Genomic DNA, 57,671 nt, shown 5'->3' with positions numbered 1-57,671 from the left:
CGATGGCATCGACGACGCGGTAGGACTCCGGGTGCACGGCGGAGGCATCCAGCGGGTTGTTAGCGCCGTGGATGCGCAGGAAACCGGCGCACTGCTCGAAGGCCTTCGGGCCAAGACGCGGAACCTTCAGCAGCTCCTTGCGGGAGGTGAAAGCGCCGTTTTCGTCTCGGTAAGCGACGATGTTGTCCGCAACAGTCGAGGACACGCCAGCAACTCGACCGAGCAGCGGCGCGGAGGCGGTGTTGACCTCCACGCCGACAGCGTTGACGGCATCCTCGACCACGGCATCGAGAGAGTGCTCGAGCTTGGTCTGGGAAACGTCGTGCTGGTACTGGCCGACACCGATGGACTTCGGATCGATTTTGACGAGCTCAGCAAGCGGGTCCTGCAGGCGGCGGGCAATCGATACGGCACCGCGGAGAGATACATCCATGTCCGGGAACTCAGCTGCTGCCAGGGACGATGCGGAGTAGACGGAAGCACCGGCCTCAGAAACCACCACAGGGGTCGGCTTCTTGCCACCGGCCTGAGCAATCAGGTCAGCGATTTCGCGGGCCAGGGTTTCGGTCTCGCGGGAAGCGGTGCCGTTGCCGATGGCCATGAGCTCCACGCGGTGCGTGGCGCAGAGAGTGGCCAGTTGCTCCTTGGCGCCGGACCAGTCATTGCGCGGCTGGTGCGGGTAGACGATGGCAGTGTCGAGCACCTTGCCAGTGGAGTCGACAACGGCGCACTTCACACCATTGCGGTATCCCGGGTCCAGGCCGAGAGTGGCGCGCTGGCCAGCCGGTGCAGCCAGCAGCAGGTCACGCAGGTTACGGGCGAAGACATCCACGGCTTCGGCCTCGGCGCGCTCCTTCAGTCGAGTGCGGGCATCGAGGGCAGCGGACACCTCCAACTTGGTGCGCCAACCGAAACGAACGGCCTGGTCAATCCACTTGGAGGCACCGCCGTCGGGAAGCTCAAAGGCCTCACGAATCATGTGTTCGTAGGTCTCATCCTCACCCGCATCGATGTTGAGAGTCAGGATGCCCTCGGCCTCACCGCGAAGCACGGCCAGTACACGGTGGCTAGGCATGGTGTCCAGAGGTTCGTTGTGCTCGAAGTAGTCACGGTACTTCGCACCCGCAGTCTCCTTGCCCTCCACCACGGCAGCGGCGGCGGAACCGGAGGACCACACCTGCTCACGGACAGAGCCAACCAAATCAGCATCGGTAGCGAAGCGATCGACCAAGATGGCACGGGCACCGGTCAGAGCGTCCTTCGCATCCTTACCAGCTGCCTCGCCGTACTTAGTGGCCAGAGTCTCGGGGTCCGCGGCTGGGTCGGCCAGCAGCTCCTCCACCAGCGGTTCGTACCCGGCCTCACGTGCAATATCGGCCTTGGTCTTGCGCTTCTTCTTGTACGGCAGGTAGAGATCCTCCAACCGCGCCTTAGTGTCGCAGGCGAGGATGGCGGCCTTGAGATCGTCGTTAAGCTTTCCCTGCTCTTCAATGGCGGCGAGAATCGTTTGCTTGCGCTCTTCTAGTTCGCGCAGGTAAACGACGCGTTCCTCGATGAAACGCAGCTGTGTGTCATCGAGCCCGCCGGTTACTTCCTTGCGATAGCGGGCGATGAAAGGCACGGTGTTGCCTTCGTCGAGAAGCTTGATAGCGGCGGCGACGGCACTTTCGGCAACGTCCGCACCAGTGGCGGCGAGTTCTCGGGCAATTACTGATGAAATCACCCGGGCAACTTTACTATCGTGGAAGTACCAATTGGCGAACGCCCCACAGAAGGCTCGCAGTAAACACCGGAAAAGGAGCCCCATGAAGCAGAAACTCTGTGCCGAATACCTGCGCATTTCCGATGAGGAGGCAGCGCGGTTAGTTGAGGTCGCAGCACCTGCGGCGACCAGCGACGGCGGCACGGCGGGGCTTGTTACCGACGGCGCGGAGAAGATTATCCTGCAGCACTTCGTCGACGTTCCGGACGAAGATGCCCTGGACATCGACACGGACTGGGAGTCCCTGCTGCGCACGTTGACCGGCAATCCCATCGACGGCCAGGCACTCGGCGACCCGCTGGCGGAGGCCATCCTCGGCGCCGACCGCGTCTGCCGCAAGCCGCTGTCTGCAGTCATCCGCGCCGATCGCGTCGGCGACGTGCACCAGACGCTGGCAAGCATCGATCTTGCCGCCCGCATCACGGACAATGGTTCGCTTATCGACGAAGCCACTGCGACACAGCGGTACCGCGAACTCGTGGCCTTCTACGAGGAGACTAAGGCAGCGCGTAGCGCCGTGCTCGTGGCCATCTCCTAAGAACTAGCAGCGCAACTGCTAAGCCGATAACTCCGGCGATGAGGCCGCCGATAACATCGGTGAGCCAGTGTGCCCCGACCCACACGCGCGACAGTGCCACAGCGCCGATAAGCGCGATGATGGCCAAGTCGAGCAACTTGCGGGCTGTACGGCGCAATACGGGGATGGCAAGCTGCATCGCGGCCATACCGCTGGAAGTAACCGCTGCCACATGTGCAGAAGGAAACGCCGCATCGTGCAGGTTGACCAGTGAGAACTCCTCACCCGGTCGGTCGCGGCCCAAAAACCACTTCATGGCATAAGTCACCGCAATCGACGAACCGAATGACGCCGGCAGTAGCAACGCCCACGCACGGAAGCGGAACCACAGGAGTGCCGCAGCAACAAGCGTGACCGGCGCGATGTAAATCGGCCGGATAATCTCGCTCAAAGCCAGCATCACACTATCGACGCGGCCATCCCGCGCCCCATGCAGGTCACTGACCCAGCCCGCAAACGACTGATCCACGCTCCCCGCCAGCTGCGTCTGAGTGAACCACGCCAGTGCCCCTAGGACAGCTAACCAACCAATGACGTGCCGAGGTCGCGCAATTCGAACACGTGCCACTAGCAGTTCTCCTCGGTTACTTCCCCAATGACTCCTTGGATTATTTCCCGGTCACGGGCGCTGAGGTCGACGTCGGCAAGCAAATCCGGACGACGTTCGGCCGTGCGAATGAGTGACTGATCGCGCCGCCAACTGTCCACCAGCGCGTGATTGCCGCTGAGGAGAACGTCCGGCACTGCCAGTCCACGCCACTCGCGCGGCTTGGTGTAGGACGGCCCTTCGAGCAGACCGTCAGAGAACGAGTCCTCCTCGTGGCTCTTGCGATTGCCCAACACACCCGGAATCAACCGCACGACGGACTCCGCAATCACGAGCACCGCCACTTCCCCGCCGATCAGCACATAGTCCCCAATAGAGACCTCACGCACGCGGTAACGATTAGCAGCGTCATCAATAACGCGCTGGTCAATGCCCTCGTAGCGCCCGCACGCGAACACAATGTGCTCCTCGTGTGAGAACTCCTGCGCCATCTGCTGCGTAAACGGCTCGCCCGCCGGGGTCGGGACGATCAGCAGGGGCTTCGCTGAATCTTCTTCGCTTAACGACGGCACTTCCGCTGCAGCATAGGAAGATTCCTCGGCCAAACCCAATTTCTGATCATGGCGGACATTGTCCAAATGTGGCACCGCGGACGTGAGCGACTGCTCCGCTTTCAGCGCCGCTACCTCGTCGAGGGCGGGACCCCAGACATCCGGCTTCATAACCATGCCGGGGCCACCGCCGTAGGGCGAGTCATCCACAGCCTGGTGTACACCTGGCGCCCAGTCGCGCAGGTTGTGTACGCCGACACTCAAAATGCCCTGCTCAATTGCCTTGCCCAGCAGCGCATGACGCAGTGGCTCGAGGTACTCCGGGAAGATTGTGACTACATCGAGACGTAAGCTCACAGCTCCAACAGTCCTTCCGGCGGGGTGATGGTGACAGTAGAATTCTCAAGGTCAACTTCCGGAACGATGTCCTCTACCAGAGGGATGAGTACCTCCCGGGCCCCGTCGTCAAGCGTGACTTCAAGGAGACGATGAGCGGGCGCGCGGACGATAGAAGTGACCTCGCCTATATCGGTGCCGTTATGGACTACGCGCAGGCCTTCAAGTTCAAAGTCATAAAAGTCCCCGTCTTCGAAGACGGGCTCGGCATAAAACTGCATGCCCCGATGGCGCTCGGCCTCATTGCGGCCCGGAATCTCCTCGAAGCGAACCAGCAAACGCCCCTGGTGCGGGCGTGCCGTTTTCACAGTCAGCTGTTCCTCACGGCCGGCCTGTACACCCAACAGCGTGGTCCCGACTGCGAAACGCCCTTCCGGGTCATCCGTTGTCGCATCGACGACGACTTCCCCGCGCACACCGTGGGGCTTGATCACTCGGCCAATAAGCACCATGTCAGCTACCGACACGCGCACACTCCCTCTCTTATAAAGGCTCTGTAAAACACCCCGCGTAAAGCAAAAAGGCGCCACCCAACACTTCGTCTTGAAGTATAAGGTAGCGCCCGGATTAGCTAAGCGGCGTACTCAGCGTCCTTATTACTCGGCGTCCTCGGAAGCCTCGGACTCAGCAGCCTCAGCCTCGGCAGCCTTTGCGGCCTCCTCAGCTTCCTTAGCAGCCTTAGCTGCTTCCTTGGCCTCGCGGCGCTTAGCGGTGATGGCCTCAGCGGACGGGCCATTGTTGGCCTCTTCCAGAGCCTTGTTGAACAGCTCGAGCTTGGTCGGCTTCGGCTCAGCAACCTTCAGAGTGCCCTCTGCACCCTCGAGGCCCTTGAACTTCTGCCAGTCGCCGGTGACCTTCAGCAGAGCCAGAACCGGCTCGGTCGGCTGTGCACCGACGCCCAGCCAGTACTGAACGCGCTCGGAGTCAATCTTGATGATCGACGGCTCTTCCTTCGGCTGGTAGATGCCCAGGTTCTCAATGACCGCACCGTTGCGACGGGTACGAGCATCAGCAACGACAACGCGGTACTGAGCGGTACGAATCTTACCCAGGCGCTGCAGCTTAATCTTGACTGCCATGAGGAGTTCCTCTTTCTTCTATGTCACTGGACAATACTTATGCATCCGAGCTCACGAGTAATTACTAACGAAGTGCCTCGGACCGGTTTTGCCCTTGGGATATTTACACTGCGCGTGACCACCGGGCGGCCGTGGCCGGATCCGATGAATTCGCAGTCGTGCCTCAGTTGAGGATTCTCATTGAGACAACTCGAGGTATGTTACCAGCAGTTTTTGGAAATTAACAAAACTGCGCACTCGAAACGCTGCATACCCACTAAAGCTGAACGTCGTTGACAGTGCGGTAACGTAACATTCTATGAAAACCACCGGCACCCAATATAGGTATGACTTGGACGGACTACGGGGCATTTCGATTGCCCTCGTAGTCCTTTTCCATGTTTACGTCGGCCGCGTTTCCGGTGGTGTGGACGTATTCCTCTTGCTCTCCGGGTTTTTCTTCTTCGGCGCGCAGTACCGCAATGCCATCAATCCCCGGCAGTCCATCAATCCATGGTGGAGCATCTGGCGCACGCTGCGTCGCCTAATCCCGACACTAGTGCTGGTCCTCTTTGCGACAACCCTGTTTGTCATTTACTTCATTCCATCGCTTCGCACGATCGACATTGCCCAGCAACTCCGCGCCAGCCTGCTCTACTACCAAAATTATGAACTGGCACTCCAGGGCTCGGACTACGCAGCCGCAGAGAGCGAAACCTCCCCACTGCAGCACCTGTGGTCAATGTCGGTACAGGGCCAGTTTTATCTCGGCTCCATTTTGCTCATCTCCCTACTCGCCTGGATGACGCGCTCACCCCAGATTGTCGGCGCGGTTACCTCACCGGTGGAGGCGAAGCGCACCGACGCTACCGGCGGTAAACTCCGCCGAATCCTCACTCCGTTGCTGGCAGTTATCACTCTCGGCTCGATTGCCTATGCCTTCTATATGCACTCCGAGAACCAGGGGTGGAACTACTACTCCACTGTCAGCCGCCTCTGGGAACTCTGCCTCGGCGCACTACTCGGACTGATTCTTGTCCGGGGATCCATCCCCATGCCCAAGCCACTTCGAGTGCTGTTAGCCAGCATCGGCCTCGCACTGGTAGTCTCCACCGGTTTCATCTTCGACGGCGCCGCACAGTTCCCAGGCCCTTGGACCCTATGGCCCCTCGGTGGTGCTGCGCTGATTATTATCGCCGGCCCTGAGGCGGGCTGGATCTCCAAGTTCCTGGCCAGCCGCCCAATGCGCGAAGTAGGCCAGAGCGCCTACGCGCTCTACCTGTGGCACTGGCCTCTTCTCATCCTGGCCATAAACTACCTCAACCGCGATACTCCGGGGCTGAAGCTTGGCACCGCAGTGATCGTCGTTTCCTTTATTTTGGCCAAACTCACCAACAAGTATGTCGAGCTGCCGCTGGCTCAATCGACTCGCCGACCGACCCGGACTCAGCCCGTCGTCGGCGATGCAATCCACGCAATGAAGCATCGTCGCCCGGCTCGTCGTCTAGCGGCAGTCGGCACTGTTGTCGTCATTGCGTTGGTCGGCATGTCCAGCCTTGTCAACGTGCAACAGGTGCGCGTCGATCGCGCCTCCGCCACCAGCCTAGATCCAGAGGTCTATCCAGGTGCACTCGCGCTTACCGACGGGTACGAGGTCCCCAAGGCAGCCACAAAGCCGAATACCGATTTCATCACGGACCTTTGGCCGGAACCTGCCCTCGATGGCTGCCTTGCGACAGGCGGTGAGGACGTCGGATACTTCCCGCCGAATCGCCGTTGGCGCGATGAGACCCAGCCGTGTGTCTACGGTGATCCAGATGCTAGTGACTCGATTGTCATCGTCGGCGGCTCGCACATGGAACATTGGTTTGCCCCGATTGATGCCTACGGCAAAAACAACGGGTACCGAGTGGTGGTTCTTCTCCGACAAGGCTGTCCAGCGACCTTAGAACCGATCCACGGAGTCGGCGATATCTGCGTGGCCTGGACTTTCGAGGCTCTGCAGAAAATTGACGAGATTCAGCCAGAGATGGTTTTCACCACTTCAACCAGACCCCTGTTCCAGGCGGACCCACCGCAGCCCGGCGACTACACACCGGATGGTTACGTTTCGTTTTTCGCTGCTCTACAAGAACGCGGAATTGATTTCTTCGCCATCCGCGATAACCCATGGGCGCTACGGGAGGACTTGGACCAATTCTCCCCCAGCGTATGCGAAGAAGCGGAAGAAGACTGCACTATCCACCGCAAAACTGCCCTAAATGCAGAAAATCCCGCTGAGGAGATTCTTGCGAACTTCCCCAACGGGCACAGTCTAGATTTCTCCGACATCTTCTGCGGTCCGACCACCTGCCGTAAAGTTATTGGCAATATCTACGTCTACCGCGACAGCAATCACATCACCGATGAACTAGCGGCCACTTTCAGTCCTGAAATGGACCGCCAGATTCAGAAGGCTCTGCGGGACTAGCTACTTCTAGTCCCCGCTACTTCTTGCCCTGTCCGAAGTCGAGATTGTTGAGGTCAAAGTCCTCCATACCTTCTGGCAGCTGATTACCCATCTGCTTCTGCAGCTTCTGCAGTTCAGCCATGCTAGGCATACCCGGTATGCCCTGCATACCTGGCATTCCAGGCATACCGGGCATTCCGCCACCGCGCATTGCCTTCGGCGGCGTTGGACCACGGTTAGCGCCCTTGCGCTTATTCTTGCCCTTGCCCTTTCGACCACGCTTGGCCTTGCGGTTCGATGGGCGACCACCGCCCATACCAAATCGGCCGGCCATCTGCGCCATCATCTTCCGCGCCTCATTGAAACGCTCGATGAGCTGGTTAACCTCTGAAACGGACACACCGGAACCGTTGGCGATACGACGACGTCGTGAAGCATTCAGAATCTTCGGATTCTCGCGCTCTTCCGGAGTCATACCGCGGATAATCGCCTCGATGCGGTCAAGCTGCTTTTCGTCGACCATCTCGGCGGCCTTGGACATTTCCGCGCCGCCGGGGAGCATCTTGAGGATGTTGCCGATTGGGCCCATCTTGCGGACCATCATCATCTGCTCGAGGAAGTCCTCAAGAGTCAGTTCGCCGGAACCAATCTTCTGGGCGGACTTGGCAGCCTGCTCATGATCGATTTCCTTGGAAGCGACCTCAACCAACGTCTTTAGGTCACCCATCCCCAGGATGCGGCTGGCCATACGGTCTGGGTGGAAGACGTCAAAGTCCTCCAACTTCTCGCCCGTGGAGGCGAACAGAATCGGCTTACCGGTGACCTCACGGATAGACAGTGCAGCGCCACCGCGCGCGTCGCCATCGAGCTTGGTCAGTACAACGCCGGTGAAGTCAACGCCGTCTCGGAAGGCCTTGGCGGTCTCTACCGCGTCCTGACCAATCATGGAGTCGATGACAAACAGAACTTCATGCGGGTTGATGGCATCGCGAATGTCGCGGGCCTGCTTCATCAGAACCTCATCGATACCCAGGCGACCTGCGGTATCGATAATCACCACATCGTGGCGATGCTGGCGAGCATAAGCGAGGCCACGGAACGCGGCGTCAACTGGATTGTCCTCGCTGGTGCCCATTTCATGGGTGGAATCGAGGCTGGTGCCCGGGAACGGTGCGAAGCACGGCACGCCTGCACGCTCAGCGACAATTTCCAGCTGCTGCACCGCGCCCGGACGCTGCAGGTCACAGGCGACGAGGACCGGGGTGTGCCCCTGATCCGTGAGGTACCTGGCCAATTTACCGGCCAAGGTGGTCTTACCAGCGCCCTGCAGACCGGCCAGCATGATAACCGTTGGTGGCTGCTTCGACATATTCAGCCGTCGAGTCTCGCCACCGAGGATGTTAATCAGTTCCTCATTGACGACCTCAATAATCTGGTTTGCCGGGTTGACAGTCTGGCTGCCAATAATTTCGTTAGCGCGTTCCTTGATGCGCTTGATGAAGGTACGGACAACCTCGAGGGAGACATCGGCTTCCAGAAGAGCCAGCCGAATCTCGCGGGCGGTGGCGTTAATATCCGCCTCAGTCAGGCGGCCCTTCCCGCCCAGCCCCCGCAGGGCACCCGTCAAACGATCGGAAAGAGACTCAAACAAGTTTCCAGCTCCCCTTTTGCCTTGTTTTTTCTTAACTGTTCTACCGTACCCGCTGGATACTCCATTTGGCACATATCTACAGCTTCGCCTATCGACAACGATTGCAGCCCACCCACCCTAAATGCCCCGATTCGGGTGTAACCAATAGGAAGTAAGAAATAGCAATAGGATGAAGCTCTTTTGTACTCAAGGACGTTAGATTACTGTTCGTTATTTTAACGTGACAATTAAACGAGCCTCCAGATATGAATGCCCTACTGCATAAAGAACGTTTATCCAACCCAGTTACCACCAGCTAGGTAACAGAAAGATAACACCAGTGGCTAGCTTTTGCTAAGGCCACCCTTAGTAAGAACCTCCCCCGGAATGGTGTAAGCCAAATAGCAAACCGGCGGCATTGCAGCAGGTCAAAGCACGCCACTGCGCACCTGATGTTATTCCTATAACTACCTCCAATACTATTCATATATCAACCAGTTTATGGTTAATCATGAACCTAGTTAACCGCAGTTGGCCTGGTTTTATTTTCCGCCGTGCACGATGAGGGATGAACGGCGAAATCATATTCATTGGTCTCTGACCGTTTGACTCCTTGAGAGGTTTTCATGAAGAAGTTCACCACGGCTATCGCCGCCGCTGTCTTCTCCGCCAGCATGATTGCAAGCGCAGGCACCGCTACTGCACAGATTCCGGACTCAATGCCGACCGAGTGCCCCGCCGGCCAGCACTTTGAGAACGTCGGAGGCACTTTCCAGTGCGTCGCAGACCAGCCTGAGCAGGATTCCACTGACGGAATTCCGGCCCCAATGCCGGACAAGTGCCCAGACGGCCAGCACTTTGAGAACGTCGGCGGAACCTTCCAGTGCGTCGCGGACCAGGAAGCTCCTAAGCCCGAAACACCGGGCGACAATGAGTCCCAGCCGGGCGACCCCGGAAACCCAGGCATTTCTGATAAGCAGTGCCCGGAGGGCGAGCACTTCGACATGAGCAAGCCAGTTCCAGGCAACCCGAATGTCTTCGGTGTCTGCGTCAAGGACGAGGCGAAGCCGGACACTGACAAGCCAGGCACGGACAAGCCGGACACCGAGAAGCCAGGCAAGGACGGCAAGGACGGTAAGCCGGGCAAGGACGGCAAGGACGGTAAGGACGGTAAGCCAGGCAAGGACGGTAAGCCGGGCAAGGATAGCAAGGACGGTAAGCCAGGCAAGGACGGCAAGGATGTCAAGGTAAACGTTGACATCAAGATCTCTGCTGAGTGCAAGAACGAAAACAAGTGCACGAAGGAAGAGAAGAAGGCCAAGGAAAAGGCCGAGAAGAAGGCTTCCGAGTCCAAGAAGACGACCTCTTCCGAGAATGTAAAGAAGGTTTCGGACTCCAAGAAGTCTGAGCAGAATACCTCGGAGTCCAAGAAGGCTTCTTCGACTCAGAGCACTGGCCTGGCAGCCACCGGCGTTGACGCCACCACCCTGGGCGGAGCCGCTCTGGTTCTCCTTGTCGGCGGTGTCGCCGCTACCCGCATCGCCCGCAAGAACCGCTAAGAAGCTTGGGGTTCTACCCCGGTAACGAAACATAAAATGCTCCTGATGCCTATTTAGCATCGGGAGCATTTTTGTGCGCCATACCTCCGAAAAGTCATAGCTCCTATAGCCCGAAGCATAAAACCTCACAGGCACCGATTTTTTACCGAACCTCTACGCCCCATCCACCTTTCACCACCCGACACAATCAGGTACCACGCTTCGCTAGCGAAGACAGAAAAGCCCCCTACCGAGTCGACAGTGACTGGTTCTATAAACGCCCTACCCACAACGGGTGTACACACTCAGCGTTGTAAATATAAGTTCCCACTTCCCCTTACTGGGGTTTGGACAAGTCAACAATTTCTCTTTACCCCCCCCTTCCCAAACCCATACCACCAAAGACTGTAATTAGTTATTAGAATCAAAAGTGTGAACAGTGTTCCCCCTTAAGTCCTTTGATTGCAGGGCTTTCCTATAGACATTGTGAGGTTTCCAAATGAAGAAGCTCTCTTCGACCATGGTGGCCGCTGCCGCTTCAGCCGGCATGCTCATCGGCGTTGGCGCCGCCACCGCACAGATTCCTGACCCCGCCCCGTCGGAATGCCCCGCCGGTCAACATTTTGAAAATGTTGGCGGTACTTTCCAGTGTGTAGATGACGCTGCAAATCCGGATCCAGGAGGTTCATCGAACGATGGCATTCCACCGGGCGTTGAGGACACCCAGACCTGTCCCGACGGTTCCCCGCGTGACATGAGTAAGATTGACCCGGCAACCGGGGCTTACGGTGCTTGTGGCACTTCAGATGATTCCGGCCCAACTCCGGAGCCTGATGAAGATGCCCCAGAAAATGACGGAATTCCGCCGGGAGTTGATGACACCGCAACGTGCCCCGACGGTTCCCCGCGTGATATGAGCAAGATCGACCCGGCAACCGGAGTCTACGGCTACTGTCCGACCTCCGATGACGAAACTCCGGGCGACGATGAGAACCCAGGCGATGACGCTCCGGGCGACGACGAGAACCCAGGCGACGAACAGCCTGGGGACGACGAGAAGACCGGGGAGGAAAAACCAGGCGACAAGCCCGACAACCCTAAGAATGACGGTAAGAAAACCGGGACCAAGAACACTGGGCTAGCAGTCACTGGTGTTCAGGCGACTGCCCTCGGCGGTGCCGCTCTTGCACTCTTGGTCGGTGGCGTGGCAGCTACCCGCCTCGCACGCAAGAATTCTAAGGATTCCTAGCACAACTCTCCGCTAGATTCCTAGCACCTCAACATTAAAGGCCCCGGAGCCCCGCGTATCCTCTACAGAAATCTACGCGGTGGCTCCGAGGCCTTTATTTTTGCCGGGGGCAACGGGCGACGCTGTACTCACCAATCGATGGAAAATTCACTCATCGATGTTAGTTACTATTTGCGGCCGCCGAGCAGTGCGTCTACGAAGCTCTCCGGCTCAAACGGCGCCAGGTGGTCAGCACCTTCACCAAGGCCAACCAACTTCACCGGCACACCGAGCTCGTTTTGCACCTGGAATACAATGCCGCCCTTCGCGGTACCGTCCAGCTTGGTCAGGGCAACGCCGGTGATGTCTACTACATCCCGGAACGTACGAGCTTGCAGTAGACCATTTTGGCCAACCGTCGCGTCCAAAACCAGGATGACTTCGTCAACCTGAGCCTTCTTCTCCACCACGCGCTTAATCTTGTCCAGTTGGTCCATCAGACCGACCTTGGTGTGCAGGCGGCCGGCGGTGTCGATGAGCACCACATCAGCGCCGGACTCGATACCGTGAGCAACTGCCTCAAATGCAATAGAAGCAGGATCGGCGCCTTCAGCGCCGCGAACGGTCTCCGCGCCAACGCGTCGCCCCCAGGTCTCCAGCTGGTCGGCTGCAGCAGCACGGAAGGTATCCGCTGCGCCGAGAACAACACGGTGGCCACCGGCGACCAGTACACGAGCCAGCTTGCCCGTCGTCGTGGTCTTACCTGTGCCGTTGACACCGACTACCAGAATCACTGCGGGCTTGCCCTCGTGCGGAAGTGCGCGGATGGAGCGGTCCATCTCAGGCTTGCACTCCTCAATCATCACCTCACGCAGCAGGGCGCGCACTTGCTCTTCCGTGCTCACCTTCTGGCTGGCAATACGCTCGCGCAGCTTATCGACGACACGCTGCGTCGCAGCCGCACCGAGGTCAGCCATAACCAGGATGTCTTCAACCTCTTCCCACGCGTCCTCATCAAGGTCACCCGCGCCCAAGATGCCGAGCACAGACTGGCCAATTGCATTCTGCGACCGTGACAGACGACCGCGCAGGCGGCCCAGACGTCCCTCAGCCGGGTCGATGGAGTCAATCTGCTGTTCTGCTTCTGGCTCTGGCGTCGGCTCCGGCGCAGCTTCCGGCTCCGGCTCTGGCGTCGGTTCTGGTTCGGGAGTCGGCTCCGGCTCCAGCTCCGGTTCAGGAGCAGGAACTACCTCTACCTCAGGCTCTGCTTCGGGCTCTGGTTGTGGTTCCGGCTCGGGCTCTGATTCCTCTTCCCCGGCCGTTGGCAAATCGATTGGGATTTCCCGCATTACGCGGTCATAATCCCCCTCCATTTCGGTGGGGTTATCCGGAATAACCAGTCGACCTTCTGGTTTCAGCAGTGAACCGTCCGGCTGATCGGCAGGTATATCAGCCTGCTTTTCAATCGGCTTTTCCGCCGGTTTCGGCATCGGTTTTTCAACCGGCTGCTTCTCGCGGGTATCAGTCCCACCACCGGCCGGAGCGAAGTTAAAACCACTAGTGGCCTGGTAATTTCCAGACTTCTCCTGCTGGGTGAGTTCCTTAGTATCTTCCTTCGCAAAGGAAATGCGCTGGTTCTTCCTGCGGACATAGCCCACAACAAAGAGCAGCGCGATAATAACGACAATCGCGACGACAAGGAGTATCCACTGAGTTGGAGTCATAACTCTCATTATGCAGTATCAACGACTCTTCCTCACTTACTCCGCGCTTACTCCGCTCCTGTCGACGGAGTTGCGGATGCCGGTGACATTCGCTGCGAGATTACTCGAGTCACACCATCGCCCCGCATGGTCACGCCGTAGAGCACATTCGCAACGTCCATTGTTGGCTTCTGGTGCGTAATGACAATTAGCTGACTGGTCGCGCGGAGTTCCTCGAGCAGCGCAATAAGGCGACGCAGGTTAACGTCGTCAAGCGCGGCTTCCACCTCGTCGAGTACGTAAAAGGGACTCGGGCGCGCGCGGAAAATAGCGACGAGCATTGCCAGCGCCGTCAGCGACTTCTCGCCGCCGGAGAGCAGCGAGAGTCGCTTGACCTTTTTGCCCGGTGGGCGGGCTTCAACCTCGATACCTGTCGTGAGCAGGTTGTCAGGCTCAGTGAGAACCAGTCGTCCGTCACCGCCCGGGAAAAGTGTTTGAAAGACCGCGGGGAATTCTGCCTCGACATCGTTCCACGCGTCTGTGAAGAGCTGCAGAATCGTGGCATCGACTTCCTCGACAACATCGGTGAGATCCTGGCGGGCCCTGAGGACATCATCGAGCTGCGTGGATAGGAAAGAGTAGCGCTCCTCCATCGCCTTATACTCCTCCAGCGCCAACGGGTTGACGCGGCCGAGCACACGCAGATCCTTCTCCGCCTGTTTGAGCTGCTTCGTCACGGCTGCGCGGTCAAAGTTCTCATCAGGAGCAAAGTCCGCGAGCAGGTCGTCGACAGACAGCCCCAACTGGTCGACGATGCGCTCTGCAGCCTCGGTCACACGGACCTGCGCCTGTGCACGGGCGATGTCTCCCTGGTGCGCGGAATCCGTTAGCTGTGCCAGCTCCCGTTGCGCCCCATTTGCCTCCGTCCGTGCCGCCGATAGTGCCTGCGACACCGTCTTCTTCTGCGCCTCGGCATCGTCGCGATCGGCCTCTGCCCTCGCCAACGACACGTTGACCTTCGCGTGCAAGTCCTCAGCCAGCTCCGCGACAACTTCTGCCAATTCGCGCTGGGCAACCTTCGCCATCTGCGCCTGCTCATGGCGGGCCTTCGCTACGCGCTCCGATGCAGCCTGGCGACGGAGCCGCTCGGCCTTGCCTCGTACACTCGACAGTCGCTCCTCTGCCGTACGCAGCGACAGACGCGCCTCTGTTTCCATGGCGCGCACAGCCGTCAGCGCCTCCGAGGCACGGTCACGTTCGCTTGTCGACGGTTCCCCCTCCTCGGGGTCACGGTCAACGCGAGCTAAGCGGTCTGCGACCTCCGCCAACTCCTTCTGGAGCTTCGTTACTCGGTCCGCGGCTTCGGCTCCGCGCTGCTCAGCGCGTTCGGCATCATGCACCACGCCGGACAGCTGCGCTGTGGCCCGAGTTCGGGCATCCGTGAGGACCTTCATACGACTCTGGTGTTCACGCAACGCAGCACGGGCGGCCGCCGCGTCCGTGCGGCGGTCCTCTTCTTCGGCCTGCGCACCGGAGAGCACACCACCGAGGTCACTCAAACGCACCTGTGCTTCTGCTAGTTCTTCGCGAGTCTTAGCAATGTCGGCGGCGATTTCCACACCTGATGCAGTGCCACCAGCACCGCCAGCTACCCAACCAGAGCCACGCAGCACACCATCGCGGTCAACAACGCGCAGTCGAGTATCCTGGGTCACCAGCTCACGGGCGACGTGCTCGTCGTCGCAGGCCACGACGTCAACGAGCAGAGAGGTCAACGAACCCGAAAGCTCCGCGGGCACTGTCACATGATCGAGCAGCCAGGATGCCTGTGCGGGCAGAGTGATGTCCAAGCGCCAAGAGTCGGATGCATCCGCAGAATTGATAACAACGGCACTGCCCTTGCCCGTGGCCACAAGCTCGTCGATAAGCGAATCTCCACTGCCCTCGCTGACCAGTGCTTCGGCGGCCGCGCCGAGGGCGGCAGTGAGCGCTTTTTCCCAGCCAGCGTCGACATCGATGACTTCAGAGAGAACGCCGAGTTCGTGTTTTTCACGTAGCCACGCGGTGCCGTCGTTGGCAGCGGCGGTGCGGGCGGTCTCCAGAGCTTCGATGCGGGCGGACAGACCTGAGACACTGCGTTCGAGGTCGCGCTCGTCAGCGCGGAGTTCTTTCAACCGTGTAGAGGCCAGCTCTGCTTCTCGGTTGGCCTGTTCATAAGCACTCTGCAGCTCGGGACCTTCGAATTCGGCCTCGGCTAGTTCCTGCGCGGCGTTTTCCACGGCTTCGGTGGCATCGGCACGGCGTTCGTCGGCCTCATTGGTTTGCTCGGCAAGGCGTGCAGCTTCGGCTTCGGCGGCTTCCAAGCGGGTGCGCAGAGATTCTTCTGCGGAAATGAGACGAACCACGCCTTCGCGACGGTCGGCGATTGCGCGAACGGCCGCGAGGTGCTCCGCTTCGGCTTCACGGAAAGTCTCCTCGGCGTCGAAGAGCGTTTCGCGGATTTCCTCCAGTTTTTCGCGGGCCTCTGCCTCAGCCTCAGCGAGCGTGGCTTCTTCGGTGGCGGCGTCGTCGGCCCTCTGCTCCAGGAAGTCCGGGTCTGGGCCTACCCACGGAGCGACGGAGTGGTCGGCCGCGCGATCGGCGGCGATGCGGGCCGTCGCTTGGATACGCTCACCGAGTGCGGAGAGACGAAACCACAAATCTCGGGCAGCATCGGCAGCTGGAGTGATGTCCTCCAGTTCGGCTTCGAGTTCTGCAGTGCGCTCAGCGGCAATCTCGGCTCGCTCCGTGGCGGCCTCCACCTTTTCCTCAATGAGCTTGGCTTGACCAGCAATGTCATTGAGGCTGTCCTGCAAATCCACGAAGTCCGCGGCAGCCAAACGCAACTTGGCGTCGCGCAGGTCTGCCTGCACAGTCTGGGCGCGAGAGGCGGCCTCAGCCTGACGCTTCAGCGGTTTGAGCTGACGGGAAAGCTCACCTGTCAGATCCTGCAGACGGTCGAGATTGGCCTGCATCGACTGCAGCTTGCGCTGCGCCTTTTCCTTGCGACGGCGGTGTTTGAGCACGCCTGCGGCTTCTTCGATAAACGCACGACGCTCCTCTGGCCGCGATTCCAGAATCTGCGAAAGCCGACCCTGGCCGACGATGATGTGCATCTCGCGGCCAATGCCGGTGTCGCTGAGGAGCTCTTGGACATCCATGAGGCGGACGCGAGAACCGTTGATTTCGTACTCACTTGCGCCGTCGCGGTACATGCGACGCGTGACAGAGACTTCCTTATATTGAATGGGAAGTGCCCCATCGGAATTGTCGATGGTAAGAGTGACCTCCGCGCGCCCCAAAGGCTTTCGCCCGGAGGTTCCCGCGAAGATGACATCTTCCATTTTGCCGCCACGGAGGGTCTTGGCGGAATGCTCACCCATAACCCACGCGAGGGCATCGACGACATTCGACTTACCAGATCCATTCGGGCCGACAACTGCGCAGATGCCGGGCTCGAATTTCATCGTCGTCGCCGAAGCGAAGGATTTAAAGCCCTTCAGAGTCAGCGATTTCAAATACATGGGGCAATATCTTACCCGTAGTTACGGTTTGGAGCTGAATTACCCCAAGCACGCACCCTGTTACACAAGATTGTTTACACAGCGTTGTTTACACCACTGCCTGCTTGGCCGACGTGTAGGCCGACTCACCGTGCTGAGCGACGTCGATACCAGAATGTTCCTGCTCGCCGTGGATACGCCAACCGACGGTTGCCTTCAGGACTCGGGCAATGATGTACGTCAGCACGCCCGAGAACACAGCTGCGATGACAGCAATAATGATCTGGATGGCAAACAACTTCAGCCCGTCGATGCCACCGCCGGTAAGCAATCCGCGATCGTTGGCCAGCAGGCCAACACCAATCGTTCCCCACATAGCTGCAACCAGATGTAGACCAACCACATCCAGGGTGTCATCGAAGTTGAACTTGTACTTTAAGCCAACGCCCCAGCAAGCCAGCGCACCGCCGATATAGCCCAGAATGATCGAGGTCACTGGGTTCATATCTCCTGCGGCCGGAGTAATAGTCACAAGCCCTGCGATGACACCCGAAGCGGCGCCCAGCGAGGTGGGATGTCCATCACGAATACGCTCGAGTGAAATCCAGCCGAGCATACCCACGCACGCTGCCACCGTCGTATTCAGCCATGCCAGACCAGCGACACCGTCGGCCGCAAATGCCGAACCGCCGTTGAAGCCGAACCAGCCGAACCACAGCAGTGCAGCACCCAGCATGACGAGTGGCAGATTGTGCGGGCGATGCTGGCTGCCATCGATGGACTTGCGCTTACCGACGATAATCGCCAGCACCAAAGCGGCAGTACCAGCAGCAATGTGCACAACCGTACCGCCAGCGAAGTCAATTGGAGCGATCAATGCTTCACCGTCAGCGGTACCGAACAGCTTTGCCGACAGCCCCTCTGCCGAGTGGCTCAGCAGGCCACCGCCCCAGACCATGAAGGCCATTGGGAAGTACACCAGCGTCGTCCAGAAGCCGACGAAGATCAACCAGGTGGAGAACTTCACACGTTCAGCCAGCGCACCGGAAATCAGCGCCACCGAGATAGAGCAGAACGTGAGCTGGAACCCGATGTCGATGATGTTCGGGTACCCGTTCGCACCTGCGATGTAGTTGCCGTCACCATCCGTAATCGAGTTACGCAGACCGAAGAACTCGAATGGGTTGGCAAAAACACCACCGATCGACTGCGATCCGTAGGACATCGACCAGCCCCACAGCACGTAAATGGCACCGACAACGCCGACCGCACCAAAACTCATCATCATCATGTTGAGCACCGACTTCTGTCGCGACATGCCGCCATAGAACAGCGCGAGCGCCGGTGTCATCAGCAAAACCAACGAAGCCGAAATCAGCATCCACGCTGAGTTTCCCGACTGTGCAATTACTTCTTCAGGCGTCATATGTGCCTCCCCTGTCTGTCAGTAGGTAGTTATTAACTTAAACCACCCGACTTCCGTATTTACGTATTCTTTTTCTCACTTGCGTAGTTGTTCAGCGCTCTAAGACCTCTTCAGCGTCCCAATCGACTACCTCAAGACACGAAAAATCCCCCGCTAACTGCGTAAAAACAATGGCGCAGAGCGAGGGATAGAACGTTTTCGAATTTTTCGGATTCCTACACCGACATGGGGGGGGGAGGAAGGCAGTTGGCACCCGCTTAACGACGGTCAAACGTGCTCAATGCACCCTTCGGTTCCTGCCATAACGGCACCACTGCCGTCACATCGCCCGGAGTATTCGGCCCCTCAAGCCAAGCGAGCAAACTCTCACAGTCTGCCCGTGGCCCTTCAGCAACAACTAACACCCGACCATCCGGGTAGTTCTGGGCATAACCAACCAGGCCTAACTCCAGAGCCGTCGCGCGGGTGTACCAGCGAAAACCGACACCTTGAACACGACCGTGTACCCACGCGGTGAGGCGGACGTCGTTAAGCGACATCGGACTCACGCACTGTCATCGGGTCGGAACCGTCCCAGCACTCAATCTTGTCGTGGCCGCGGACGTTAGGCAGATCATCGCGGTGGAATACCGGATTAAGCCCCTTGGACTTCTGCTCGGAGTAATTCTTTAGTAGGGCGACAGCTACGCCGCCCAGCGGCAGAATGGCGATGATATTGATGGTGGCCATGAGTGCGGAGAAGGTGTCCGCAAGCGACCAGACCAGCGGCACGGAACCGACAGCTCCGCCAATAACGCACAGGATGACCAGCACGCGCACGGTATTCAGGACAGCCTTGCTCTTAGACAGGAATGGGATATTTGCTTCGGCGTAGTAGTAGTTACCCACCAGGGAGGAGAACGCCAGGAAGAAGATGATGACCGTAACCGCGTGGATTGCCCACGTGCCCACCTGCGCCGACAGCGCGGCCTGAGTCAGCGCGGTGCCCTCTGCATCGCCGCCGAAAGTAGGGTCGGACAGCAGGATGATCACTGCGGTGATGGTACAGACGACCCAGGTGTCGAAGTAGACACCCATCGTCTGGATGAGACCCTGCTTGACCGGGTGTGACACCGACGCCGTCGCCGCCGCATTCGGAGTGGAACCCATACCAGCCTCGTTGGAGAACAGGCCGCGGCGAATACCCTGCATCATGGCAGTACCGACAGCGGCACCGGCAATCTCGCGGATACCGAAGGCGTGCTCAAAAATCAGCTTGATCATGCTCGGCACCTCGGTGATGTTGAGAGCCAAAACAATCAGGCCGAGGATAATGTAGGCGACGGCCATAATCGGCACGACGATCTGCGTCACCGCCGAAATACGCTGCACACCACCGAAGATGATGACGCCGGCCAAGATTGCCAGCACAATGCCGACACCGAACTTAAAGATCGGCGCGTCTTGACCGGTCGACTCCGCCACAGCCGCCGTAATCGAGTTGGACTGCACCGCGTTGAACACGAAACCGTAGGTCACCGTGATAGCGATGACGAACAGCGAGGCCATCCAGCGCCAGTTCTCCCCGAGCCCCTTGGTGATGTAGTAGGCCGGGCCGCCTCGGTAAGAGTCCTTATCCCGCACCTTGTACAGCTGTGCCAGCGTAGACTCCACGAAGCTGGTTGCGCCACCAATCGCGGCGAGCAGCCACATCCAAAACACGGCGCCAGGGCCACCGGTGGTGATCGCCACCGCCACACCTGCGACGTTTCCGGTACCCACGCGTGAGGCCGCCGAAATTGTGAAGGCCTTAAAGGCCGAGATGCCCTTGACACCTTCAGAGATATCAGAGGGCTTTTCAGTGATGGCCCTGAACATCTCCGGGATGTACCGGATCTGCACCATGATGGTCCGCCAACAGAAGTACAAACCTGTACCAACTAGCAGAACAATCATGAACAGCCAGTACTTGTCATTCCAAGCATTTACCCAGTCGGTTGCTTGCTCCATGAAACTCATAAGGAAATTCTAGCGTTGACAAGTGGGACACAGATAACTCGATCTATTCCCAAATGGCAGACGGACAATTTCGCGCCCACACCTCGGGCACGGCTCCCCCGCTTGGCCATAGGCGTTCAAGCTCCGCTCGAAATAGCCACTTTCGCCGTTGACATGCACATATAACGCATCGAAGCTCGTGCCACCCGCCGCTAGCGCCCGCTGAAGTACCGCTTGCCCCTCGCGCAAAAGTTTCGCTAAACGACGGACCGAAAGGTCACACGCCGGCACGCGCCCATCGACCTTCGCTGCCCAAAGCATTTCGTCGGCATAGATGTTACCGATACCCGACACAATGTTCTGGTTGAGCAATACGGCCTTAATCGGCGAACGCGACTTCATCATGCGGTGTGCAAGTGCAACCACATCGACAGTTGGCTCCAATAGATCGGGCGCGATCTTGGCTGCGGGTTCCGGAACAAAGCGACCGTGGGATTCGACCATTTCACAGGCCCAGACCCAACCAAAGGTGCGCTGATCGTTGAAGTTGATAAGGTGCCGAGCGCCGTCCGGCAGGGCTATGTCAAATGCGGCCCTGGTGTGGCGTCCGGGCAGCGTATCGGGCGTGTACGGAGCTTCCACACGCAATTGGCCGCTCATACCCAGGTGGATGGCAATTGCGGAGTCGTCGTCAAGCGTGAGCCACATGAACTTGCCGCGGCGATCCGTAGCGATAACCGTGCGCCCGCGCGTGCGACCGATAAACTCTGCGGCACCACCGGGTTGGCGCCGCACGGCACGAGCGTTGTAGACGAAAGTGTCCTCGATGCGGCCACCGACGACGTAAGCGTCGAGACCGCGGCGTACGGACTCGACTTCAGGAAGCTCGGGCATTATGCCAGTGCAGTATGCGCCTGATGCGCGGCGTGCATCTCGGCTTCCTTCTTCGTGGCGCCGGTACCGCTGCCCTTAACCACGCCGTCAACCAGCACGTCAACGTAGAAAGTTAGGTCATGGTCGGGGCCGGTGGTGCGCACGGTGTACTCAGCAGCCGGTAGTTGCTTGGCTGCCAGGCGCTCCTGCAACAGCGTCTTCCAGTCACGACCGCGAGACTCCGTCGGGGCATCGTCAATCATCTGGTTAAACAGGCGAAGAACGGTCTCGCGGGCAACCTCAAAGCCATGCTGCAGGTAAATGGCACCCAGCAGCGCCTCGGTGGTGTCAGCGAGAATTGAGTGCTTATCCGCACCACCGGTGGCCTTCTCACCGCGACCGAGGAGAATGTGCTCCCCCAATCCGATACTGCGGGCCAGGTCAGCCAGCGCGTACATGTTCACGACACCTGCGCGCATCTTGGAAATATCCTGCTCAGCGCGGTCCGGGAAGCGACGGTAGAGTTCTTCAGCAACGCACATGCCCAGCACGGCGTCGCCCAGGAACTCTAGCCGCTCGTTATTGGTCAGCATGCCATTTTCATTCGCGAAACTGCGGTGGGTCAAAGCGAGCTTCAGGGACTCCTCTGATAGCTCAACACCGAGTTTTTCCAGCAGCGGGGCGTGATCGACGGCCTCGAAAGCCGCCTTTCTAGCCGCCTCACCGGTTAGCCGACGCTTGCGGCTCATCCGTTATATCTCCTTTAAAGTCTTCGTCTAAGTCGTCGTCGATTACTTCTCGTCGCCGAGCGAGCCAAACTTTTCCGCCAGGCCAGCCCAACGCGGATCAATGCGCTCCTCTTCACCCGAGATGCCGTCTGGCTCCGGCACTTCTGAGTCCGACTCAGCACAGCTGGAATCGAAATCCAGACAGGTCGGATTGAAGGGCAGATTCAAGCCCGCCTCATCGATGACGGCTTGAGTGATATCCACCGTATTGTCGACGATCTGGCCAACTTCGTCCTCAAGGTCTTCTTCCTCGGCATCGTCGCCTGTGATGAAGTCCTCGTTGTTGGAAAAGACAGCCGAAATGTGGAAGCTGAGCTCCGGATTCAGCGGGGCTAGGCAGCGGACACACTCGCCAGTGGCCTTGGCAGTCACAGTCGCGTCAACCATGACACCACTGCCGAGGTTCGTGACAATGCCGTCAACGACAACCTCCTCGCCAGCGGCGATGCCAATCATCTCGACACCAACGCGGACGGGGCTATCGCCTACCTTGCGGAACTGCTCGGGCATGCCGCCCTGCAGACATGTCGAAACGTCCAGAACAAATGGGGATGAGTCAGTCATGATAGACCTCAGTCTACCCCGAAGATGCGCTAACGCTCGTACCGGCGGCGTTCCTGCCCCTCGGAGAAGGAAGACGGCGCGCTCTGTGCCCCTGCACCACCGCCGACGGCACCGGCCCCCGAACGCAGTACCGAGCGATTGCGACCGACATTACGCAGGGTCTCCTGGAGAGTCCGTTCAAACTCGGCGAGCTTGGAATCAACGTAGCGGTCACACTCTTCACGGAGGCGAGAGGAATCCGCGTGTGCGTCGGAAAGCAGACGATTCGCCTCGTCGTTGGCTTCGCGGACGACCGTTGACTCAGCGACCAGGCGAGCCTGCTCCTCGCGGCCTTCCGCAACGGAACGCTCGTAGGATTCGTTACCAGCGTGAATCAGGCGATCGGACTCGGCAGAAGCACGATCCACAATGCTGTCGTACTCGTGCTGAGCATCCTCGCGGAGGCGACGGGCGTCGTCCTCAGCGGCCGCGACGGTGCCAGCTGCGTGGGCATTGGCATCCTCGACGGTGTGGTTAGCGCGGGCCTCGGCCTCGTCGACAATGCGATGGGCTTCTTCATCCGCAGTCGAAATGGTGTTGTTCGCCCGGGCTTCAGCATCGTTGATAATCTCATCCCGCTGGTCCAAGACATCCTGCGCGTCATCGAGCTCAGCCGGGAAAGCATCCCTCAGCTCATCGAGCAACTCGAGAACACGCTGACGCGGAACCATACAATTGGCCGACAGTGGCACGCCGTGTGCCTCTTCTAGGATCTGGACCAGTTCATCAAGAGATTCGAAGACGCGAAACATGACTTACATGCTACTTCAGTCGGCGCTGCAGGGCGTGCAAGACAGGCTCAGGAACTAGCCCTTCCACCGAACCGCCGTAGCGAACAACTTCCTTCATCAGTGTCGACGACACATGACCGTACTTCGGATCAGCTTCCACAAAGAGAGTCTCAATGCCCGTCATGCGCCGATTCATCTGCGCCATGGGAGCCTCGTACTCGTAGTCCGCCGCCGAGCGCAGCCCCTTGACCAGGCAGGAGATGCCCTGCGCGGAGGTGTAGTCAACCAACAGCTTCGACCAGGAGTCCACCTGCACATTGTCCAAGTGCTGCGTGCACTGCCGAATGAGGTCCATGCGCTCTTCGACATTGAACATGCCCTGCTTATTCGGGTTGTGGGTAACCAGCACGGTCACCTGATCGAATTGGCGCGCGGCACGCTCAATCACATCGAGGTGACCAGAGGTCATGGGATCGTAGGAACCGGGGCAGCATGCGTGAGTCATAGAGGTCAAACCACCTTTGGCCGTCGTAAAGCGTAAAGAAGAACGTTAAGCGTTGTAGATAGCGGTGTCGAAGCGCGCCAAACCGTGAATGCGACGCTTCAGCTTCTGCTGGAGCTGTTCGTAGCCCTCGGGCCACTGCGTCTCCTCGTCATCGCGGTGACGCTCCACAGTCACGACCGCGCCCGGCGCGAGGAAGCTACGCAGCGCCTCGAGCATCTCTGTAACGGCCTCCCCCACCAACTCATAGGGCGGATCCGCGATGACGCGGTCAAAAGGCTCGCCCGGCGCGCCCGCAAGGTACGACGACACTTTCATCGGAGACAGGGCCACATCGGGATGCCCCACGGTGCGAATGTTCTTTTCAATAGCGGCAATGGCGTTCGGATCGTTTTCCACCAACACGACGGAACGCGCGCCGCGAGAAGCCGCTTCCAAACCGAGCGCACCCGAGCCAGCAAACAGGTCGAGAACGCGAGTTCCCTCTAGCCCAAAGCGTGTGGACCAGGAGGAAAAGATGGCTTCCTTCGCGCGGTCACTAGTTGGCCGAGTGGTCTCTCCCTTAGGCGCGACTAGCCTACGACCGCGTGCCTCACCTGCAATAATGCGGGTCATCTACTTCCCTTCGTGCGATGTGTTCTCGTTGCCGTTGTGCTGTGCCGTGGCGCTGTGAGTTGCTGGCGTGATTCTTGCCAGCAGCTGACCGCCTTCGACATCCACAAATTGATCTGCCGCCACCTCCGCGACCGTGCCCGGGCAGGGCGCTAAAACCGGCGCTTCTAGCTTGACGGCCTCCACGACCGCAATAACCTGACCGGTCGTCACCGAGTCTTTCTCGGCGACCTCCCAGCGGACTACTCCTGCAAAAGGTGCACAGACATCTACCATGCCCAACAGTCTACTTTGGTCTTACTAGGAGCGGTCCAAGTAGTTCGACTGCTCTTCATCGATATCGGAGATAAGCTCTCCCACAAGCCTCTCATCAACATCGAGAAGAGCCATGGCATCATGTCGGGTGCGCTCGATGATTTCGCCGTCGGTGGTGAGGTCCACCAGGCCGAGGCCGGTTGCCAGTCCCGATTGGTCATCGCCGAGCAGATCGCCGAAACTACGCGTGGCCAGGTCCAGCTCCGCCAGTTGAATGCCGTCGGTGGTGGCGGCAATGCGGTCCAGCCGGGTGCGCTCCGGTGTCTGCGAATGCGTGTGTGTACATAGGAAGCACAGGCCACCACGGTCACCACGGCCGACACGACCGCGCAGCTGGTGAATCTGCGAGATACCGTAGCTCTCGGCGCGGCGAATCATCATGATCGTGGCCTCTGGTACATCCACGCCGACTTCGATAACTGTGGTGGACACCAGCACATCCAGCTGTCCTGTGGCAAAGGCCTGCATCACGCGGTCTTTGTCCTCCGGTGCCATATTGCCGTGCAACTGACTGATACGTACACCGGGCAGTTTTTTCCTCGCTCGGTCGAACACCGCCTCCACGGACTCGTCGAGGAACTGTTCCTCATCGCGGGTAATGCGGGGACAGACAATGAAGGCGCGGTTGCCCTTGGCCACTTCTTCCCCAATGCGCTCCCAGGTTCGTGCCTCCCAGCGGGGTTTCTCCAGCGTCGGTACGACAAAGGATTGGATTTCCTGACGTCCCCGTGGCAATTCCGTCAACTGCGAAACTGCGAGGTCGCCAAAAATGGTCATCGCTACCGTGCGCGGAATCGGGGTTGCCGACATCACCAACAGATGCGGTGTCATTCCACCCCGTCCCCTGCTTCGCAGCTGATCGCGCTGGCGCACACCAAAGCGGTGCTGCTCATCGACGACCACCAGCCCGAGATCGAAGAACTCCACGCCCTCACTGAGCAGGGCATGCGTGCCGACGACAATGTCAGCCTCCCCGTTGAATGCCTCCAACAGGGTTGCCCGGCGCTCCTTCGTCGACATCGATCCCGTCAACAGTCGTACAGTCACTGCTACTCCGGCTTGCTCCAGCATCGCTGTCAGCGATCGGTAGTGCTGTTGGGCCAGGACTTCCGTCGGCGCCAGCATCGCGCACTGCCTGCTGGAATCGACTGCTTGCAGCATTCCCAGTAGGGCCACCACGGTCTTACCCGAGCCGACTTCACCTGCTAGCAGGCGGTTCATCGGGTTAGACCTCGCTATATCCTGCGCGATATCGGCTGCGACCGCGACCTGACCGTCGGTAAGCGAAAACGGCAACCCCCGGCGTAGCTCGTCGCGAAGTCCCCCGGCGACTTCCATGCAGGCCGGAGCGGTGAGACTCGCTTGAGTACGCTTGCGTGCACCAACGGCGAGCTGGAGCTCAAGCGCTTCGTCGTACTTCAGTCGGGCAAGCGCGATGTCGGGGCCCGCGATGGAGGGAAAGTGTGCGCCACGCAGTGCGGAGTCGAAATCGGTAAGTCCCTCCGGCGTGGCGGGCAATGGGTCTGGCTGCAGCGGTAACCATTCGAGGATGCGCTGCATGTACAGAGCCAGGTGAATACCCGCTACTCCTTTACGGCCACGGTAAATGGGCAGATAGGGGCGCGTGAGCAGCCGCTGCATCTCCGCAATCCCCTTGGCTGTCTTCGTCAGTGTGGCCAGCTTGCCAGTGGCTGCGCCTACCGAACCATCGGCTTTAAGCACCATGCAATCAACATTTTTCAGCTGTAGCTCATTGCGGAACTCGCTGAGCGTGCCAACAATGAGTAGACGCACACCGGGGTGCAGCATATTGCGCAGCCATTCGGCACCGAAAATCGCGGCCGGAAGAATGCGCACGCCGTCGCTGACATAGATTTTCAGTGGCTTGCGTCGGTCGGCGAAGGCGGGCGCTGGCGAAATGCTGTGCACCTCCACGACTGTGGTGATGGTGTCGCCAATGTCGGAAAATGACACATCTAAGCTCTTACCCTGCGCCACGTAGCGCTTCGGGAAATTCGTCAGCGCATCCGAGACGGTCTCCATACCAAAAGCCGTATGCAGCTTCTTTGCAGTCTTTGGCCCCACCACGATATTCAGGGGCGTGCGCGCATAATCCGAGCCGAGCCATCCGAGCATCGCGCTACTCGATTCCTACCTGCACCAGCTCATCGATGCCGGTCGCATCATAGGCTACGACCTCCACAGGCTTGTCCAGCCGCGCCCGCACTTGCGCTATGTCCACGCCCTCAGCTCCGCGCCCGAGCAGCAGAGTCACTAGTTCCCCGCCGCCAGCCAACAGGTCTGAGATGGTCTCTGTGAGCGCGTCAGTCAGGGGCTTATCGACGTCCGCAGCGACTACAGCCGTTCGCGTGCCATTGGCAGCCTCTCCCATCGCATACGCAGCAACCGCCAGCGGCAGCTCAGCCGAATGCACGGCCAAGGCAGCAAGGCCAGCCGGAATGGAGTCTGTGGACACTACCGCGAGAGTCGGATTAGCCGCAGCAGCAGCGAATTCGATATCCGCCAATTCCTGGTCGCTGACCAGCCCATTTGGCAGCAGGATAACCTCGTCCGCGCCCCTCATGGCAGTCAGTGCCTTGGTGACCACATTGTCAGCGAACTCCTGGTCGGCGATGGCTGCGCGATCTGTGGGAGTGGATGTGGGAGTCGGAGCGGGGGTCGGGCTGATAGCAATCGCCCCAGAGGAGGTGATGAGATCATTCAGCGGACCATCCGGCACTACCGCAATGAGGATGCGAGTGGAGTCAGGTGTTGTCTCCGGCTCATCGAGCACCTCGATACGGATGCGTTCCGGACGACCGAAGTCAAGTGCTGCCTCGATAACCGCGCCCGGCTCCACTGTGTGGATATGCACCATGTACTGCGCGGTCTCCGCATTACCAGCATCACCTGCGATGATGAGCGAATTGCCCAGCGGGTTCAACCGCTCTCGCAGCGCTTCCACCGCCTGGGTATCCGCCAAGGAAATCAGGTACATGACCTCCATCTCAACGGTGGCTACGTGTGGCGCGTCGACATGCAAATCGACCGGTGCGGCTGCGCGGCCGCTGACTTCGTCGGCAAGCGCGTCGAGCAGAATGACCAACCCCGCGCCGCCGGCGTCGACCACGCCCGCCTGCTGCAGTGCCGGGAGCTGGCTGGGGGTTTTCGCCAGCGCATCGCGAGCGGCATCCGCGATCGTGTCGGCGAGCTCCTCAATCGAGTCGCCCTCAAATTCCTCCGCGGCAATCGCGGCGTGCCGCAGGACTGTCAGAATCGTGCCCTCCACCGGATTGGCAATCGCTTGGGAAACATGTTGCACAGCTAGCTTTAGCGAGTGTTGTACCGACTCAACGCCAATGCCACTACCGGAGGCAGCCTCAGCCACCGCGCGAAAAACCTGCGAGAGCACAGTGCCCGAATTACCGCGGGCGCCGCGCACTGCACCGGCAGCTAGGGCCGCGGTGACTGCGCGAACATCGGAAGCGTCAGCCTTTTGCGCTTCCTCATAGGCCGAACTCAACGTCGCGAGCATATTCGACCCGGTATCGGAATCCGGTACTGGGAAGACATTGAGACTGTTGATCTCATCGCGGCGGGATTGAAGCGCGTCAATCCCCCGGGCAACCCAGCCGACAATGGCGGCAGAACCAATCTGCAAAGACATGAATTCCTATTCTAGCGTCCAGTCGATAGGGGTAGCTCCCTGACGAATCAGCGACTCATTGGCCCGGCTGAACGGACGCGACCCGAAGAACCCACGGGATGCCGACAGCGGTGACGGGTGCGGCGAACAGATGCAGTCCACGCCGGGGAGCCAACGCTGCAAACTCTGCGCGTCGCGTCCCCACAGAATGGCCACGAGAGGCTGATCACGGGCGACCAATGCTTTGATGGCATGCTCCGTGATTGCCTCCCAGCCCTTACCGCGGTGCGAGGCAGCAGCACCCGGGCGCACGGTCAGTACACGGTTGAACAGGGCCACGCCCTGCCTACTCCACGGAGTGAGGTCACCGTTGGAGGGAGTCGGGAGCCCCAGGTCGGAGGAGTACTCCTTAAAAATATTCGCCAACGACCGCGGTACCGGCTTCACATCCGGCTGGACCGAGAAGCTAAGCCCCATCGCATGCCCCGGGGTCGGGTACGGGTCCTGACCGATAATGAGCACCTTGACCTCATCGAATGGATAAGTAAAGGCGCGCAGCACATCGGTGCCCGCGGGCAGGTAACCGTAGCCGGCCGCGTTCTCCTCGCGCAGGAACTGCCCCATCCGGTGGATGTCATCGGCCACTGGCTCCAGCGCCTTCTGCCACCCTTCTTCGACCGGCAACGGATCCATGTCATGCAGCCTTTCTTCTCAAAACCTCTTCGAACTCTTAAAAGGAAACCCAACCGGCATCGCGGGCAGGAGGTTTGCCGTCGATAAGCACCGAATCGAACTTTTCCTTCGACACCGTACCGATAGCGCGGAACCCCGTCGGAGGCTCCCCCGGCGTCGAACCGATCAGTGTATGGTCCTCCCCTCCGGTGAGCACCCACTCCCACGGGTCGATGCCCAGGTATTCACCAGCGGCAATCTGCAACTCATCGGGCGCAATAGCACTGCTGTCAACTTCCAAAGTAACCCTGGAGGCCTGCGCAATAGCGCGGAGATCCACCACCAGTCCATCGGAATTGTCCGTCAGTGAACGCACACCTGTGGCTCGCGCCGTGGCACCCCTGCGATATTCAAATTCGGGCGTACAGTGTGCTGCCACCAGCTGCGCAAACTCACTCGGAACCTTTGCCGGGCTTCCGCAGTGCTGCAGCAGCGCAAGGCCCGCAGCAGAGTAGCCGATGCGTCCCGACGCAATCACCGTATCCCCCGCGCGTGCCGCTGAGCGCAGCAGCGGCCGCCCAAGCCCACCGAGTTCGCCCATCGCACTGATGGAAATCACCAGAGAATCTCCGCTGACCATGTCACCACCGACGAGCTCCGCCGGACATTGCTTGCCTTCCTGCCACAACCCCTCGGCGATACCGGTGACCACACTCACCGGAGTATGCAACGGTGCTGAGATGGCGAAAAGCATGGCCGTTGGACGCGCACCCATCGATTCGATATCGGCGAAATTCTGTACTGCGGCCTTAGCTCCAACTTGCTGAGGTGTCGACCAGTCCAGGCGGAAGTGGCGCCCTTCCACCAACATGTCGGTGGAAGTGACAAAACGGGCGTTGGGGGTTGTCTGCGTCAAGACGGCGGCATCGTCGCCATTGCGTGCCGACGGGGCGATAGCCCGGATGGCCTCAATGACCCCAAACTCGCCAATATCGCCAATGGTCAATTCAGTCACAGTGTCGAGTCACATTCCTAATAGTCGATGGTTAACCGTTAATAGCGGAACCCGTCTCGGTATTGCCCCCAACCAATTGGAGTTGGTACCGGACAACGTAGAATCAGGCCCATGGTAGACGCACCCCCATCGGGAGAAACAGTTCAGTCCAAGGGTAGCCGGACACGCGCGGGCATCGCACTCGCTATCGCCATTATCGCTATCCTCGGCATTATTTTTGCCGCAAAGATTTACCAGGATAATCAGGCGACAAAGCCAGTCGCGATTTCCAATCCGGAGCTTCCCGCCAATGACTCGCCCGAGTGTGCGGAACTGCTCGACCGACTGCCAGATCGCGCCGCAGGTCTGGTTCGCGCCGACATTGCAGAGCCGGCTCCAGAAGGCGCCGCTGTGTACCGAAACTTGGAACAAGACCGCATCACGCTGCGCTGTGGCGCGAACGTACCTAGCCAGTACAACGAACTGGCTAAGACCGAAGAGGTCAAGGGCATTTCGTGGCTGCGCGTGGTCGACAGTACCGACGAGTCTTTGGCGACTTGGTTCACCGTCGGGCGCGAACCGGTTGTTGCGATTACCGCCGAAGGAAATGCAGAGGCGGAGGATGCCCTGAGTGACCTCGCCGAGGCGCTGCGCCCGGACTCCGAGTACAAGAACAAGCCGGAGCGCGGCGGCGTCCCACTGGTAGAACTGGCAGCTCCGGAAGCTGATAAGCGCTGCAGCGGCTTGGAGGCTGCCCTCCCCCGCGAGCTTGGCAACCGTCACCGTCTGAGCGCAGAGGAAATGCCGGCTGACATGCCGAAGGACATGGTCATTTGGGGCGGCACCCCAGCAGATCCGGTGGTGCTGCGCTGTGGTGTCGACGAGCCGGCTGGCTATAGCACCACCACGCAGCAGCTGACGCAGGTTGGCGACATTGTCTGGTTCAACGAACCAACGCTTTCCTCCGGTACCTCCGCCACCTGGTACGCCATGGGCCGGGAGCGCTTCGTCGCCGTTGAAATGCCGATGTCGGAGGCCAGCTCACTAATGCCGGTGCTCTCCTCGGTCATCGCGGACAACCTGGAGAACATCTCGCCGAGCGAAGAAAAGTAAGAACCAACTTCTATCGACGAGCTACCAGCGCCCGCTCAATCAGGGCGCTGAGCAGCTCCTCGTAGGCAACACCGGAAGCCGCAAACATCTGCGGGTACATCGAAATCGGGGTAAAGCCCGGCATGGTGTTGACCTCATTGATAATCGGGCCATTATCCGTGACAAAAAAGTCCACGCGAGTCAGCCCATCAGAGCCTAGTGCCCTGAACGCCCGACGAGCATCCGTGTCCAGTGCCTTCAAAACATCCTCCGGCAGCTCAGCCGGGATCTGCGCCGAGACGACATCATCCAAGTACTTGGTCTCAAAACCGTAGAAGCCCTCGTCGGAGTCCTCCGTGCCACGCAGCAGGGACGGGACAGAGACCTGAAGGCTGCCGTCAGCGCGCTGCAGCACGCCAATCTCCACCTCGGCGCCGTCTACACCGGCCTCTACAATGACCTTCCAGTCGTGCTCTCGGGCCAGCTCTACCGCCGCATCCAGATTCGCCCAATCATCCACGCGGGAAATGCCAATCGACGATCCACCACGGGCAGGTTTAACGAACACCGGCAGGCCAAGGGTCTCCTTGTCCTCGTCGGAAAGCGACTCGCCAACATGCAAAACAACCTGCTTGCCAATAGGAAGCCCCGCTGCCTGCAAGAGATTCTTCGTGCGTTCCTTATCCATTCCCGCAGCGGAAGCGAGCACGCCCGGGCCGACATAAGCAATGCCGGAAAGCTCAAAGAGCCCCTGAATCGTGCCGTCCTCGCCGTGCGGACCGTGGAGGACCGGGAAGATAACGTCGACGGTGTCGAAAACCTCGCCGGCGCGATCACCGGTGACGAAGCGGAATTCACCGCGGCGTGACGGCGACGTGCTCAGCGCAACTTCCTCGCCCGGGATGACCTCCGGCATCGTACGCCCCTGTGTGCGCAGCGTATCCGTCTCACGCGTCCCGACGGTCCAGACACCATCCTTGGTAATACCAATGGGAACCACTCGGAAGCGGTCCTCATCCAGGTGATCCATAATTGCGCCGGCCGAGACACAGGAGACGCTGTGCTCAGGGCTTGCGCCACCGTAGATGACGGCGACGGAAATGCGATCTGCAGACGAGCTATTCGACGAAGTCATGGTGACTTAGTTTAGCCCCGACCTCGTTGAAGTGGTTACTCCGACTTGCGGCTTCGCCCCATCAGCTTGCGAATTGTCTCATCGACCTTCGCGCCTTCGTGGCAGACGGCGTAAACGGCCTCAGTAATTGGCATTTCCACGCCATTGCGACGAGCGAGGTCACGGACCGAGATTGAAGAAATCACACCCTCAGCCACCTGACCGCGCGTAGCGTGCTGCGCCTGCTCCATCGTGTCACCGCGACCGAGACGGTCACCGAAGGTGCGGTTACGCGACAGCGGCGAGGAACAAGTGGCCACCAAGTCACCGAGGCCCGCCAATCCCGCGAAAGTCTTATCTTCTGCGCCGACGGCACTACCCAGACGAGTGATTTCCGCCAAGCCACGGGTGATAATGGTTGCCAGCGTGTTCTCACCCAATCCTTGACCAGCGGCCATACCGCAGGCCAACGCAATGACGTTCTTGCAGGCACCGCCGATTTCGCAGCCGATCACATCGGTGTTGGTGTACGGGCGGAAGTAATTAGTGGCAACTGCCGCCTGAATCATCTTGGCATTGTTCTCATCAGCGCAAGCAATGACCGTTGCCGCTGGCTGCTCCATCGCAACCTCGCGGGCGAGGTTCGGGCCGGACAGCACCGCAATACGCTCTGCTGGCAGGTCTGTGACCTCCGCAATGACCTCACTCATGCGCAGATGTGTCTCGCGCTCCACACCCTTGGCCAGGCTGAGCAGAATCGTCTCCGGCCCGATGAAGTCCTTCCAAACCTTGAGGTTGTCACGCAGAGTCTGCGAGGGCACGCCCAGCACCACCACATCCGCGCCCTTCAGCGCGGCCTCTGCATCCGAGGTGGCTTCGATGTTGCGCGGCAGCCCCAGACCAGGCAGGTAGTCGTGGTTTTCGCGGCTGATCTGAATACGCTGTGCCTGCTCCGCACGTCGCGACCACAGCCGTACAGGATTGCCCGCATCAGCAAAAACCTTGGCGAGCGTCGTGCCCCACGAGCCCGCACCCATCACTGAAACTTGCACCATCGCCGCGACCTTCCTCCGTTAGCCTCTAATCTCCAACAAGTCTAGCGAGACGTTCTCACACTGCGATACTAAACTAGGTCGGCGACAAAGGATTGAAAGGGAATTCACGATGATGCACGAAGAGGACAAGGACCTCAAGGGCGATACCTCCGTGACCGGTCGCCTGCGCCAGATTCCGACGAAGCCAGGTCAGGATGTCACCAAGCCGACCTTCGCGGCCGGCGCGGTTCTATGGCGCGGCGATGTCCATAACCCTGAAATCTGCGTGATTCACCGTCCTTCCTACGACGACTGGTCGCTGCCGAAAGGCAAGCTCGACGCCGGCGAGAACCTCATTGCCACCGCCGTCCGCGAAATCTGGGAAGAGACCGGCTACCGCGTCCGTCTGGGCAAGCTCGTCGGCAACGTCTCTTACCCTGTCGCCGGACGAACGAAGCTGGTCTGGTACTGGACCGCTGAGGTTCTAGACGGCGAATTCGAACAGAACTCCGAGGTCAACGAGCTTCGTTGGGTCTCCTGGGACGAAGCCGAGGAGCTGCTGTCCTACGACCTCGACCGCGACGTGCTGGTCAAGGCCCGCAAGCGCATGAACAAGGAACCGGACACCCGTCTCATTCTGGTTCGCCATGGGCGTGCGCACCGTCGCACCAACTGGAACGGCAATGATGCACTGCGGCCACTGGATAAGAAGGGACGTCGTCAAGCGGAACTGCTCGTCTCTGCCCTGGAAGGCTTCCGCCCCGAGCGGATCTACTCCGCCGAGCCCGTGCGTTGCCAGGACACCGTCGCGCCACTCGCCGCAGAGCTGGGAATGCAGGTCACAGTCGACGAACGGCTTGGCGACGAACACTGGATTGCCAACCAGGTCGAGTCCAAGAAGGCCTTCGAGGACATTATCGCGCTAGGCGGAGTCAGCGTGGTCTGCTCTCAGGGCATCACCATCCCTGACCTGTTAGCCGCTTGGTCCGCTGAGGGCACCCTGCCCTTCGACGAGGAAATCCTGTGCAAGAAGGGCTCAGCCTGGGTACTCGGCTTCAACGACGGTGTGATGACCACGGCTGATTACTACGCCTCTGCTCTGCCGGTGAAGTAGGTTACAGCGGGGATCCCCCCGCTCACCGCCGTTATCGAACATACGTTTCCCCCCGTTAACTAAATAAATCTGATCAATCCGCTCCCCGTGATAATTTCAACTGACCAGCGTTCAGGTTAGTTCAGATTAATGTGGTAGCGGGTTTTCATTACACCTCTGTTCACTCTGTGGCCATGGCGCTGAACACAACCCGTATCGAGTACGAGTTTTATGAGGTGTCTTTAACAAATGCCCCCTGGCAAGAATTCGGTGCATGCAGAAAAATCCACTGGCGGCCGTCACGCTAAAGCACATTTGAGCATCGCTGAAGTTGCTCAACGGGAAATCACCGGACCGGCACGCTTGATGAAAGCAGAGGAGCTAATCACAAAACGTATTAGCTCAGTCTGCGACTGCCAGCATCCCATCATGTTCTTTGAAACAAACCTCACTCCCGAAGAACAGGAATGGATTTGCCTCGAGCTTGGCAATGGGCTGCGCAGAAGCGACAAAGCCCAGGAGATTAGGCACTTTCTCTCACGGTATCCAAATGTAGTAGTTACTGCCCTTGCGACAGCAGGGGCGCACATTACCGGAGAAGGCTCTTTTTGGCCTGTTTTCTTTCAACTAATTAACGTTGACGAACGATCCGATATCGTAGAAAACCACATTCGGAAGAACCTGAATAATTGGCTGAACTCCTGCCACCTTGAATCATTCGAGAATACAGATCTAGGTTCCCGAAAATTCGTCGAACGAGCGTTACTACATGCTGGCATCCCAACAGCAGAGCTTCACCGCGTCATCGACGATGCCAACAAACTCCTCGAAGATGACGACGACCCCGAGGACGGTGACCGAGAAGGAAAGCATCTCGTCGGCACCTATGCAGCTACAAGAGATGCGTCTACACTGCACCGACTGTCTGTGCTCAAGCCGTCTCTTGCAGAATTCATGTTCGCGCGCATTGTCGAGTACGTCCATTGGACGAATGTCACCAATGATTGGTACAACGCAGAGTTTGAAGGCACTAATGGACTTCCCCAGAAGCTGTTTTCAAAACTCCGCGAATATCTCAATTCTCCAGAGACTGACAATCTGGAACCTATTGCGGCCAAAAAGGCGCAAGCAGCTCCTTACATCAAGATTGACACTGACCTAGGAACCATCGATTTGGTGTTGCCCGCTGTTCCTGACAACGGCAAAGCGTGTAAGTGGAACGTTGATCTGGGCTATGACAATATCTCCGTGTCTCCACAATACGATTACGCCCTTAATGGTTGGATTGAAACACTTATCCCCATTAGCCAGCCGACAGCTGCAATTCGAGTCCACAACGCGGAAAATGGAAGCATCCATTCGCTTCGGCTTTATGACGGTGAGTTTCCAGCTATTTTCCTTCGCAGCGATTCGGAAATTCTCCAGAACCAAACTGTCATTTCACCCAAGAAATTCCTGGTATTAGCACCGGAGGATGTGGAGTTTACAAGCGATTCGAGCACGTCCCCCGTAGCACCTGCAGAAATCTGGAGTTTCGATAACTGGATTGGTTGGAAGGTCTTTCTCTTTGAGGAACTCACAGGGGTAAGAACTCTCACGCTTAGTCGTTCCTCCACGTCCACGTTTACTACTCGTCATATCCGGAGTAACAACAGTCATAAGGTTGAATGGCTCGACGAAGATTTAACCTTGAAGAATGTTTTCGGACAGAATGGACAACCTGTCTATTATTCATCGCCACGGATCAAACTACCTTTCGGCGAGAATGCGAATTGGACTAAGTCGCTCGTTTACTGCTCTCCACTCGGGGATCGAACCGTAATCGAACAGAACGAAGAGCTGTCCTCGACAACAGGCGAGCCTATCGCCGTATTTCCCGATTACTACAGAGATGCCTGGGTCGGTGAGTACGAAGTCAATCTCTTCGACCATGGCACGCTGAAAGAACGGCGCACTTTCAACATGGCGGAGGGGGCTTTCGTTCGATTGAAGTACGGAAGTAGTACCAGTTGCTCTTACCGATACCCGCAGACCAACATTCACGACAATGGCAATACCGAGGTCTTCATCACTTATGAAAGTTCTGAAGATAAGAGGACCGTTGCCGACTTCAATGGCTTTAGTTCTATCAAGCCAGATGCAGGCCAAATGGCCTTTACACTCACCAACCCTGAGGGTTTTGAGCTTAAAGCAGTTGTGATCCCCGATACTCTTGAATACGCAATTGAGAACTCCGGCGAGCCATTGAAGTGGGTTTCTCGGCCGAGCCTTATTCGCAAAAGTCAGCTTCGTCCAGGGGGAAAGCTAAAGATTCGTTTTCCGTACGCAATGTCAGGCAAGGCTGAGGTCTACGTGGCAGAATCCCTCCACTCTAGAGGAGGTCAACGTGCAGGCAAGGCTATGCGTTTTACTCCTGATATCCGCAGGAACAGAACCATCTTTGAAGTACCTGTTAGCTCTATTTTGGAAGCAATCGATACTGCCAAAGATATTGTTGTCGGAATCCAGTGGTATCCGGAGAGCCCGAACACTACTTACAAAAAATACAAGGCCGCGCAGAAGGATCGCAGGGTCGCATACTGGTCTACCTTCAAAAAGAAGTATGACAATTGGGACTGGACCTATCCCTCTCCATTAGCATCGACCCTGTTTACAGCTTCGTCGTCGAACTATTCGGGAAGTGTTTTTGTTCAGGCGAAGGACCTCATCCTCAGCTCGCCAATTCGCAGTAGCGATAACGTCCAGGCAATTGTTTGGCAGATGCGCACCCCTGATGAGGAACCAGCGATACTCGATATCAAGCAGCAGAAAGCGCTTCTTCCTGCGCAGCTGCGGAAAGCAGGACCGCTCGTCGTCGATTTTTCTATCAGTAAAACTGGCTACCGTGCTGAAATTCCGAAAATTCCGTCACAAAACGCGCTTGTCGCCAGCTCTCCCCAGGTTGACCGCAGCTTCATCCAAAAGAACCTGACATGGGATCAGCTAGCCATTATCAGGAACCTTTCATACCGTGAGCTCCACGGAGCGTCCGCTCCTCTGCTAACACGCGCCTACCACGCCATCAGCGGTGACCCGAGAAGTAGCTTGGAGCGACTAGGCCACAGTACTGTCGCCCCTGCTGTTCAGCCGTCTCTCGCGATTCAGTTTGGCCTTATCAATCACCACTTTCACGCAACTGGATCGACACAGGGAGAATTCAATCCAAGTAGATGGGCAGGCATTCTTGGTGAGATAAATGACATTGCCAAGCTCCGCTCGCGAGAAGAACTAGATTCTATCTCCGAAAAGGAACTTAAAGAGTCCATCAGCTATGTCGAAGCTGCCGCTGGCTTTGAGCTTGCACATCGCGCTGTCAACGATGGAGCTCTGTCGGAGAACCTTCAGTGTGCCGAGTTGAAAGAAATTTTCGACAGCATCCAGCTTGATCTTTTAATCAATGATTTTGACGGTATTGTCGCCAAACTGCTGGATTCAGAAGGCAAGCGGAAAGCTGCAGACAACGTAGCGTTTCGCCACGGTTTTTCTGAACTCGTCGAAAATAGAAAACAGTTCGAAGGCATTCCAGAGTTCGAATTCCTTCTTCGCACTGCGCTACAGCACAGATACACGCTAACGAACTCTGAATCCTCATCGCGAGCAGATTTGCTGTACAATTTTGCGACCGGAATCACGGGGCACCCCGATTCGATTACCCCTGTTCAACGGTGGGCTTGGGCACCATTCGTGTCTTTTATCTTCAGTGATTTCTGCCGATTTGGTGCACACTTATCTGACGGTTCAGACGAAATATTTTCTCAAGCGCATCTGTTCGCTTGGGGAAAAATGGCTCGGCTCATTCCAACTCTCACTGTCTACGACCTTCTCTGGGCCGAGGCACGATTCGTAACTGCACGCTAAGGAGTACGCAAAGTGACAACATCAGATTTCGAGCGCCTGCTTGACGAACTCTCTGGCTCAGCATCCTCTACTCCCATCGTTGAAGAATCAATTACAGATTCGGCAAGCCTAAAAGCAGTTGCCAAACGCAACATCGACCCAATCGCTGCGGCAAAGCTAATCGACCACGACTACCGTCGATTTTTGAAGACCCTCCTGCGCCCAAAAAGCGCACCAATCCGCGACGCCTTGCATCTGGCAGTTGACGAGAGCCCGTCGCTTTCAAAGGGGCCTCTAATCGAGCTGACCCCGCCCTACGCTTCCGGTCGTACAATTGCGGATTTGGTTAGCTCAGGGGTCCTATCTCCTGGAATGGCCAACTTGGGTAAACCTCTACCTGCGTCCCGTCCGCTGTATCAGCACCAGGAATCAGCAATTGAAAAGATTCGCGACGGAAGAAATCTGATTGTCTCCACCGGTACTGGCTCCGGCAAGACAGAGAGCTTTCTCATTCCAATCCTCGATTCCCTACTGCGGGAACGTGACGCAGGCACACTTCGACCTGGCGTCCGAGCATTACTTCTCTACCCGATGAACGCGCTGGCAAATGACCAAGTCAAGCGACTGCGTGAGCTTTTGGCGGAAACCCCAGAGATTACTTTTGGACGCTATACCGGTGAAACCCCTCAAACTGAGAAAGACGCGCGAAATCTATTCAGGGACACCAACCGCGATCAGCCGTTGCTGTCGAATGAACTCATCAGCCGCGACCAGATGCAGAAGACTCCTCCGCATATCTTGCTCACGAATTATGCGATGCTTGAATACCTTCTACTGCGTCCGACCGATAGTGCATTCTTCGACGGAGTGCATGCAGATTCCTGGTCCTTCATAGTCCTGGATGAAGCTCACGTTTATGCCGGAGCTCAGGGAACTGAAATCGGCATGCTTCTGCGCCGATTGAAAAATCGAGTTTCGACTCCAACACAATCAATCCAGTGCATTGCCACATCCGCTTCGTTGCAGGGCGAGAAATCCGAAGTAATGAAGTTCGGATCTTCTCTTTTCGATGCACCGTTTGAGTTCGTCGAAGACGACCCGAACCGACAAGATTTGGTAACTGCAACTCGTAAAGCACTGCCTGTTACCGAGAGTTGGGCACTCCAAGATTCTCTCTTCCACTCAGAGAACTCCAACTCTGACCTTGCAGAGGCGCTTCGAGTTCAGGCTAGTAACCTAGGTATCACAGAATTCGAAGCTCTCAATACCGAGGCTCACATTGTGAGCATGCGTAAGTTTTGTGCGGACGGGTCAAAGGATTTAACTGCGCTGGCGCACCGCCTTTGGCCAGACACAAATATCGAGGTAGCACAGGAACGAGTGCACAAATTGGTGACTCTCGGTGCTACAACCGTCGATGCCAGCGGAGTACCGGCAGTCAGCGCTCGCTACCACATGTTCGTGCGTGCTTCTGAAGGGGCCTTCCTCAGTCTTCGAGAGGATGGCTCTCCAATAATTTCGCTGAGCCGAAAGAAAACAATGGGGTCCCGACCTGTGTATGAGATGGCCACTTGTAAGACATGTGGTGGAGTCCATCTTTTGGGCACAGTTATCGGCGATACTTTTCTTTCCGGGAGCTTCGAGAAGACAAACCAGGGATTCCACTGGGCTCTGCTTAATCCACAGAGTGAGACAGTCTCGTATAACGAAGATGATTCTGTCGAAGAAGGCACGGATATTACTGAAACGCAGGTTCAGACCACGAATTATCTTTGCTTTGGATGCGGGAAAATCTACCACGATGAGCTTTCCAGCTGTGCCAATGCGGATTGCAGTTCTCACGCCATCCGCCCAGTTAAGTTCTACTCAACCACCCAGTCGACAAAAGACCTAGACTGCTGTCTTGACTGTGGTTCTAGCCGGAACAATCAAGTATCTAGGTTATTGACGGACGCAGATCTCGCCCCAGCCACACTTGCTAGCTCACTTTTTCAGCTTCAGCCAGCAGCACCCGGAAAAGAATCCGCTGTCGGACAAGGACGAAAGCTTTTAACCTTTTCCGATTCCCGCCAGGCTGCCGCCTTCGCAGCACCTTATCTGGAGCGAATGTTCAATAAAAATGTTGAACGTCGAATTCTGCTCACGGCTTTGGCTGAACAGACTAGCGAAGGTCCCATCACCCTTTTGCAATGGGTTAAAGCAACCAGCCTGCTCTCACGAGACAAGAAGCTCTACCACAATGGAAAAAACACAGACGCCAGTTACTGGGTATTCGGAGAGGCTACTAGCATTGAGCGAAACCTGTCTCTCGAGGGTCTTGCACTAGCTGCCTACAGCATTGACCAGGAAAAACTAGATGCCGTTATAGGTCGTAATAGAGCTTTACGAAAGATTTTCCGCACCACAAACGATTGCCATGCATTTATCAATTTACTGTTAGGCGATTTACGTCTGCGGGGTGCTCTTGAACTTGTTGGATGTTCAGAGTTTAGTGATGAGCACTTCTTGCCGAGAAGGGGAGGTTGGGCATGCCGCCACGATTCGGGAGGCGACAATAAAAAGCAGATTTATTCGTGGTTCCCTGCGATCGGGAAAGATAACTATCGGCTTGCTTTCACCAAAAAAGCTCTAAAGAACAGTAATCTCGCTGCTATCCTCACCGATGAATCAAAGTTGCAAAAAGTCGCGACCATGGTGCTTTCGGAACTGTGGAAAGATCTTATCGCAGAAAACATTCTTGTTCAGCTGCCATACTCAGAGGAAAATCAAGCAAGGGGAATATCTGCCTCATCCGTTGTAGTTCAGGATGGCAACTATGCGGACTGGTATCAGTGTTCAAAATGCGGCACGGTTACTTGCCATAATTGTGCAGATCTTTGCCCAAACCGTTCTTGCGACGGAAATCTGACTCCGCTCAACACCACTTCCAGTGAATTCCAAAATCATTACTTCCGTTGGCTGGCACGGAATATGTCTATTCAATTGCTCAGGGCCAGTGAGCACACGGCTCAGTGGCAGCCCAAAAAGGCAGCTGAAATCCAAAATGATTTTATCGAAGGAAAGATTAATGTCCTTTCCTGTTCTACAACCTTTGAGCTAGGCGTAGACGTCGGTGAGCTGCAGTCGGTCATGATGCGAAATATGCCGCCCCGAACCTCCAATTATGTACAGCGTGCAGGTCGGGCCGGACGACGTGCTGGCTCAGCGGCCTTTGTCTTGACCTATGCGCGGCGAGCTGCCCATGATATGTCAATTTATCAGCACCCTGAGCAGATGATTGATGGCATCATGCGAACCCCATATGTCAGCATCGATAACCCTCGCATTGTTACTCGTCACTGTTACTCAGTGCTCTTCGCTGCTTTTCTACGCAAGCATGCTAATCGATGGGGGCAATGGCGGACGGTCAAGGGGCTCTTCCTCCCAGAGGATTCCATGGACGAAGTTCTTTACAAGCTCATGGCCGATTTCCTCGCCGACGGAGTACCGGCAGAGGTTCAGGCTGCACTCGAAAGAATCGTACCTCCCTCGCTGAAGGATGAGATCGGAATTTCGGGCGGTAGATGGACCACTGAATACCTCGAATTAATTGAGGTCGTCGAGGATGCGCTTCGACAGGAATGGGACGACCTAAAGGCGATTCGTCTCGACGCTTTTAAGCAGCGTAAAAATCACCGCAGGTATGATTTCACAATCAATACTCTGGAAAATCAAGAGACACTCGGTTTCATGGCGTCCCGGAACTTGCTACCAAAGTATGGGTTCCCGGTCGACAGTGTAAAACTCGATACATTTAATTCAGATATTGATGGCCACACAATTCATTTAAATAGGGATTTGTCACTTGCAATCGGTGACTACGCACCCGGTGCTCAAGTGGTTGCAGGGGGCCGACTGTGGACCTCAGCCGGAGTCAGAATCCTACCTGGGCGAGGCCTGCCACGGGGATACCTACTTGTTTGCCCGGTCTGCAACGAAGTCAACTATCAGTCGCACCGGCCTTTTGAAGCAGGTACAACCTGCCCCGGTTGCGGTTCCGCGTATTCAAGGAAGCAGGTGGTAATCCTGCAACCGATTTTTGGTTTCGTTGCTTCACGAGAAACCAGTTCGGTGAGTACGAGCGCGCCAAAGAACTATTGGTCTCGGGAATCGTATGTGCTTGACACCAACATGGAGGTTGTGGACTCTTTCGAATGCAAGACTTCGTGCGCGGTCCCTTTGATGGTGTCTGCACGCAAGCGAGCTCAGATTCTTGTGATTAACAAGAACAATGAGCAGCGGTTTCTTATTTGTGAATCTTGTGGCGCCGAAGTAAAGAGCCGTCGCGGAAAACATAAGAACCCTCGGACTAACCGGGAATGCTTTGGAACCGCTGACCCAGTTGCTTTGGGGCATCTGTACCAAACAGACATCGCCACCATCGAGTGCAGTCAACTTCGGGACTATGAAATGGCGCATCTGAACTCGGCAATGTATGCACTATTGGAATCTGCTTCAGTAACGCTTGAGCTAAATCGCGATGACATCGATGCCACGGTCTCGTGGTCGAGGGGCGAGCCACATTTCGTTCTCTTCGATGCCGTGCCGGGCGGTGCAGGAATCACGAAGGAAATTGTTGCTAACTTCCCCGCAGTCCTCGATAACGCAATCAAACGTGTCACCGATTGTGAATGTGATGCTGATACTTCTTGCTACGCATGTCTGCGTTCCTACAGTAATCAGCGCTTCCATGATCAGTTGCGCCGCGACTATGCCCTAGAGGTACTACGGAATCTGGCGTTGACCTCGTAGCACCCAGCGTTGACCGACCCTACAACCTCGGATCCATCGGCTCTGACTCCAGCGCCAACACGCCGAAGACAGGAACATGGATCCGATGCAGAGGCTCGCCCGCCGCTAGGCGCTCCAGCGACTCGATGCCGAGGGCATATTCGCGCAGCGCCGATGACTGCTTGTGCTGCAAATTTCGCCGCTTCAGCCGCTCTTGACGCTGCGGGTGCAGGTAGTCGTGCCCGTAAATCATTCGCAGATACTCCCGTCCGCGCACCTTCATGCCGGGCTGCACCTGACGCGACGTCTCTGCGTTTTCCATTGGCTTGACGACGGCCCCTTCCCCGCCGGCCTCTGTCAGCTGCAACCACCACTTCGATGCGACCTCCACCTGTTCCGGGTCACTGGGGTCGAGGACGAAGCAGCGCGTCTGCCGGTAGATCTCACTGTCTGCTGCGACCAGCTGATTCGCAATATCCAGGTGCCATGAGTGGGGCTTGTGGTGCCAGGTGGCATCCTCGCTTGCCAACACTTGGAAGGGTGCAAACTGAATCTTGTTGTCGCTGTCGACATATCGGTTGTAGGCAGCACGGAACTTCTGGAGCTCGTCCAGAGTCTGTTCTGGAGTAGGACCGCTGACCTCTACTCCCCTGTCGGTTGCCGCCTGCAGAGCGGCCGCGAGCTGCCTCCCTGCACCGATACCAGCGGCAGCGGTGGGTGCATAGATGTCGTCGATAAGCCCTTGGGCCTTGAGATTCCAGGGCAACATTTCGCCGTCGAGCAGAATCCAATCGCCGAATTGGTCAAAAAGCCCGGCGCGCGTTGCGGCCTTGGTCATTTCGTCGAGTGCCGAGGTCGTGTCGTCGAAGAAGGCACGCCCCGTCCGGGTGTAGGCGTACGAGCTAGCACCGAAACGAGTCTTTGTTCCGGGTCGAATCAAGCACAGCACAGCTCGGGAACCCATGTGCTTTTCCTGACAAATGACCTGGTCAGTGTGCGCTGCGTAGTAGCGGAATGCCTCCTCCGGGTGTTCCAGGAGTCCCTCTCGCTGCGAGGTCGGCGCCGGTGACATTGTCGGTGGCAGGTACGGAATTTTCTCCGGTGCGAGCGTGAAACGGCTGATAGTTTCCAGCGCTGCAGCTGCGCGGTCACTATCAATGCGAATGCGGCCATGCCGACCAGTCTGGATACCATCGACATCTAGCACGTCAGTGATGCGCAGCTCGGACTCCGGGCGGTTGGTGGTGCTGCGCGATGGGGCCTCCCACCAGGTCTGCTTTGCATCGACCTGCACGGTCTCTAGTTCGGGATAGCGCAGCGCAGAGAGCTTGCCGCCGAAGACACAACCGGTGTCGATGCACATGGTGTTATTGACCCAGCGCAGCCGGTCTGCTTCCATGTGGCCATAGACGACACGAGCGGAACCGCGGTAGTCCGCTGCCCAATCCAGACGTTCTGGCAGGCCATTTTCATCGAGCTTGCCAGTAGTGGCACCGTAGAGCGCGAACTCACGGACCTTTCCGGAGGCCCTGCCATGGAGGTGCTCAGGCAGTCCCGCGTGGGCTACGACCAGGGCGCCGTCATCAAGCACGTAGTGCACGGGCAGGTGGTCGATGAATTCACGGACGTCCTTCCGGAACTCCTCACTTTCGTCGGCGAGCTGAGTGAGCGTTTCGGCCAGCCCGTGACCAGTGGTGACGTTGTGGCCGTCGAGGGCGCGCACCAACTTAGAGTCATGGTTTCCGGGCACGCAGAGGGCATTGCCGGCAGCGACCATTCCCATGACCAGTTTCAAGACGGCTGGACTATTAGGGCCGCGATCGACAAGGTCACCAACAAAAATGGCCGTGCGACCATCGGGGTGATGAGCATCGCTGCCATCTGCCGAGAGCTGATAGCCAAGTTTTGCAAGCAGTTCGGTCAACTCATCGAAGCAGCCGTGGACGTCGCCGATGATGTCGAACGGACCGTGGAGGTCGCTGCGGTCGACCTTGAGCGGAACACGTTCAATGGTGACCTCTTCAATTTCCGTCGCGGAATTCAAGATGAAAACGTTGTGAATCTTCTCGCGCCTCAGGTGCTTGAGTCCTCGGCGCAGGTCACGGTGCTGGCGCTCCAACACCTCTACTCCGAAATTGCGGTCAGTGCGCTGCCTGTGCCGCTCCTTCACCTCCGCCAGCGGAAGATTCAAAACGATGGCAGCACTCAGCGCATGGTGGCTGCGCGCCAGCTTCACGAGCCGGGCACGATCCTGCGGCTTCACATTCGTCGCATCGACCACAGTGAGCAAGCCAGCTTCCAGACGCTTGCCGACGATCGTCTCCAGCAGCTCAAAAGCAGGCGCCGTCGCCGCCTGGTTATTCGGATCGTTGGAAACAATGCCGCGACAGGTATCCGAGGATACGACTTCAAACGGGCCGAAGTGTCGTGCCGCAAAAGTCGACTTTCCAGCACCGGAGACACCGACCAGCATGACCAAGCTGAGGTTAGGAAGTGAGATGGTACTCATAGTTAGCTCTCCTCTGCTGCGGTGAAGTCGTAGGAAAAGACTGCCATTTGTGTCGGTTGGCCATAGGTTTCGTGCACGTCTCCAATACCGTCGAAGTCCACCAGATAACCGAACTTCTCGGCCACGCCCTTCGCCCACTGGCGAAATTCCACACGGCTGAACTCGAAGCGGTGATCCAGGTGCCGGAACTGTCCGGGCGCTAGGTTTGGATAGCACGCGTTGTAGTCGCTGTTCGGCGTGGTGACGATGACGTACTGCGGCCGGGCTGCTCCAAAGACGTTGTTCTCCAACGCGGGCAGTCGGTCGGCATCAATGTGCTCGATGACCTCCATCAGGATTGCCACGTCCATGTTCGCAATGCGCTCATCGGCGTAGGTGACCGAGGATTGGAAAAGCTCCACCCGCGCGGCTTGGCGCTCCGGCATCCGATCTAGGTTGAGCGCCTTGTGTGCCTTTCGAAGCTCCCCTACAGAGACATCAGTGCCAACAATCTGCGCGATTCGTGGATTCTCCAGCATCGGCCCCAGCAACACGCCGGAACCACAGCCGATGTCCACAACGCTGCGCGGACGCAGGCTAAACACCTCACGCAGCACCCGCTCTTGACGCTGTCGGTTAAGTGGCTTGGCTGTGTGGTCACCGTTGGCCAGTTCGCTTCTGCTGGCTCCGTCGGATTCCCCAGCAAGCTTCACGACGGCTTCGTTGACCAGGCCTTTTTGATCCGCAAGGTAGCGCTTTAGGATTTTCTCCCGCTGCGGATGCTCCGGTAGCCAACCCTGCGCACGCGTGGCGAGCTTGTCGATTTCCCGGTCATCGACCCAATAGTGTTTCCCACCGTCGAGGACAGGAAGCAGAATATACAGGTGATTGAGCAAATCGCGGACGGTTGCCCTACCCGAAAGCGTTACCGTCGGTGAGAACTTCTGCCCAGCAATGTTGTTCGAAAAATCGCAGGCAACGCTCCACCCCAGCGGCTCGAACAGCTCCCGGATTTCTTCCTCAGTGCCGGGTACCGCTGCGACTGTCGCGGTGAGGTCGCTTGGGGCTTCGTCGTAAGGCGAGGGCTTCTCCATGACCATCGCCGTGGAGAAAACGGATTTCAGCGCCACTGTCAAAAGCGATGACGCGGCCCACTGCCGATCATTAATGTAGCCGGTCAGACTGAACGTATCGGCGCGGTACTGCTTGAGTTTCAGCAGCTCGTCACGGTCAATATCAACCCAAAGGGCTGCCGTGCATTCGGCATCGGTAGCCGTGGGGAAAAGGACTCGGGCAACACCGAACTTTAACTCGGCCTCATGCACGCGATCGGGATGCTTTCGCAGGATAAATCCCAAATCGCGTGCTGATTCAGTACGTGAAGGCTGATCGGTCCGTGAGTGTTTGGTGATTGCCAGATACATGCGGCAAGTCTAACGCCTAGAGCGTCTTAGGCTTGTGGGCCGGACGACTCTCCTCGTAGGCCACAATGTCCGCTTCGTTACGCAGGGTCAGGGAGACGTCGTCAAGCCCTTCCATCAGACGCCAGCGGGTGTAGTCGTCGACCTCGAACGGGAAGACCTGCTCACCTGCCTCGACGGTGCGGGTCTCCAGGTTGACGGTGAGCTCCATGCCCGGGTTAGCTTCCAGCAGCTTCCACAGCAGCTCGACATCGGACTGCTGCATCTGTGCGGCGAGCAACCCCGCCTTGCCCGCGTTTCCGCGGAAGATGTCGGCGAAGCGGGAGGAGATGACGACGCGGAAGCCGTAGTCCATCAGTGCCCACACGGCGTGCTCACGGGAAGAACCGGTACCGAAGTCCGGCCCTGCTACGAGGACGGAGCCCTTTGCGTACTCCGGGCGGTTGAGCACAAAGTCGGACTCATTGTTGCGCCAGTTGCTGAACAGGCCATCCTCGAATCCGGTGCGGGTGACGCGCTTTAGGTAGACGGCCGGGATGATCTGGTCGGTGTCGACGTTGGATCGCTGCAGGGGAACGCCGACGCCGGTGTGAGTATCAAACTTTTCCATGGTGAAAGGTCCTTAGAAGTTCTGCTTGGGTCTGTTGTACAAAGATCGGCGGTTAGAGTCAGTTAGAGATCAGCCGGTGCTGCGAAGTGACCGACGACTGCGGTAGCTGCGGCGACGGCAGGGCTAACCAGGTGGGTACGACCACCCTTGCCCTGACGGCCCTCGAAGTTGCGGTTGGAGGTCGAAGCGCAACGCTGGCCCGGGGTCAGCTGATCCGGGTTCATGCCCAGGCACATGGAGCAGCCCGGCATACGCCATTCAGCGCCTGCCTCTTCGAAGATCTTGCCCAGTCCCTCTTCCTCAGCCTGCGCACGGACCTTTGCGGAGCCCGGCACGATGAGCATCTGGACGCCGTCGGCAACCTTGCGGTCCTTCAGCACGTCGGCGACGGCGCGCATGTCCTCGATGCGGCCGTTGGTGCAGGAACCGACGAAGACAACGTCGACCTTAACGTCGCGCATCGGGGTGCCCGGCTTCAGGTCCATGTACTCCAGCGCGCGCTCGGCGGCGATGCGGTCGGAGTCCTCAGCGATGAACTCCGGATCCGGCACGGCCTCCCCCAGCGGCACTCCCTGGCCAGGGTTGGTACCCCAGGTAACGAATGGAGTCAGCGCGGAACCATCGATTTCGACGACCTTGTCGAACTTCGCGTCCTCGTCAGTAACCAGGGACTTCCAGTATTCGACAGCCTCGTCCCACTGCTCGCCCTGCGGCGCGTGCGGGCGACCCTTCAGGTATTCGAAAGTGGTCTCGTCCGGAGCAATCATGCCGGCGCGGGCACCGGCTTCGATGGACATGTTGCAGATGGTCATGCGAGCTTCCATCGACAGCTTCTCGATGGCCTCGCCACGGTACTCAATAACGTGGCCCTGACCGCCGCCGGTGCCAATCTTGGCGATAATCGCCAGAATCAGGTCCTTGGCGGTAACACCATCCTGCAGTTCGCCGGTGACATTGACCGCCATGGTCTTGAAAGGCTTCAGCGGCAGGGTCTGGGTAGCCAGAACGTGCTCAACCTCAGAGGTACCGATACCGAAGGCCATGGCGCCGAAAGCACCGTGAGTTGCGGTATGCGAGTCACCACAGACGACGGTGGTGCCCGGCTGAGTCAGGCCCAGCTGTGGGCCGACGACGTGCACGATACCCTGCTCGCGGTCGCCCATCGGATGCAGGCGGATACCGAACTCCTCGGCGTTCTTGCGCAGTGTGGCAATCTGGGTACGAGAGGTCGGTTCCTCAATCAGATTGATTTTGCCGCCGGCGACAGTGGTCGGAACGTTGTGATCCTCAGTTGCGATGGTCAGATCCGGGCGGCGCACCTTGCGCCCTGCCAGACGGAGGCCATCAAAAGCCTGTGGCGAGGTAACCTCGTGGACGAGGTGCAGATCGATATAAATCAGATCTGGTTCGCCGTTGTCGCCTTGCTTGACTACGTGGTCACGCCAGACTTTCTCGGCCAGAGTCTTCGGGCTGGTGTCCGTGGTGCGCATAGTGGGTGAGCCGCCTTCCGGATATATCTCTTTTATCTCAAGGAATGAGATGTTAATATCATGGCATGGGACAGATTAGCACATCCGAGACGCCAGCTCTAAGTGGCATTAAGGTTCTCGACCGTTCGGTACTCATTCTCAAGTCTGTTGCAGAAACTCCACGCACCCTCGCCGAGCTCTGCGACGACACCGGCCTGCCCCGCGCCACCGCCCATCGGCTGGCCACGGCGTTGGAAGTACACCGCCTTGTCACCCGCACTCCGGACGGCCGCTGGACGACGGGCCCCGGCCTCACCGAGATCACGCCTGTCACAACCGACCTGCTTGCCGACGCCGCAGCGCACATCCTGCCGAAGCTAGTAGAGGTAACCGGAGAGTCCGTGCAGCTCTACCGTCTCACCGGCGATACCCGCACCTGTATTGCCTCCATGGAGCCCGCCACCGGACTGCGCAACACCGTGCCAGTTGGCTCTCGCATGCCGCTAACCGCCGGCTCCGCCGCACGTGTTCTCCTGGCCTTTGGCCCGGCCAACCTCGCTGAGCGAATGCTTCCCGACGCCGACTTCAACCAACAGGACCTCGACGACTGCCGACGTCTCGGCTGGTCCGAGTCCATGGGTGAGCGCGACCCCGCACTTGCCTCCGTCTCCGCCCCGGTTTTCGACAGCAACCAGCGCATGATTGCAGTCCTATCCGTCTCCGGCCCCGTGGAGCGCATGACTCCGTCGCCCTACGAATGCTGGGGCGCAAAGGTTCTCGGCGCCGCTGAAGAGATGAGCTCCCGACTGTAATGCCCGCTTACCGTCACCTTGTCCTTCTTCTGTCCATGTTCGCGGCGGTCGGTTCGTCCGTCGTTCACATGGGTGTGCCTTTTCTCATCCCATCCCTACAGGAAAACGGCTTAAGCCTCTCCGCCGCCGGCCTCGTCGCAGCAATGCCGGCGGCCGGTATTGTCTTCACGCTCATCGCCTGGGGCTGGTTTGTCGACCGCTATGGCGAACGCGCAGCTCTGTTCGCCGGCCTGACCTCTACTGCCTTAACGACGGGGCTTGCGGCGCTAGCTTCGTCGTCAAGCCCGGCTCTGCTCGGGGCCACGCTCTTTCTCGCCGGGTGTGCGGCGGCGAGCGTGAATTCGGCATCCGGCCGCGTGGTGTCGGGCTGGTACCCACCGCATCAGCGCGGCACTGCGATGGGCATTCGCCAAATGGCTCAGCCCCTCGGCGCTGCACTATCAGCGGTAACCCTGCACCCTCTCGCGCAGAATTACAGCATCGGAGTCGCACTCGCGATGCCCGCAATCCTGTGCGCCGTGCTGGCGTTGCTTGTACTGATAGGCGTGAAGAATCCCCCTCGCCCTGATGCCTCGAACCCCACCGTCACGGCCAGCCCCTACCGGGACGGCAAGTACCTCGTGCGCATCCACATCGCCTCGGCGCTGCTGTCCTGGCCGCAGTCGATGATGGGTGCCTACATTCTGGTGTGGTTGCTGTCTGTGGGGTACTCCGATGGCACGGCGGGCACAATTGTGATGGTCTCGCAGCTGCTCGGTGCCGGATCGCGAGCACTGATGGGTGTGGTCTCTGACCGAGTGCGATCTCGCATCCGCCCCTACCGCTGGGTCTCGGGTGCGACCTTTGTTTTGGCTGTCGCAATGATGATTGCCAGCTGGGCTGATTGGCGTACGCTTGGAACTTTGCTGGTCTGCGCACTGGCCGTTGCTGTGGTCAGCCCGAATGGACTCGCCTTCACCGCAGTTGCTGAATACGCAGGCCCCTTCTGGTCCGGACGCGCTATGGGTACGCAGAACACGTTCCAGAACATTATCTACGCTGCAACGCCTCCGGTTTCGGGTGCGATTGTGGCCGCTGCGGGCTTCCCCGCGCTGTTTGCCGTCACGGCTCTGTTCCCCGCCGCCGCGCTGGGTATTGCGCCACGAGAAGACCAGAACCGCAACGGGCGGGTGCGGGTCGAGCTTGACTAGCTAGCTCCGCGCCCACCAAACAAATCGAGCCACGCACGCGCACCAGTGCACAGCCAGCAAACACAGCAGCCCAGCGCTGGCCACGTATAGCCACTGCACGCCGGTAATGTCACCCAGGCTGTGCGTACCAAGACTCAGAGTGCCCACGGGGAAGGTTGCACCCCACCAACCAGGGCTGTATCCGGCCCAACTGATTACGGCGCGGGTGAATCGTCGTAAAGCGATGGCGGCGAGGAAGACACCGACAATGAGCACAGCGGTGCCGTAAGCGACAGCGGAGGTTCGGTTGAAAAGCAGCTGCGCAGCGGCCGTGGACTGACCGACCAGCCCGAGCGGAATCCAGGCAGTACCGGCGATGGAATCGGGGATGCGCATGGCGCCAGAGAACAGCGCGACGTAGCAGCGTACGAAAACCGGCAGAACCGTAATCAGCGCCATCCAAAAGAGTATTTGTGCGCAGACGTGATAGAACGTGCCGTAGTCAACGCTCAGCTGTGCGCCACTTGTCGCCGCCACCATCGGGGCGACTAGCGCGAGGCCCCACTGAAAAGTTGGTTCGCCTTCGAATCCTCGCAGTTGGCGAAGGCTGACGTAGATTGCCAGCGGCGCACCGATCCACCAGGACATCAGCTGCCACGATGAGTTACTAGCTAGCGCAGTCGCAGCACTACCGAGAGCCATGATGCCCATCGAGAGCATGCCCCACGGCGCCATCAGCTTCGAGTGGAAAGGCGGGTTTCGAAGGCGCAGCCAGCCGACCACCATAAAGCCGAGAATGCCAACTGCCACGACGAGAAGCAGTTCCGGAACCACCGGCACGTCATGAATGTGCGCAAGCGTGGCGAAGATGGAGGTGCCCATCAGCGATCCTGCCCACGCAGGCCCGGCGGGCGCAAGCACATCACTGCGAGGAGAGTTGGTCATGCCCATACCGTATTTGTTCTTGCTGCAGTCACCGCTATCACGAAACTCTGTGAGGGGTACCATTGATGCATGTACCCCTCCGCTGTGGCCGAACTCGAAGCACTTTTCACCGTCGCCCGTGCGGGGTCGATCTCGAAGGCCGCGCGTGAGCTCGGCACCAACCAGCAGACCATGTCCGCACGCATCGCACGGGCGGAAAGAGCGCTGGGAATCACAGTCTTCGAACGCTCCCCTTACGGCGTCTCCCCTACAGAAAAAGGGCAAGTGCTTATCGACGCTCTCCCAGACCTCCTCGCCGCCTGCCACAAGTTTTCGGGCATTGCCGCCAGCTTGCGTTCCGACAGTGTTCCCCGCCACCTCACCCTTGCGGTGTCCAACACTGTCGCTGAGCTCTACTACCCCGGCTGGGCCGCAGAGTTCCACCGGCAACATCCCGCAGTCAAACTTTCGATGGTGCAGGCAAACTCCCGTGAGGTGCGGCAACTAGTAGCCGACAGTGCGGTGGACTTCGGCCTGGTAGAGGGCGAGGCTGGTCGGCACGACCTCGAAGAACGAATCATCGGCACCGACGAACTGGTCCTCGCCGTGCCGACTGGGCATTTGTGGGCTGAGCGGGCCGAGATATCCGCCGAGGAACTGCGCGCGACGCCACTCGTTATTCGCGAACCGGGTTCCGGTAGCCGACAGGTGGTGGAAGATGCACTGGGCACTCTCACCGAACCCGCCGGAGAATTTGGCTCCCTTTCAGCACAGCGCGCTGGAATGATTGCGCTGGCAGCGCCAACAATCATCGCCCGCGGCGCAATTCGCGATCAGGTAACGCTCGGGCGCATCGTCATCGTCCCCACCGACACCGTTTTTACTCGCAACCTCAGCGTGGTTATGCGTCGTGGCAGTAAAGCTAGTGGGGACATTTCGGAATTTATCCGCATTGCTAGTCCTATACTTAGCAAGCATGAGCAATTCGAATGATGAACTCTTTTCCTCCGACCGCTACGATGCCGGTATCCAAATCCGCCGCGAGGTAATGGGCGACGAATTCGTCGATGCCGCCCTCGCCCGCAATGCTGGCTCCGACGGAGAGACCCTGCAGAAGCACATCACCGCCACAGTCTGGGGTTCTGTCTGGAGCCGCGAAGGGCTGGCCAAGCGCGATCGCTCTCTGCTCAACATTGGAATGCTCGTCGCTCTGCGAGCCACCGAGGAACTGCGCGGCCACATCAAGGGCGCCCTCGCCAACGGTCTGACCCGCACCGAGATCACCGAAGCCATCGTCCACGCTTCCGGTTACTGCGGCGCACCGGCCGCACTGTCCGCGATGAAGGTCGCGCAGGAAGTGCTCATTGCTGAGCTCGGCCCGCTTGACGACGACGATCAGTAGGCAGCCCACGGGCTATCAGGCCCTGGCCTCCGCGTTAGTACATCAGTGATGCGGCGCAGCAGCCACGACAGTGGCAGGGCGATGGCAGTGGTGACAATTGCCACTGCCAACATCGAGCCCTGGAAGGTCTGATAACCCATCAAGCTCATTACCCAGTCCATGACCAACACGTGGACGAGGAAGAACTCGTAGGAGACCTCCCCCAACCACATCAAGGCTGGATGACGAAGCCCCCCTTACCTCCGTGCCCAGCGCAATCGGGGCCACGAATGCGCCTGCGGACAAGCCATACAGCGTGGTCTTCCACAACGCCTGGTCGACATCATCCGGCACCAAGGTTGCTGGCCCCACGTGAGTGGTTGTGGATAGGAAAAACAGGACTAGCGCTATCAGCCAGCTGGCCGCCAAATTGACGCGCCAGCCAACTTTTCGCCCGTAAGCCAGCAGCATTCCGATGGCGAACCAGTCGAAATACGCCATCGGCCACAGCCGTGCCACTACCGGCAGCAGCCCTTCCTGATGCGACAGCACAGTCCAGACCGGGCCAATAAGGCCAAAACCAATAATGATGGCCAACGTTGGACCAGGCCGCAGCCGCCCCTTTGTGATCGTCCAGATGCCAAGCCCCACCAGCGGCAATACCAAGTAGAAGCCGACTTCCACCACCATCGACCACATCTGCGGCAAGCCCGGGTGAATCCAGCCGAATTGGAGCGTCTGGGTAAACGACATCGTGCGCAACCAGCCCTGTAGCCCTCCACCAGATGGTGGTGGCTCGTCTGCAGTGTGAATCAGAAAGGCCGCAGTGACCACAATCCAGTAGGCCGGCAGGACTCTCTTCGCACGGCTGGTGAAATACTTCCGCAAGTCCGGTCGGTTCGCGGGGACGTCGTCAGGCGAACCGAGCCAGCGCCCTGTGAGCAGAACCGCACTGAGCACGAAGAAGATGGTGACGCCAATTTCGAATCGACCGTTGAGGCGCCCCCACCAATCGCCGGTGTAATTGCCCGTCCAAAACGCGGCATGCGTGAGCAGGACGCCGAACGCGCCGATGGCTCGGATGCTGGTCAGCTCCGGAACGTAGGTGGACTTGGCCGAATTCATGCCAATATTTTAGGAGCGCAAAGTACTTCCCCGTGTTATTTCGGCAAAAGTGGAATCTACATAATTTCTTCTACATATTCTCGACGGTGCTCAAAATGTACTGAGCAGATTCACGCAACCGCTCCAGCTCCCAGCTGTTTAGCTGTGGCGGCATACGGCGAATGATTCCACCTCGGCCAATCACCGCAGGCATCGACAGCGAGACATCCGGCAACCCGTATTCACCATCCAAGCGTGTACACACCGGGTGGACGCTGTTTTGATCCAGCATCACCGCACGGGCAATTTCCAAAGCGGAGCGTGCAACACCGGCATTAGTCCAGCCCTTGGCATTGAGAACATCGTAAGCTGCCCCGACCACGGCATCTTGAATTTCTTGCGGTGAAGGCAGCGGCGTGCCATGCCATTTTTCCAGTTCTGCCCACCTCACACCTTGAACATTGAGTGTGGACAAAATTGGGACAGCCGTAAGCCCGTGCTCACCCATCATGTAGCCAGTGACTGACTTCGGGTCGATGCCGAGCTGCTTGGCCACCACCCAGCGCAGTCGAGCCGAGTCCAGCATGGTGCCGGTACCAAAGAGCTTTTCCGCGGGGTAGTCGAACTCGGTATGTGCCAAGTGCACCACCGCATCGAGTGGATTAGTAATAAAGAGGACGATCGCATCGCGCGTATGCTTCACGATTCCCGGCATGACATCGCGAACCACCTCCCCGCTGAGCTTGGCCAATCCGGCACGGTCCGGACGGGAATCCGGGTCGTCCGGGTCCGGGAGAATGGACGCACCAGCAGCGACGATAATCATATCTGCGTCAGCACAATCGCTGTAGTCGCCAGCATGCACATTGACATAGTCCGTGCCGGGAACACCAGTGGACTGGGATTGGTCCAGAGCCTCGCCATGCGCGACGCCTGGTGCTGCGTCAATAGTGGCAATCTCAGCGAACAGCCCGGATTCCATGGCATATGTCAGAACATACGAACCGACGTGACCGAGACCAATACAAACGAGTTTTGAATGTTTCATAGTTTCGATACTAGGACTGTGGAAATCCAGTGCCGCGGTGGAGGGGTGAGCAGCAAGACAAGAGCCTCCACTCGATTACGAGTGAAGGCTCTTGTCTCTATATATCTTTGTACCCCGTACGGGATTTGAACCCGTGTTACCGCCGTGAGAGGGCGGCGTCCTAGGCCGCTAGACGAACGGGGCTTAGAACTTTCATCCGCGCGCTGCGGACTTGTTAAACAATACACTAGACGTGGATAGTAACTGCAAATCACCAGGTCAAAGCACTAAATTCCAAGTGTTTCCGCATTTTCTGCCAATGCGTTTTTAAGCTCCGCTTCATCCATTCTTCGCAAAGTCGCAACTTCGGCGACAGTGTCCCGCAACGCGGCGATGACCTCGGCAGAGACCGCCTCCGCCGCATCACCGCTTCCGGGCTCGCGCGGAAGGTCAGTTTCCAGCAAAAGCCTATCGACGGGCACCTGCGACACATAGGCCCGTCCGCGTTTGGTCCGCAACATGAGCGGATTGACGGAGATGTAGCCACCGGCTCGGATAAGCCTGGTCAGCTCATCGTTGGTGCCACCGAAACGGTGAAAGATGGGCACGAGATTCTCACCGGGCACCATGCCCGCGTCGGTGTTCAAGCGTGGTTCCAGCAGATCAAGCACCGTATCGGCGCTGCGGACTGTGTGAATGGACAGGATATGCGGCTGGCTCGAAGCTTGGACAGCATCGAGGATGCCGGTGAGGACATGGATTTGAGTCTCGGCGGGAACGTCGTCAAGCCTGCGGGGCGCGAAGTCCAAGCCAATCTCACCGACGAAACGGGTGTGTGGAAGGGCCTCGCGAAATATCTCAAGCTCGCGCTCGTAGTTGCCGTCGATATACCACGGGTGATAGCCGACTGCGGCCATGGGGAGATTTTCGCGCTCTAGCTCGACAAATCCGGAGGGGCGGACTGTCTGCGCGATGATCTCCACGCCTTCCTGCGCAATATCGGCTTTGAAGCACTCGCGCGAAGCCGGTGGCAGGAAATCGTAGTGAAAGTGGGTATCGATGAGCCGCATCATTTTTCCGTTGGTGGCTGGTTTTCGTCGGCCGGACCGCCGATGCGCGGGGCCAGCGGGGTTTCCTCGAACCCGAGCAGACGGCGAATGACCTTTCCGGCCAGCATCTGCCCCATGATTGGCGGTATGTAGCTCATGGTACCGAGGGTTTCCGCCTTGGTACCGCTGCCCTTGTCCGCAATTCTCACTGGCTCTTCGGATGAGTACAGCACCTCAAGACCGCGAATGCGTCGGCGGATACACACCTGACGGACGACCTTCGCCAGCGGACAGACCTTTGTCTTATTGATTTTCGAGAAGGTCAGCCGAGCTGGGTCGAGCTTATTTCCGCCGCCCATAGCGGAAATGAGGTGGACACGATTTTCCGCGCACCACTGCGCGATCTCAATCTTGCCGGTGACATCGTCGATAGCGTCGATGATGTAATCCGGACGCGGGAACTGCTCGAAGGTCTCCGCCAGGTTTTCGCGTGTGAGAAAAATCTGGCGGGCATAGGTCGTACAATCCGGGTTGATATCGGCAACCATCGCCTCCATGACCTCGGCTTTGACCCGGCCAATCGTGGAGACAAAAGCCAGCGCCTGACGGTTGAGATTGCTCGGCTCCACGACATCACCGTCGATCAAGATGAGGTTGCCCACGCCGCCTCGGGCAAGAGCTTCGGCACAACTCGACCCCACGCCTCCGAGTCCGACAACCATGACGGTAGATTCAGCTAACGTTTCTAGCCCCTCCTCCCCTAGGAGAAGCTTCAGTCGTGCGAAACGTTCACTGGTCATAGTCGCCCCTGGTCATAGTCGCCTCGATTCTTAAAAAACAAAAACTCCCCAGCCGACTGACTGGGGAGTAACTTTGTACCCCGTACGGGATTTGAACCCGTGTTACCGCCGTGAGAGGGCGGCGTCCTAGGCCGCTAGACGAACGGGGCTTAGAACTGAATCCAACCCAACTGAGTGAGCGAATTCCGCTGGCCTACCAGGACTCGAACCTAGAATGACGGTACCAGAAACCGTAGTGTTGCCAATTACACCATAGGCCAATAAAGACTGGCGCTTTCACGCTGTCTTTGTACCCCGTACGGGATTTGAACCCGTGTT

At 58.3% G+C, this 57,671-nt stretch carries 45 protein-coding genes and 3 tRNA genes (1 of these 48 running past the window's edge); 12 read left to right on the top strand and 36 right to left on the bottom strand.

Annotation, left to right across the window (positions count from 1 at the left end):
* Positions 1-1,723 carry the 5' portion of a Tex family protein gene (locus HMPREF2920_RS08540; RefSeq protein WP_048735514.1) on the bottom strand. Its footprint begins 593 nt before the window's first position, so only the first 1,723 of its 2,316 coding nucleotides appear in the window; its start codon is at positions 1,721-1,723; its stop codon lies beyond the left edge, outside the window.
* Positions 1,724-1,805: 82 nt separating this feature from the next.
* Between HMPREF2920_RS08540 and HMPREF2920_RS08535 the strand changes: the two genes are divergently transcribed.
* Positions 1,806-2,300, top strand: a complete 495-nt coding sequence (locus tag HMPREF2920_RS08535; RefSeq protein ID WP_049171521.1) for a DUF1877 family protein — start codon at positions 1,806-1,808, stop codon at positions 2,298-2,300.
* On the opposite strand, the gene HMPREF2920_RS08530 is transcribed toward HMPREF2920_RS08535, so the two are convergent.
* The 4 genes from HMPREF2920_RS08530 to rpsP all read right to left on the bottom strand — a co-directional run bounded on the left by HMPREF2920_RS08530 (position 2,260) and on the right by rpsP (position 4,912).
* Complete coding sequence (locus HMPREF2920_RS08530; protein WP_049189527.1) at positions 2,260-2,907, bottom strand: phosphatase PAP2 family protein; 648 nt, start codon at positions 2,905-2,907, stop codon at positions 2,260-2,262. The genes HMPREF2920_RS08535 and HMPREF2920_RS08530 overlap by 41 nt on opposite strands.
* The gene (gene trmD / locus HMPREF2920_RS08525) at positions 2,907-3,794 is read right to left on the bottom strand and encodes a tRNA (guanosine(37)-N1)-methyltransferase TrmD (RefSeq protein WP_070601536.1); all 888 of its coding nucleotides are present in this window, start codon (positions 3,792-3,794) and stop codon (positions 2,907-2,909) included. The genes HMPREF2920_RS08530 and trmD overlap by 1 nt, the downstream gene beginning before the upstream one ends.
* A complete protein-coding gene (gene rimM / locus HMPREF2920_RS08520; RefSeq protein WP_070601594.1) occupies positions 3,791-4,285 on the bottom strand; it encodes a ribosome maturation factor RimM in 495 nt (164 codons plus the stop codon). The genes trmD and rimM overlap by 4 nt, the downstream gene beginning before the upstream one ends.
* 144 nt (positions 4,286-4,429) lie before the next feature.
* Complete coding sequence (gene rpsP, locus HMPREF2920_RS08515) at positions 4,430-4,912, bottom strand: 30S ribosomal protein S16 (RefSeq protein WP_038628648.1); 483 nt, start codon at positions 4,910-4,912, stop codon at positions 4,430-4,432.
* A gap of 298 nt (positions 4,913-5,210) precedes the next feature.
* Here rpsP and HMPREF2920_RS08510 point away from each other — a divergent pair, with 298 nt between their 5' ends.
* Positions 5,211-7,361: an acyltransferase family protein gene (locus HMPREF2920_RS08510; RefSeq protein ID WP_049189529.1), complete on the top strand. Its 2,151-nt coding sequence runs from the start codon at positions 5,211-5,213 to the stop codon at positions 7,359-7,361.
* Between the two features lie 16 nt (positions 7,362-7,377).
* Here the strand turns inward: HMPREF2920_RS08510 and ffh are convergent, their stop codons facing one another.
* A complete protein-coding gene (gene ffh / locus HMPREF2920_RS08505) occupies positions 7,378-8,991 on the bottom strand; it encodes a signal recognition particle protein (RefSeq protein ID WP_049189530.1) in 1,614 nt (537 codons plus the stop codon).
* A 605-nt stretch (positions 8,992-9,596) separates the two neighbouring features.
* On the opposite strand from ffh, the gene HMPREF2920_RS10810 reads away from it, so the two are divergent.
* Both HMPREF2920_RS10810 and HMPREF2920_RS08495 read left to right on the top strand, forming a co-directional pair.
* Positions 9,597-10,529, top strand: a complete 933-nt coding sequence (locus HMPREF2920_RS10810) for a hypothetical protein (protein WP_070854147.1) — start codon at positions 9,597-9,599, stop codon at positions 10,527-10,529.
* A gap of 478 nt (positions 10,530-11,007) precedes the next feature.
* Positions 11,008-11,757 carry an intestinal mucin gene (locus tag HMPREF2920_RS08495; RefSeq protein ID WP_070601538.1) on the top strand — a complete coding sequence of 250 codons (750 nt, stop codon included), beginning with the start codon at positions 11,008-11,010 and terminating at the stop codon, positions 11,755-11,757.
* A gap of 167 nt (positions 11,758-11,924) precedes the next feature.
* Here the strand turns inward: HMPREF2920_RS08495 and ftsY are convergent, their stop codons facing one another.
* From ftsY to HMPREF2920_RS08415, 16 genes are all read right to left on the bottom strand, one after another.
* Entirely contained in the window at positions 11,925-13,460 is a 1,536-nt protein-coding gene (ftsY, locus tag HMPREF2920_RS08490) for a signal recognition particle-docking protein FtsY (protein WP_070601539.1), read from the bottom strand.
* A gap of 47 nt (positions 13,461-13,507) precedes the next feature.
* Entirely contained in the window at positions 13,508-17,002 is a 3,495-nt protein-coding gene (gene smc, locus HMPREF2920_RS08485; RefSeq protein ID WP_070601540.1) for a chromosome segregation protein SMC, read from the bottom strand.
* A gap of 88 nt (positions 17,003-17,090) precedes the next feature.
* Complete coding sequence (locus HMPREF2920_RS08480; protein WP_049171543.1) at positions 17,091-18,407, bottom strand: ammonium transporter; 1,317 nt, start codon at positions 18,405-18,407, stop codon at positions 17,091-17,093.
* A gap of 257 nt (positions 18,408-18,664) precedes the next feature.
* Positions 18,665-18,946 carry an acylphosphatase gene (locus HMPREF2920_RS08475; RefSeq protein WP_069358780.1) on the bottom strand — a complete coding sequence of 94 codons (282 nt, stop codon included), beginning with the start codon at positions 18,944-18,946 and terminating at the stop codon, positions 18,665-18,667.
* Positions 18,936-20,396, bottom strand: a complete 1,461-nt coding sequence (locus HMPREF2920_RS08470) for an alanine/glycine:cation symporter family protein (protein ID WP_070601596.1) — start codon at positions 20,394-20,396, stop codon at positions 18,936-18,938. The genes HMPREF2920_RS08475 and HMPREF2920_RS08470 overlap by 11 nt, the downstream gene beginning before the upstream one ends.
* 18 nt (positions 20,397-20,414) lie before the next feature.
* A complete protein-coding gene (gene mutM, locus HMPREF2920_RS08465; RefSeq protein ID WP_070601541.1) occupies positions 20,415-21,278 on the bottom strand; it encodes a bifunctional DNA-formamidopyrimidine glycosylase/DNA-(apurinic or apyrimidinic site) lyase in 864 nt (287 codons plus the stop codon).
* Complete coding sequence (gene rnc / locus HMPREF2920_RS08460; protein WP_049189534.1) at positions 21,278-22,006, bottom strand: ribonuclease III; 729 nt, start codon at positions 22,004-22,006, stop codon at positions 21,278-21,280. The genes mutM and rnc overlap by 1 nt, the downstream gene beginning before the upstream one ends.
* A gap of 42 nt (positions 22,007-22,048) precedes the next feature.
* Positions 22,049-22,609 carry a YceD family protein gene (locus HMPREF2920_RS08455; RefSeq protein WP_048735478.1) on the bottom strand — a complete coding sequence of 187 codons (561 nt, stop codon included), beginning with the start codon at positions 22,607-22,609 and terminating at the stop codon, positions 22,049-22,051.
* 29 nt (positions 22,610-22,638) lie between these two features.
* Positions 22,639-23,400, bottom strand: a complete 762-nt coding sequence (locus tag HMPREF2920_RS08450; RefSeq protein ID WP_070601542.1) for an SPFH domain-containing protein — start codon at positions 23,398-23,400, stop codon at positions 22,639-22,641.
* A gap of 10 nt (positions 23,401-23,410) precedes the next feature.
* The gene (gene coaD / locus HMPREF2920_RS08445) at positions 23,411-23,884 is read right to left on the bottom strand and encodes a pantetheine-phosphate adenylyltransferase (protein ID WP_049189535.1); all 474 of its coding nucleotides are present in this window, start codon (positions 23,882-23,884) and stop codon (positions 23,411-23,413) included.
* A 45-nt stretch (positions 23,885-23,929) separates the two neighbouring features.
* Positions 23,930-24,496, bottom strand: a complete 567-nt coding sequence (gene rsmD, locus HMPREF2920_RS08440) for a 16S rRNA (guanine(966)-N(2))-methyltransferase RsmD (protein WP_049189536.1) — start codon at positions 24,494-24,496, stop codon at positions 23,930-23,932.
* Positions 24,497-24,769, bottom strand: coding sequence for an acyl-CoA carboxylase biotin carboxyl carrier protein subunit (locus HMPREF2920_RS08435; protein ID WP_049171558.1), 273 nt, complete (start codon positions 24,767-24,769; stop codon positions 24,497-24,499). It abuts the gene before it with no gap.
* A gap of 24 nt (positions 24,770-24,793) precedes the next feature.
* The gene (locus HMPREF2920_RS08430; RefSeq protein ID WP_070854146.1) at positions 24,794-26,944 is read right to left on the bottom strand and encodes an ATP-dependent DNA helicase RecG; all 2,151 of its coding nucleotides are present in this window, start codon (positions 26,942-26,944) and stop codon (positions 24,794-24,796) included.
* Positions 26,945-26,948: 4 nt separating this feature from the next.
* Positions 26,949-28,475, bottom strand: coding sequence for a DAK2 domain-containing protein (locus HMPREF2920_RS08425; protein ID WP_048735464.1), 1,527 nt, complete (start codon positions 28,473-28,475; stop codon positions 26,949-26,951).
* 6 nt (positions 28,476-28,481) lie between these two features.
* Positions 28,482-29,147 (bottom strand): uracil-DNA glycosylase, encoded by a 666-nt coding sequence (locus HMPREF2920_RS08420; RefSeq protein ID WP_048735462.1) that lies wholly within the window; start codon positions 29,145-29,147, stop codon positions 28,482-28,484.
* Positions 29,148-29,184: 37 nt separating this feature from the next.
* Entirely contained in the window at positions 29,185-30,141 is a 957-nt protein-coding gene (locus HMPREF2920_RS08415) for a thiamine-phosphate kinase (protein ID WP_049171566.1), read from the bottom strand.
* Positions 30,142-30,252: 111 nt separating this feature from the next.
* Here HMPREF2920_RS08415 and HMPREF2920_RS08410 point away from each other — a divergent pair, with 111 nt between their 5' ends.
* Complete coding sequence (locus HMPREF2920_RS08410) at positions 30,253-31,233, top strand: DUF3515 domain-containing protein (protein ID WP_070429308.1); 981 nt, start codon at positions 30,253-30,255, stop codon at positions 31,231-31,233.
* Between the two features lie 10 nt (positions 31,234-31,243).
* On the opposite strand, the gene HMPREF2920_RS08405 is transcribed toward HMPREF2920_RS08410, so the two are convergent.
* Together HMPREF2920_RS08405 and HMPREF2920_RS08400 are read right to left on the bottom strand one after the other, a co-directional pair.
* On the bottom strand, positions 31,244-32,347 hold the full coding sequence (locus tag HMPREF2920_RS08405) for a D-alanine--D-alanine ligase family protein (RefSeq protein ID WP_049171570.1): 1,104 nt from the start codon (positions 32,345-32,347) through the stop codon (positions 31,244-31,246).
* 35 nt (positions 32,348-32,382) lie between these two features.
* Positions 32,383-33,381, bottom strand: a complete 999-nt coding sequence (locus tag HMPREF2920_RS08400) for an NAD(P)H-dependent glycerol-3-phosphate dehydrogenase (RefSeq protein WP_070601543.1) — start codon at positions 33,379-33,381, stop codon at positions 32,383-32,385.
* 112 nt (positions 33,382-33,493) lie between these two features.
* Between HMPREF2920_RS08400 and HMPREF2920_RS08395 the strand changes: the two genes are divergently transcribed.
* From HMPREF2920_RS08395 to HMPREF2920_RS08385, 3 genes are all read left to right on the top strand, one after another.
* Positions 33,494-34,474, top strand: coding sequence for an NUDIX hydrolase (locus tag HMPREF2920_RS08395; RefSeq protein ID WP_210386869.1), 981 nt, complete (start codon positions 33,494-33,496; stop codon positions 34,472-34,474).
* Between the two features lie 228 nt (positions 34,475-34,702).
* The gene (locus HMPREF2920_RS08390) at positions 34,703-38,350 is read left to right on the top strand and encodes a hypothetical protein (RefSeq protein ID WP_141750515.1); all 3,648 of its coding nucleotides are present in this window, start codon (positions 34,703-34,705) and stop codon (positions 38,348-38,350) included.
* Between the two features lie 12 nt (positions 38,351-38,362).
* On the top strand, positions 38,363-43,120 hold the full coding sequence (locus tag HMPREF2920_RS08385) for a DEAD/DEAH box helicase (RefSeq protein ID WP_083308241.1): 4,758 nt from the start codon (positions 38,363-38,365) through the stop codon (positions 43,118-43,120).
* A 19-nt stretch (positions 43,121-43,139) separates the two neighbouring features.
* Here HMPREF2920_RS08385 and HMPREF2920_RS08380 read toward each other — a convergent pair whose 3' ends face one another.
* The 4 genes from HMPREF2920_RS08380 to leuC all read right to left on the bottom strand — a co-directional run bounded on the left by HMPREF2920_RS08380 (position 43,140) and on the right by leuC (position 49,108).
* Positions 43,140-45,608, bottom strand: coding sequence for a polynucleotide kinase-phosphatase (locus HMPREF2920_RS08380; RefSeq protein ID WP_070601546.1), 2,469 nt, complete (start codon positions 45,606-45,608; stop codon positions 43,140-43,142).
* A gap of 2 nt (positions 45,609-45,610) precedes the next feature.
* A complete protein-coding gene (locus HMPREF2920_RS08375; RefSeq protein ID WP_070601547.1) occupies positions 45,611-47,011 on the bottom strand; it encodes a 3' terminal RNA ribose 2'-O-methyltransferase Hen1 in 1,401 nt (466 codons plus the stop codon).
* 16 nt (positions 47,012-47,027) lie between these two features.
* A complete protein-coding gene (gene leuD / locus HMPREF2920_RS08370) occupies positions 47,028-47,618 on the bottom strand; it encodes a 3-isopropylmalate dehydratase small subunit (protein ID WP_049189541.1) in 591 nt (196 codons plus the stop codon).
* 62 nt (positions 47,619-47,680) lie between these two features.
* Entirely contained in the window at positions 47,681-49,108 is a 1,428-nt protein-coding gene (leuC, locus tag HMPREF2920_RS08365) for a 3-isopropylmalate dehydratase large subunit (RefSeq protein WP_070601548.1), read from the bottom strand.
* Positions 49,109-49,173: 65 nt separating this feature from the next.
* On the opposite strand from leuC, the gene HMPREF2920_RS08360 reads away from it, so the two are divergent.
* Positions 49,174-49,899: an IclR family transcriptional regulator gene (locus HMPREF2920_RS08360; RefSeq protein WP_049171587.1), complete on the top strand. Its 726-nt coding sequence runs from the start codon at positions 49,174-49,176 to the stop codon at positions 49,897-49,899.
* On the top strand, positions 49,899-51,089 hold the full coding sequence (locus HMPREF2920_RS08355) for an MFS transporter (RefSeq protein ID WP_049189543.1): 1,191 nt from the start codon (positions 49,899-49,901) through the stop codon (positions 51,087-51,089). Before HMPREF2920_RS08360 ends, HMPREF2920_RS08355 begins: the two co-directional genes overlap by 1 nt.
* Here the strand turns inward: HMPREF2920_RS08355 and HMPREF2920_RS08350 are convergent, their stop codons facing one another.
* Positions 51,090-52,013, bottom strand: a complete 924-nt coding sequence (locus HMPREF2920_RS08350) for a TDT family transporter (protein WP_070601599.1) — start codon at positions 52,011-52,013, stop codon at positions 51,090-51,092.
* Positions 52,014-52,082: 69 nt separating this feature from the next.
* Between HMPREF2920_RS08350 and HMPREF2920_RS08345 the strand changes: the two genes are divergently transcribed.
* Entirely contained in the window at positions 52,083-52,985 is a 903-nt protein-coding gene (locus tag HMPREF2920_RS08345) for a LysR family transcriptional regulator (RefSeq protein ID WP_070854144.1), read from the top strand.
* Positions 52,969-53,394, top strand: a complete 426-nt coding sequence (locus tag HMPREF2920_RS08340; protein ID WP_070854143.1) for a carboxymuconolactone decarboxylase family protein — start codon at positions 52,969-52,971, stop codon at positions 53,392-53,394. Before HMPREF2920_RS08345 ends, HMPREF2920_RS08340 begins: the two co-directional genes overlap by 17 nt.
* Positions 53,395-53,436: 42 nt before the next feature.
* On the opposite strand, the gene HMPREF2920_RS08335 is transcribed toward HMPREF2920_RS08340, so the two are convergent.
* The 7 genes from HMPREF2920_RS08335 to HMPREF2920_RS08305 all read right to left on the bottom strand — a co-directional run bounded on the left by HMPREF2920_RS08335 (position 53,437) and on the right by HMPREF2920_RS08305 (position 57,613).
* Positions 53,437-54,498, bottom strand: coding sequence for an acyltransferase family protein (locus HMPREF2920_RS08335; protein ID WP_246816307.1), 1,062 nt, complete (start codon positions 54,496-54,498; stop codon positions 53,437-53,439).
* 70 nt (positions 54,499-54,568) lie between these two features.
* Positions 54,569-55,525, bottom strand: coding sequence for a lactate/malate family dehydrogenase (locus HMPREF2920_RS08330; protein ID WP_048735408.1), 957 nt, complete (start codon positions 55,523-55,525; stop codon positions 54,569-54,571).
* A gap of 110 nt (positions 55,526-55,635) precedes the next feature.
* Positions 55,636-55,708: transfer RNA gene (locus HMPREF2920_RS08325), tRNA-Glu, on the bottom strand.
* 83 nt (positions 55,709-55,791) lie between these two features.
* Entirely contained in the window at positions 55,792-56,577 is a 786-nt protein-coding gene (locus tag HMPREF2920_RS08320; protein WP_246816309.1) for a TatD family hydrolase, read from the bottom strand.
* Positions 56,574-57,353, bottom strand: coding sequence for a tRNA threonylcarbamoyladenosine dehydratase (locus tag HMPREF2920_RS08315; protein ID WP_048735404.1), 780 nt, complete (start codon positions 57,351-57,353; stop codon positions 56,574-56,576). The genes HMPREF2920_RS08320 and HMPREF2920_RS08315 overlap by 4 nt, the downstream gene beginning before the upstream one ends.
* Before the next feature lie 76 nt (positions 57,354-57,429).
* Positions 57,430-57,502: transfer RNA gene (locus HMPREF2920_RS08310), tRNA-Glu, on the bottom strand.
* Positions 57,503-57,541: 39 nt separating this feature from the next.
* Positions 57,542-57,613, bottom strand: a tRNA-Gln gene (locus HMPREF2920_RS08305).
* Positions 57,614-57,671 lie beyond the last annotated feature (58 nt).

It is taken from the genome of Corynebacterium sp. HMSC075F02, from assembly GCF_001838335.1.
Classification (GTDB): domain Bacteria; phylum Actinomycetota; class Actinomycetes; order Mycobacteriales; family Mycobacteriaceae; genus Corynebacterium; species Corynebacterium jeikeium_D.
The sequence above is the reverse complement of the archived record's forward strand: the minus strand, read 5'-3'. Positions and strand labels throughout refer to the sequence as shown.

Excerpts from the sequence above, each read along its gene's own strand:
- HMPREF2920_RS08535 (WP_049171521.1), top strand. The coding sequence starts at position 1,806 with ATGAAGCAGAAACTCTGTGCCGAATACCTGCGCATTTCCGATGAGGAG.
- rimM (WP_070601594.1), bottom strand. The coding sequence starts at position 4,285 with ATGGTGCTTATTGGCCGAGTGATCAAGCCCCACGGTGTGCGCGGGGAA.
- rpsP (WP_038628648.1), bottom strand. The coding sequence starts at position 4,912 with ATGGCAGTCAAGATTAAGCTGCAGCGCCTGGGTAAGATTCGTACCGCT.
- HMPREF2920_RS08510 (WP_049189529.1), top strand. The coding sequence starts at position 5,211 with ATGAAAACCACCGGCACCCAATATAGGTATGACTTGGACGGACTACGG.
- HMPREF2920_RS10810 (WP_070854147.1), top strand. The coding sequence starts at position 9,597 with ATGAAGAAGTTCACCACGGCTATCGCCGCCGCTGTCTTCTCCGCCAGC.
- HMPREF2920_RS08495 (WP_070601538.1), top strand. The coding sequence starts at position 11,008 with ATGAAGAAGCTCTCTTCGACCATGGTGGCCGCTGCCGCTTCAGCCGGC.
- ftsY (WP_070601539.1), bottom strand. The coding sequence starts at position 13,460 with ATGACTCCAACTCAGTGGATACTCCTTGTCGTCGCGATTGTCGTTATT.
- smc (WP_070601540.1), bottom strand. The coding sequence starts at position 17,002 with ATGTATTTGAAATCGCTGACTCTGAAGGGCTTTAAATCCTTCGCTTCG.
- HMPREF2920_RS08480 (WP_049171543.1), bottom strand. The coding sequence starts at position 18,407 with ATGACGCCTGAAGAAGTAATTGCACAGTCGGGAAACTCAGCGTGGATG.
- HMPREF2920_RS08475 (WP_069358780.1), bottom strand. The coding sequence starts at position 18,946 with ATGTCGCTTAACGACGTCCGCCTCACCGCGTGGGTACACGGTCGTGTT.
- HMPREF2920_RS08470 (WP_070601596.1), bottom strand. The coding sequence starts at position 20,396 with ATGGAGCAAGCAACCGACTGGGTAAATGCTTGGAATGACAAGTACTGG.
- mutM (WP_070601541.1), bottom strand. The coding sequence starts at position 21,278 with ATGCCCGAGCTTCCTGAAGTCGAGTCCGTACGCCGCGGTCTCGACGCT.
- rnc (WP_049189534.1), bottom strand. The coding sequence starts at position 22,006 with ATGAGCCGCAAGCGTCGGCTAACCGGTGAGGCGGCTAGAAAGGCGGCT.
- HMPREF2920_RS08455 (WP_048735478.1), bottom strand. The coding sequence starts at position 22,609 with ATGACTGACTCATCCCCATTTGTTCTGGACGTTTCGACATGTCTGCAG.
- HMPREF2920_RS08450 (WP_070601542.1), bottom strand. The coding sequence starts at position 23,400 with ATGTTTCGCGTCTTCGAATCTCTTGATGAACTGGTCCAGATCCTAGAA.
- coaD (WP_049189535.1), bottom strand. The coding sequence starts at position 23,884 with ATGACTCACGCATGCTGCCCCGGTTCCTACGATCCCATGACCTCTGGT.
- rsmD (WP_049189536.1), bottom strand. The coding sequence starts at position 24,496 with ATGACCCGCATTATTGCAGGTGAGGCACGCGGTCGTAGGCTAGTCGCG.
- HMPREF2920_RS08435 (WP_049171558.1), bottom strand. The coding sequence starts at position 24,769 with ATGGTAGATGTCTGTGCACCTTTTGCAGGAGTAGTCCGCTGGGAGGTC.
- HMPREF2920_RS08430 (WP_070854146.1), bottom strand. The coding sequence starts at position 26,944 with ATGCTCGGATGGCTCGGCTCGGATTATGCGCGCACGCCCCTGAATATC.
- HMPREF2920_RS08425 (WP_048735464.1), bottom strand. The coding sequence starts at position 28,475 with ATGTCTTTGCAGATTGGTTCTGCCGCCATTGTCGGCTGGGTTGCCCGG.
- HMPREF2920_RS08420 (WP_048735462.1), bottom strand. The coding sequence starts at position 29,147 with ATGGATCCGTTGCCGGTCGAAGAAGGGTGGCAGAAGGCGCTGGAGCCA.
- HMPREF2920_RS08410 (WP_070429308.1), top strand. The coding sequence starts at position 30,253 with ATGGTAGACGCACCCCCATCGGGAGAAACAGTTCAGTCCAAGGGTAGC.
- HMPREF2920_RS08405 (WP_049171570.1), bottom strand. The coding sequence starts at position 32,347 with ATGACTTCGTCGAATAGCTCGTCTGCAGATCGCATTTCCGTCGCCGTC.
- HMPREF2920_RS08400 (WP_070601543.1), bottom strand. The coding sequence starts at position 33,381 with ATGGTGCAAGTTTCAGTGATGGGTGCGGGCTCGTGGGGCACGACGCTC.
- HMPREF2920_RS08395 (WP_210386869.1), top strand. The coding sequence starts at position 33,494 with ATGCACGAAGAGGACAAGGACCTCAAGGGCGATACCTCCGTGACCGGT.
- HMPREF2920_RS08390 (WP_141750515.1), top strand. The coding sequence starts at position 34,703 with ATGCCCCCTGGCAAGAATTCGGTGCATGCAGAAAAATCCACTGGCGGC.
- HMPREF2920_RS08380 (WP_070601546.1), bottom strand. The coding sequence starts at position 45,608 with ATGAGTACCATCTCACTTCCTAACCTCAGCTTGGTCATGCTGGTCGGT.
- HMPREF2920_RS08375 (WP_070601547.1), bottom strand. The coding sequence starts at position 47,011 with ATGTATCTGGCAATCACCAAACACTCACGGACCGATCAGCCTTCACGT.
- leuD (WP_049189541.1), bottom strand. The coding sequence starts at position 47,618 with ATGGAAAAGTTTGATACTCACACCGGCGTCGGCGTTCCCCTGCAGCGA.
- leuC (WP_070601548.1), bottom strand. The coding sequence starts at position 49,108 with ATGCGCACCACGGACACCAGCCCGAAGACTCTGGCCGAGAAAGTCTGG.
- HMPREF2920_RS08360 (WP_049171587.1), top strand. The coding sequence starts at position 49,174 with ATGGGACAGATTAGCACATCCGAGACGCCAGCTCTAAGTGGCATTAAG.
- HMPREF2920_RS08355 (WP_049189543.1), top strand. The coding sequence starts at position 49,899 with ATGCCCGCTTACCGTCACCTTGTCCTTCTTCTGTCCATGTTCGCGGCG.
- HMPREF2920_RS08350 (WP_070601599.1), bottom strand. The coding sequence starts at position 52,013 with ATGACCAACTCTCCTCGCAGTGATGTGCTTGCGCCCGCCGGGCCTGCG.
- HMPREF2920_RS08345 (WP_070854144.1), top strand. The coding sequence starts at position 52,083 with ATGTACCCCTCCGCTGTGGCCGAACTCGAAGCACTTTTCACCGTCGCC.
- HMPREF2920_RS08340 (WP_070854143.1), top strand. The coding sequence starts at position 52,969 with ATGAGCAATTCGAATGATGAACTCTTTTCCTCCGACCGCTACGATGCC.
- HMPREF2920_RS08335 (WP_246816307.1), bottom strand. The coding sequence starts at position 54,498 with ATGAATTCGGCCAAGTCCACCTACGTTCCGGAGCTGACCAGCATCCGA.
- HMPREF2920_RS08330 (WP_048735408.1), bottom strand. The coding sequence starts at position 55,525 with ATGAAACATTCAAAACTCGTTTGTATTGGTCTCGGTCACGTCGGTTCG.
- HMPREF2920_RS08320 (WP_246816309.1), bottom strand. The coding sequence starts at position 56,577 with ATGATGCGGCTCATCGATACCCACTTTCACTACGATTTCCTGCCACCG.
- HMPREF2920_RS08315 (WP_048735404.1), bottom strand. The coding sequence starts at position 57,353 with ATGACCAGTGAACGTTTCGCACGACTGAAGCTTCTCCTAGGGGAGGAG.